The 52,149-nt window shown below is 54.5% G+C and carries 45 protein-coding genes, 1 tRNA gene and 4 pseudogenes; 22 read left to right on the top strand and 28 right to left on the bottom strand.

Going from position 1 to position 52,149, the window contains the following annotated elements; translation table 11 throughout:
- From VEV40_RS11385 to VEV40_RS11425, 9 genes and pseudogenes are all read left to right on the top strand, one after another.
- Positions 1 to 210, top strand: a pseudogene (locus VEV40_RS11385) (hypothetical protein); the annotation flags it as partial.
- 226 nt (positions 211 to 436) lie between these two features.
- A complete protein-coding gene (locus VEV40_RS11390) occupies positions 437 to 1,615 on the top strand; it encodes an exo-alpha-sialidase (protein WP_324832440.1) in 1,179 nt (392 codons plus the stop codon).
- Positions 1,612 to 1,920, top strand: coding sequence for a MoaD/ThiS family protein (locus tag VEV40_RS11395; RefSeq protein WP_324832442.1), 309 nt, complete (start codon positions 1,612 to 1,614; stop codon positions 1,918 to 1,920). Before VEV40_RS11390 ends, VEV40_RS11395 begins: the two co-directional genes overlap by 4 nt.
- Positions 1,921 to 2,632: 712 nt before the next feature.
- Positions 2,633 to 2,884: a hypothetical protein gene (locus VEV40_RS11400; protein ID WP_324832443.1), complete on the top strand. Its 252-nt coding sequence runs from the start codon at positions 2,633 to 2,635 to the stop codon at positions 2,882 to 2,884.
- Complete coding sequence (locus VEV40_RS11405; protein ID WP_324832444.1) at positions 2,881 to 3,258, top strand: type II toxin-antitoxin system VapC family toxin; 378 nt, start codon at positions 2,881 to 2,883, stop codon at positions 3,256 to 3,258. The genes VEV40_RS11400 and VEV40_RS11405 overlap by 4 nt, the downstream gene beginning before the upstream one ends.
- A 160-nt stretch (positions 3,259 to 3,418) precedes the next feature.
- Positions 3,419 to 4,234, top strand: coding sequence for a dolichyl-phosphate beta-glucosyltransferase (locus VEV40_RS11410; protein ID WP_324832445.1), 816 nt, complete (start codon positions 3,419 to 3,421; stop codon positions 4,232 to 4,234).
- A 759-nt stretch (positions 4,235 to 4,993) separates the two neighbouring features.
- A complete protein-coding gene (locus VEV40_RS11415; protein WP_324832447.1) occupies positions 4,994 to 5,923 on the top strand; it encodes a proline dehydrogenase family protein in 930 nt (309 codons plus the stop codon).
- Between the two features lie 151 nt (positions 5,924 to 6,074).
- Positions 6,075 to 8,720 carry an ABC transporter permease gene (locus VEV40_RS11420; RefSeq protein ID WP_324832449.1) on the top strand — a complete coding sequence of 882 codons (2,646 nt, stop codon included), beginning with the start codon at positions 6,075 to 6,077 and terminating at the stop codon, positions 8,718 to 8,720.
- A gap of 245 nt (positions 8,721 to 8,965) precedes the next feature.
- The gene (locus VEV40_RS11425; protein WP_324832503.1) at positions 8,966 to 9,685 is read left to right on the top strand and encodes a toll/interleukin-1 receptor domain-containing protein; all 720 of its coding nucleotides are present in this window, start codon (positions 8,966 to 8,968) and stop codon (positions 9,683 to 9,685) included.
- A 40-nt stretch (positions 9,686 to 9,725) separates the two neighbouring features.
- Here the strand turns inward: VEV40_RS11425 and VEV40_RS11430 are convergent, their stop codons facing one another.
- Positions 9,726 to 10,604 carry a c-type heme family protein gene (locus VEV40_RS11430; protein ID WP_324832450.1) on the bottom strand — a complete coding sequence of 293 codons (879 nt, stop codon included), beginning with the start codon at positions 10,602 to 10,604 and terminating at the stop codon, positions 9,726 to 9,728.
- A 234-nt stretch (positions 10,605 to 10,838) separates the two neighbouring features.
- Between VEV40_RS11430 and VEV40_RS11435 the strand changes: the two genes are divergently transcribed.
- Positions 10,839 to 12,101 carry a hypothetical protein gene (locus tag VEV40_RS11435; protein ID WP_324832451.1) on the top strand — a complete coding sequence of 421 codons (1,263 nt, stop codon included), beginning with the start codon at positions 10,839 to 10,841 and terminating at the stop codon, positions 12,099 to 12,101.
- A 349-nt stretch (positions 12,102 to 12,450) separates the two neighbouring features.
- Here VEV40_RS11435 and VEV40_RS11440 read toward each other — a convergent pair whose 3' ends face one another.
- Positions 12,451 to 15,918, bottom strand: coding sequence for a two-component regulator propeller domain-containing protein (locus VEV40_RS11440; RefSeq protein WP_324832453.1), 3,468 nt, complete (start codon positions 15,916 to 15,918; stop codon positions 12,451 to 12,453).
- 576 nt (positions 15,919 to 16,494) lie between these two features.
- Positions 16,495 to 17,517 carry a P63C domain-containing protein gene (locus VEV40_RS11445; RefSeq protein WP_324832454.1) on the bottom strand — a complete coding sequence of 341 codons (1,023 nt, stop codon included), beginning with the start codon at positions 17,515 to 17,517 and terminating at the stop codon, positions 16,495 to 16,497.
- 81 nt (positions 17,518 to 17,598) lie between these two features.
- Between VEV40_RS11445 and VEV40_RS11450 the strand changes: the two are divergent.
- Positions 17,599 to 18,433 (top strand): annotated as a pseudogene (locus tag VEV40_RS11450) (DDE-type integrase/transposase/recombinase).
- 4 nt (positions 18,434 to 18,437) lie between these two features.
- On the opposite strand, the gene VEV40_RS11455 reads toward VEV40_RS11450, so the two are convergent.
- Positions 18,438 to 19,772, bottom strand: a complete 1,335-nt coding sequence (locus VEV40_RS11455; protein WP_324832455.1) for an FAD-binding oxidoreductase — start codon at positions 19,770 to 19,772, stop codon at positions 18,438 to 18,440.
- Positions 19,773 to 19,881: 109 nt separating this feature from the next.
- Here VEV40_RS11455 and VEV40_RS20725 point away from each other — a divergent pair.
- Positions 19,882 to 20,034: pseudogene (locus VEV40_RS20725) on the top strand (hypothetical protein); the annotation flags it as partial.
- Between the two features lie 55 nt (positions 20,035 to 20,089).
- Positions 20,090 to 20,212, top strand: a complete 123-nt coding sequence (locus VEV40_RS11460; RefSeq protein ID WP_324832456.1) for a hypothetical protein — start codon at positions 20,090 to 20,092, stop codon at positions 20,210 to 20,212.
- Positions 20,213 to 20,554: 342 nt separating this feature from the next.
- Here the strand turns inward: VEV40_RS11460 and VEV40_RS11465 are convergent, their stop codons facing one another.
- The 3 genes from VEV40_RS11465 to VEV40_RS11475 form a co-directional block, all read right to left on the bottom strand.
- Positions 20,555 to 21,298 carry a DUF3106 domain-containing protein gene (locus tag VEV40_RS11465; protein ID WP_324832458.1) on the bottom strand — a complete coding sequence of 248 codons (744 nt, stop codon included), beginning with the start codon at positions 21,296 to 21,298 and terminating at the stop codon, positions 20,555 to 20,557.
- A 101-nt stretch (positions 21,299 to 21,399) separates the two neighbouring features.
- Complete coding sequence (locus VEV40_RS11470) at positions 21,400 to 21,897, bottom strand: hypothetical protein (protein ID WP_324832460.1); 498 nt, start codon at positions 21,895 to 21,897, stop codon at positions 21,400 to 21,402.
- 18 nt (positions 21,898 to 21,915) lie between these two features.
- Positions 21,916 to 22,728, bottom strand: coding sequence for an RNA polymerase sigma factor (locus VEV40_RS11475; protein ID WP_324832462.1), 813 nt, complete (start codon positions 22,726 to 22,728; stop codon positions 21,916 to 21,918).
- Positions 22,729 to 22,836: 108 nt separating this feature from the next.
- Here VEV40_RS11475 and VEV40_RS11480 point away from each other — a divergent pair.
- Positions 22,837 to 22,911 (top strand) — tRNA-Val (locus tag VEV40_RS11480).
- 5 nt (positions 22,912 to 22,916) lie between these two features.
- Here the strand turns inward: VEV40_RS11480 and VEV40_RS11485 are convergent.
- From VEV40_RS11485 to VEV40_RS11495, 3 genes are all read right to left on the bottom strand, one after another.
- Positions 22,917 to 24,131, bottom strand: coding sequence for a site-specific integrase (locus VEV40_RS11485; protein WP_324832464.1), 1,215 nt, complete (start codon positions 24,129 to 24,131; stop codon positions 22,917 to 22,919).
- Positions 24,132 to 24,245: 114 nt separating this feature from the next.
- Positions 24,246 to 24,485 carry a helix-turn-helix domain-containing protein gene (locus tag VEV40_RS11490; RefSeq protein WP_324832466.1) on the bottom strand — a complete coding sequence of 80 codons (240 nt, stop codon included), beginning with the start codon at positions 24,483 to 24,485 and terminating at the stop codon, positions 24,246 to 24,248.
- A gap of 770 nt (positions 24,486 to 25,255) precedes the next feature.
- A complete protein-coding gene (locus tag VEV40_RS11495; protein ID WP_324832468.1) occupies positions 25,256 to 26,827 on the bottom strand; it encodes an outer membrane beta-barrel protein in 1,572 nt (523 codons plus the stop codon).
- Positions 26,828 to 27,236: 409 nt separating this feature from the next.
- On the opposite strand from VEV40_RS11495, the gene VEV40_RS11500 reads away from it, so the two are divergent.
- A complete protein-coding gene (locus VEV40_RS11500) occupies positions 27,237 to 27,863 on the top strand; it encodes a YceI family protein (RefSeq protein ID WP_324832470.1) in 627 nt (208 codons plus the stop codon).
- A 275-nt stretch (positions 27,864 to 28,138) separates the two neighbouring features.
- On the opposite strand, the gene VEV40_RS11505 is transcribed toward VEV40_RS11500, so the two are convergent.
- The 3 genes from VEV40_RS11505 to VEV40_RS11515 all read right to left on the bottom strand — a co-directional run bounded on the left by VEV40_RS11505 (position 28,139) and on the right by VEV40_RS11515 (position 30,292).
- Positions 28,139 to 28,900, bottom strand: a complete 762-nt coding sequence (locus VEV40_RS11505) for a hypothetical protein (RefSeq protein ID WP_324832471.1) — start codon at positions 28,898 to 28,900, stop codon at positions 28,139 to 28,141.
- Positions 28,901 to 29,233: 333 nt separating this feature from the next.
- Positions 29,234 to 29,485, bottom strand: a complete 252-nt coding sequence (locus VEV40_RS11510; protein ID WP_324832473.1) for a hypothetical protein — start codon at positions 29,483 to 29,485, stop codon at positions 29,234 to 29,236.
- A 60-nt stretch (positions 29,486 to 29,545) separates the two neighbouring features.
- On the bottom strand, positions 29,546 to 30,292 hold the full coding sequence (locus tag VEV40_RS11515) for a hypothetical protein (protein ID WP_324832475.1): 747 nt from the start codon (positions 30,290 to 30,292) through the stop codon (positions 29,546 to 29,548).
- Positions 30,293 to 30,417: 125 nt separating this feature from the next.
- Between VEV40_RS11515 and VEV40_RS11520 the strand changes: the two genes are divergently transcribed.
- Positions 30,418 to 30,669 carry a hypothetical protein gene (locus VEV40_RS11520; protein ID WP_324832476.1) on the top strand — a complete coding sequence of 84 codons (252 nt, stop codon included), beginning with the start codon at positions 30,418 to 30,420 and terminating at the stop codon, positions 30,667 to 30,669.
- Here VEV40_RS11520 and VEV40_RS11525 read toward each other — a convergent pair.
- The 8 genes and pseudogenes from VEV40_RS11525 to VEV40_RS11560 form a co-directional block, all read right to left on the bottom strand.
- On the bottom strand, positions 30,659 to 30,907 hold the full coding sequence (locus VEV40_RS11525; RefSeq protein WP_324832477.1) for a hypothetical protein: 249 nt from the start codon (positions 30,905 to 30,907) through the stop codon (positions 30,659 to 30,661). The genes VEV40_RS11520 and VEV40_RS11525 overlap by 11 nt on opposite strands.
- Positions 30,908 to 31,101: 194 nt before the next feature.
- Positions 31,102 to 32,037: a phospholipase D-like domain-containing protein gene (locus tag VEV40_RS11530; RefSeq protein WP_324832478.1), complete on the bottom strand. Its 936-nt coding sequence runs from the start codon at positions 32,035 to 32,037 to the stop codon at positions 31,102 to 31,104.
- A gap of 63 nt (positions 32,038 to 32,100) precedes the next feature.
- On the bottom strand, positions 32,101 to 33,891 hold the full coding sequence (locus VEV40_RS11535; RefSeq protein WP_324832480.1) for an ABC transporter ATP-binding protein: 1,791 nt from the start codon (positions 33,889 to 33,891) through the stop codon (positions 32,101 to 32,103).
- 448 nt (positions 33,892 to 34,339) lie between these two features.
- Entirely contained in the window at positions 34,340 to 35,293 is a 954-nt protein-coding gene (locus tag VEV40_RS11540) for a DUF2950 domain-containing protein (protein WP_324832482.1), read from the bottom strand.
- Between the two features lie 63 nt (positions 35,294 to 35,356).
- Positions 35,357 to 36,607, bottom strand: coding sequence for a DUF3300 domain-containing protein (locus tag VEV40_RS11545; RefSeq protein WP_324832483.1), 1,251 nt, complete (start codon positions 36,605 to 36,607; stop codon positions 35,357 to 35,359).
- Between the two features lie 212 nt (positions 36,608 to 36,819).
- Positions 36,820 to 37,215 carry a response regulator transcription factor gene (locus VEV40_RS11550; protein WP_324832485.1) on the bottom strand — a complete coding sequence of 132 codons (396 nt, stop codon included), beginning with the start codon at positions 37,213 to 37,215 and terminating at the stop codon, positions 36,820 to 36,822.
- Between the two features lie 76 nt (positions 37,216 to 37,291).
- Positions 37,292 to 38,274: pseudogene (locus VEV40_RS11555) on the bottom strand (chloride channel protein).
- 517 nt (positions 38,275 to 38,791) lie between these two features.
- Entirely contained in the window at positions 38,792 to 39,094 is a 303-nt protein-coding gene (locus VEV40_RS11560; RefSeq protein ID WP_324832486.1) for a hypothetical protein, read from the bottom strand.
- A gap of 426 nt (positions 39,095 to 39,520) precedes the next feature.
- Between VEV40_RS11560 and VEV40_RS11565 the strand changes: the two genes are divergently transcribed.
- The 4 genes from VEV40_RS11565 to VEV40_RS11580 all read left to right on the top strand — a co-directional run bounded on the left by VEV40_RS11565 (position 39,521) and on the right by VEV40_RS11580 (position 42,585).
- Complete coding sequence (locus VEV40_RS11565; protein WP_324832487.1) at positions 39,521 to 40,219, top strand: class D sortase; 699 nt, start codon at positions 39,521 to 39,523, stop codon at positions 40,217 to 40,219.
- Entirely contained in the window at positions 40,220 to 40,996 is a 777-nt protein-coding gene (locus tag VEV40_RS11570) for a hypothetical protein (RefSeq protein WP_324832489.1), read from the top strand.
- Positions 40,932 to 41,465: a hypothetical protein gene (locus VEV40_RS11575; RefSeq protein ID WP_324832490.1), complete on the top strand. Its 534-nt coding sequence runs from the start codon at positions 40,932 to 40,934 to the stop codon at positions 41,463 to 41,465. Before VEV40_RS11570 ends, VEV40_RS11575 begins: the two co-directional genes overlap by 65 nt.
- Positions 41,466 to 41,535: 70 nt before the next feature.
- Entirely contained in the window at positions 41,536 to 42,585 is a 1,050-nt protein-coding gene (locus VEV40_RS11580) for a glucose 1-dehydrogenase (RefSeq protein WP_324832491.1), read from the top strand.
- 64 nt (positions 42,586 to 42,649) lie between these two features.
- Here VEV40_RS11580 and VEV40_RS11585 read toward each other — a convergent pair whose 3' ends face one another.
- The 7 genes from VEV40_RS11585 to VEV40_RS11615 all read right to left on the bottom strand — a co-directional run bounded on the left by VEV40_RS11585 (position 42,650) and on the right by VEV40_RS11615 (position 49,531).
- Entirely contained in the window at positions 42,650 to 43,000 is a 351-nt protein-coding gene (locus tag VEV40_RS11585; protein WP_324832492.1) for a hypothetical protein, read from the bottom strand.
- A 277-nt stretch (positions 43,001 to 43,277) separates the two neighbouring features.
- Positions 43,278 to 43,919, bottom strand: a complete 642-nt coding sequence (locus tag VEV40_RS11590; RefSeq protein ID WP_324832494.1) for a response regulator transcription factor — start codon at positions 43,917 to 43,919, stop codon at positions 43,278 to 43,280.
- Positions 43,916 to 46,150, bottom strand: coding sequence for a PAS domain S-box protein (locus VEV40_RS11595; protein WP_324832495.1), 2,235 nt, complete (start codon positions 46,148 to 46,150; stop codon positions 43,916 to 43,918). The genes VEV40_RS11590 and VEV40_RS11595 overlap by 4 nt, the downstream gene beginning before the upstream one ends.
- A 687-nt stretch (positions 46,151 to 46,837) precedes the next feature.
- Positions 46,838 to 47,074 (bottom strand): hypothetical protein, encoded by a 237-nt coding sequence (locus VEV40_RS11600; RefSeq protein WP_324832496.1) that lies wholly within the window; start codon positions 47,072 to 47,074, stop codon positions 46,838 to 46,840.
- Between the two features lie 356 nt (positions 47,075 to 47,430).
- Positions 47,431 to 48,033, bottom strand: coding sequence for a hypothetical protein (locus VEV40_RS11605; protein WP_324832497.1), 603 nt, complete (start codon positions 48,031 to 48,033; stop codon positions 47,431 to 47,433).
- A 180-nt stretch (positions 48,034 to 48,213) separates the two neighbouring features.
- Entirely contained in the window at positions 48,214 to 48,720 is a 507-nt protein-coding gene (locus tag VEV40_RS11610) for a hypothetical protein (RefSeq protein ID WP_324832498.1), read from the bottom strand.
- Positions 48,721 to 48,988: 268 nt separating this feature from the next.
- Positions 48,989 to 49,531, bottom strand: coding sequence for a DUF4136 domain-containing protein (locus tag VEV40_RS11615; RefSeq protein WP_324832499.1), 543 nt, complete (start codon positions 49,529 to 49,531; stop codon positions 48,989 to 48,991).
- 839 nt (positions 49,532 to 50,370) lie between these two features.
- Here VEV40_RS11615 and VEV40_RS11620 point away from each other — a divergent pair.
- The gene (locus tag VEV40_RS11620; RefSeq protein ID WP_324832501.1) at positions 50,371 to 50,874 is read left to right on the top strand and encodes a hypothetical protein; all 504 of its coding nucleotides are present in this window, start codon (positions 50,371 to 50,373) and stop codon (positions 50,872 to 50,874) included.
- Between the two features lie 504 nt (positions 50,875 to 51,378).
- Positions 51,379 to 51,663, top strand: a complete 285-nt coding sequence (locus VEV40_RS11625; RefSeq protein WP_324832502.1) for a hypothetical protein — start codon at positions 51,379 to 51,381, stop codon at positions 51,661 to 51,663.
- Positions 51,664 to 52,149 lie beyond the last annotated feature (486 nt).

Consider the following 52,149-nt stretch of genomic DNA (forward strand, 5'->3'; position numbering starts at 1 on the left):
TTCTGCCTCTCTATTGTCACCAAACGCACTGAGATCGCCGGCGACGTAGGCACCTTCGGCTGGAATGGCGGGCTTGGCACCGCATGGAACGCAACCCCGCGCGACGGCCTGACAACCATCCTGCTGACCCAGCGCGCCTGGACATCCGCCGATCCGCCGAATGTATGCCGCGATTTCTGGACATCCGCGGCCCTCGCCATAGAAGATTAGATGTCTCGAAAGACGGCCTTTACATCTGCTGAAAGGGAATTGTTTTCAGATATAGGCAAGAGCGTCAGAAATAGGAGAATGTTTTGAAGGTGCACGGCTTCAAGAGCCTGCTTTGAGCAAGTCGAAGGGTGTTGTAACCGTATGAGAGCAGCGCGGCTTTAGCCGCCGAGGAAAGATTTTCCAGGACTTTCTAGAACCGGAGCATAAATTTTTTAAGGAGAGATTCATGAGCAAAGCACGTGTGTTAGTGGGCACAAAAAAAGGCGCTTTTATTCTTACTGCAGACGGCAAGCGCGAGAACTGGGAGGTCAGTGGCCCCCATTTCGCAGGCTGGGAGGTCTATCACATGAAGGGGTCGCCGGTGAACCCCGAACGTCTCTATGCCTCGCAGACCAGCAGCTGGTCCGGACAGGTGCTGCAGTGTTCCGATGACGGTGGCAAGACATGGTACGCTCCTGGCGGCGGCATCCAGAAATCGCCACAAGGCTGGCCCATGGGCGAAAGCAATCGCTTTGTCTATGACACCTCGCCGGAAACGGGCGCGCCGCTGACCACGCACCAGTTTTACGATGGCACGCAGCATCCGTGGGAATTCAAACGCGTGTGGCACCTGGAGCCATCACTGACTGACGCGGAAACCGTCTATGCTGGCATAGAAGATGCGGCCATTTTTCGTTCGACAGACGGCGCGCACTCCTGGCAGGAACTCTCCGGACTGCGCGGCCACGGCACCGGCCCGAAATGGCAGCCGGGCGCGGGCGGCATGTGTCTGCACACCATCATCCTCGATCCCAGCGATCCGGACCGCATCTACATCGCTATCTCCGCAGCGGGCGCATTCCGCACCGATGACGGCGGCAAGACATGGAAGCCGATCAATAAGGGACTGGTGTCGCCCTACCTGCCGAAGCAGGAAGCCGAGGTCGGTCACTGCGTCCACCACATTGCGATGAACCCGTCGAAGCCCGGAACGCTATTCATGCAGAAGCACTGGCATGTGATGCGCAGCGATGACGCCGGAGACAACTGGCAAAGGATCAGCGGCAACCTGCCGACAGACTTCGGCTTCGTCATCGACATACATTCGCATGAACCGGAGACCATCTATGTTGTGCCCATCAAGAGCGACGCCGAGCACTATCCGCTCGACGGCAAGCTGCAGGTCTTTCGCAGCCGCACCGGAGGCAACGAATGGGAGGCGCTGACCAACGGCCTGCCGCAGGCGAACTGTTACGTCAACATCCTGCGGGACGCCATGGCCGTCGATAAGCTCGACGACTGCGGCATTTACTTCGGAACCACAGGTGGACAGGTCTACGCCTCCACCGATTCAGGAGACACCTGGAAGCCTATCGTGCGCGATCTTCCGGCTGTACTCTCCATCGAGGTGCAGACCCTGTCATGACGTCACAGGTCCGTGTATCACTGCCGCAGCACCTGCGGACGCTGGCGCACATCGAGAGGAGCGAGGTCGTGATCGAGGTTGAAGGCCCGGTCACACAGCGCTCCATCCTCGACGCGCTCGAGGCCCATTACCCCACGCTCAAGGGAACCATCCGCGAACACGACACCCTACAGCGCCGGCCCTTTCTCCGGTTTTTCGCCTGCGAAGAGGATTTGTCGCACGAACCGCCGGATGCGCCGCTGCCGGATTCTGTGGCAGCGGGGAAAGAACCGTTTCTGATTATTGGGGCGATTGCGGGTGGCTAGCAGGTTGAGTGGTAATCAATTGATTCAGCAACGGCTCGATGATCTTATTGGCGAGGGTGAGCGCCAGTGAAGAGTTCATCGCCGCTGGCAAGGGAAGGGTCCAGGACCAATCCGGCTCACACAGTGGATAACCAGTTGTTTGAATCTTCTCGATAAGTAATCGATATGTAATCGATTTGTTAAAGAATTCGAACGCTGTGTAATGTCAAGCCCGTCAAGGGATGTGCATATTGGCGGGGCGCTGGGCGTGCTGAAGTCCGCTAGGGTTGAATACTCCTTGGGTTTGGCAGTTGAGTATCACCTCTCAGTATCGGCGGCAGTCTTTTCGGTCTACTTGACGAAGCTGAGTATTTGATAAACAAAAGGTATCTTCGGGCAGCAGCGGTGTTGATGGGGGCAGCACTCGAAGAGAGTCTTAAAACCCGCGCAAAAGCTATAGGTTTGGATGTTGGCCCAAAGGATACTCTTGGAGTCCATCGCTCGCATGCGAAATGATGCAGCGCATGGCACCCAATTTCTATATCAAGCAGAACAAGTCTCTCAAGCACTTCCGGAACACCCTGGAACAATTGTTAAGGCATGGTTAACTGGCGAGGTGGCCCATATCTCATCGTTCCCTCTCGCCGGGTGCCCCATTCAAGCCTTCTTTTGGCTTGAGTGGGACGATTCCCGATTATTGACCATGCTCCCATAAATATGGGAGCATGAAAGTATGAAGACCACGCTGGAGATTCCTGACACGATTTTTCGCCGCGCAAAATCGGCGGCGGCTGTCCGTGGCATTCCGCTTCGGGAATATGTCACGGAAGCCGTGAAGGACAAGCTTACCGTCGATGCTGCGTCTACAGAGAAACCCTGGATGGCGGCTTTCGGGAAACTCCGCCACCTGCGGAAAGAAACTGCCAAAATCAGCAAAGTGATTGAGGAAGAGTTCGAGCAGATCGAGGCTGAGGACCGGCTGTGATCCTGGACACGAATGGACTCTCCGCTCTGGCAGAAGGTGAACCGGCGCTGGAGTCCCTCCTTCGCAAGGCGACACAAGCCGCCATTCCAGTGATTGTGTTAGGCGAGTACCGGCACGGAATCTCGCAATCGCGTTACCGAAAACTCTATGAAGAGTGGCTGCATGAATACCTGCCAAAATTTCGCGTTCTTGATATTGATGAACAGACCACTTTCTGCTACAGCGCCATTCGCACGGAACTGAAGAAGGCTGGAACGCTCATTCCATCGAACGATATTTGGATTGCCGCCTTGTGCCGCCAGCACTCAGTTCCTCTTCTCAGCCGCGACCGTCACTTCGATGCTGTGAGAGGAATCAGAAGGCTTGAATGGTAATTCAATGGGTGAAAGTTCTTCGATGTGTGTTCACAAATCATGGCCGAGTTCTGTCCCCCCAAACTGGCAGAAGCGAACGATCTAGCCGCGATGATGACGCATCTATTCACTATTGCGCGCAGGCTGCGGCAAGCGGCGCATCTCCCTGAACAGCGTATGATTGAACGAGCGCCGCTATAAGGACAGCGACCCGAGCGTGAACCCCGAGTACAGCATTGTTATTCCTGCCTACAATGAAAGCGCCCGCATAGGGCCGACTCTCGAACAGGTACTTGCGTGCGTCCACGCGCGCAGCTGGAATGCCGAAGTGCTGGTTGTCAATGATGGATCCAGCGACTCGACGGCTGCCATCGTTGAAGGGTTTGCCGCCAAAGACCCTGTCGTCCGCCTTATCCAGAATCCCGGCAATCGCGGTAAGGGATACAGCGTCCGCAATGGCATGTTGCAGACCGCGGGCGAGATCGTTATGTTCACTGACGCGGACCTATCATCGCCGATGGAAGAGGCTGATCTGCTCTTCGCAGCCATACGCGAAGGTGCCGACATCGCCATCGGGTCGCGGTGGCTTGAAGTTAAGCGCCAGACGCTGCGCCAGCCCTTCTATCGTCGATTCTTCGGGCGCTGCTTCAATCTTGTTACCCGGATGATCATGGCCCTGCCCTTCGCCGACACGCAGTGCGGATTTAAGGCGTTCACGCGCCAAGCCGCCCAGACTGTCTTTCAGTTGCAGCGCATCGAGCGCTGGGGCTTCGATCCGGAAATTCTCTTCATCGCTATCAAGCGCGGCTTTTCCATTCGAGAAGTTCCCGTCACATGGGGGCACGACGAGCGCTCCCGCATCAGCTACCTCAAAGATGGCCTGAAAATGCTTGAAGAACTGGTTTATGTCCGCTGGAACGCATTGATCGGCGCGTACAGCAAGCCTGTAAAAGATTTGGAACCTGCAACCCCCGCTACACGCACCCCTCTGTCGTAATCAATAATCAAATTAAATTGGGGAAGCCAGCCCGGCACAGGAGCGCCTGTCGTAACTGAAAAATTTACGATTCAAGGGAGTTTGCCACTTCCGGAGTGACGGTGCAGTAAACCGTAATACAGCGAAACGCCTCCATTTGGAGGCGTTTCATCTTACCCATCATTACAATCCTTAGGAAGCGATTACTACAATGGAAGGTTTGTCCGTCTTTTCGGGACGAACCGGAAGCACTGGCTTTCGCACCGGCTCTCTGGGAACCAGATGGATGCCCGCTCCGCCCTTTTCATGTTCCACGCGGAATTTCAAAGAGCAGGCGCCGCACAACCAGTAGTGCTCCAGGTGGTGCCCCTGAACTTTGCCACTCCCGTTCATAGTCCGCTCCCGCACCTCGAACACAAAGACACGCCCCTCCCGTAAGTAATGCAGGGGTTTGGCACATTGAGGATTCGCGCAATTATTCACCATAATGATGTCTCCTCCGCGCCTGGAACGATCCACCCGCCCAAGTGCTGCCATAAGCTGTGTTTTCCGCGATTACTGGGAGGGAAATCCCTCTTCAGCCCTTTACCCTATGACCCTATTCACTCTGATGCGACTCACAATGCGTTCGTTAGCCAAGCCTGTAAACCTTACATAGAATTTTCATCATTTCCGGAAAAACCTACCGACCTTTTGGCAAATTGCGGGAATGAATTTCTACTTCTGGTGTTTCCGTCACGCTGTGCGAAAATGAAAAGTTCGGCCATTTTCAAGATCGATATGCCTATTCTACGCTCCGCTTTTATCGCCCTTTCCCGCAACGTCACTCTAAGAAAATTCTCCGAACGGTCATCGCTGGGTCACCGCATGTCCTCGCGCTTCGTCGCCGGAATGACCCTCGACGAGGTGATCCATGCAGCCGAAGAACTCCACAAATCGGACATAGCCTCCACCCTCGACAGCCTGGGCGAAAACGTCACCACTCCGGAAGAGGCCCGTCGTTCCGCTGACATATATCACCGGCTTCTCGATGCTATCCAGACACGCCCAGATATGAACGCCAATGTCAGCATCAAGCTTACCCAGATGGGTATGGACCTCGACCCGGGCCTTGCTCAGGAAATTGTAGCAGGGTTGGTGCAACACGGCGTTGGCGCAAACACTTTCGTCCGCGTCGATATGGAAGGCAGCGAGTACACCCAGGCAACCATAGATATGGTCCGCGGCCTCCACGCTATCCCCGGCAATCGTGGCCACGTCGGCATTGTCATCCAGGCTTATCTGTACCGCAGTGAGGAAGATATCCGCACACTTACCAATGACGGCATCCGCATCCGTTTATGCAAAGGCGCTTACAAGGAAGCGGCAAACCTCGCCTTTCCCGAGAAGAAAGACGTAGATGCGAACTTTGTCAAGCTGGCGCAGCAGCTTCTCACCAGCGGCATCTATCACGGTATCGCCACTCATGATGAGCACATGATCGCTGCCACGAAGAAATTCGTACGTGATCGCAACATTGACCCAAAAAGCTTCGAGTTCCAGATGCTCTACGGCATCCGCCGCGACCTGCAGAAGTCGCTCGTTCGCGAAGGCTTCAATATGCGCATCTACGTCCCCTTCGGTACGGAATGGTATCCCTACTTCATGCGCCGCCTCGCTGAACGCCCTGCGAATGCGCTGTTCATCGCCAGAAATCTGCTGAAGCAGTAGACTGAGGTGCCCGTTCCAAGCGGAAGCTCACACAATGAATTCGCCGTTGACACCCTATCCATAGATAATCTATATATACGAACAAGCTCGTAGATTTCGGGAAACTTGCTTCCGGAACAGTCCGGTATTCGACAAACAGGCAGGACCAGCCATGCGATCCATCACGCTCTTCCTTCGCAAGCTCCGCATTCTGTTCAGCCAAGATAAATTCAACCGCGAACTGGACGAGGAAATGGCCTTCCACCGCGAACAGGCAGAGTGTGATCTGCAAACAGAAGGCATCGCTCTCAAAGAGGCCCGGCACGCCGCTACAAAGCACTTCGGCAACGAGCTGGTGGTCAAGCAAAAATCTCACGAAGTTGTCGGCTTTCGCGTCGAGAGCGTCTGGCAGGACTTCCGCTTCGCTCTCCGGCAGTTGCGCAAAAATCCCGGCTTTGCCATCGTCGCCATTCTCGTTTTGACTTTGGGTATCGCAGCGAGTGTTGCCATCTTCTCCTTTGTGGACGCAGCCCTCATCAAGCCCCTTCCCTACCAGGATCCGGCTCGGCTGGTCGGAGTATACGAAACCGCCAAGTTCTGCCCGCGCTGCAACCTTTCCTATCAGGACTATCTCGACTGGAAAAAGGACAACACCGTCTTCAGTTCATTCGATGCGTGGGGCTGGGAGAACTATCTCTGGAGGAGCCCTGCCGGAGTGCTGCCGGTTCCAGCCGTACGCGTAGGCGGCAATTTCTTTCACACGCTCGGCGTCAGTCCCGCGCTTGGACGCGTCTTCAATCAAGCCGACGACACTCCCAGCGCACCACGCACAGTCGTGCTGACATACGGCGTATGGCAGAAGCGCTTCGGCGGCAGGCAGGACATCATCGGCCAGACGGTAACCCTTGATGACACCGCCTACATCGTAATCGGCGTGCTTCCGCGCGACTTCCACTTCGCGCCCCGCGGCGCGGCAGAGTTCTGGACCACACTGCACGACCCGAACAACTGCGAAAAGCGCCGCAGTTGCCACAGTCTGTTTGGCATTGCTCGCCTGAAAGATGGCGTCTCCGTTCAGACTGCGCTTGCCGACATGAAGTCCATCGCCGCGCAGCTTGAAAAGCAATACCCCGACTCCAACCTTGGCCAGGGCGCGCTGGTCATGACGTTGAGCGAAGCCATTGTCGGCGACATCCGGCCCATACTGTTTGTCCTGTTGGGCGGCGCAGGTCTGCTGCTGCTTATCGCCTGCGTCAACGTCTCCAGCCTGCTCCTTGTCCGCGCCGAGAACCGCAAGCGCGAAATGGCTGTTCGCGGCGCGCTTGGAGCGTCGCCTGCGCGGCTGGTGCGTCAGTTCATCACTGAAGGGCTCGTGCTTGTAATTGCCTCCATGGTCACTGGCCTGGCAGCCGCCTACGGAGTCATCGGTCTGCTTCTTAAGCTGATCCCCGAAGACATGCTAGCAGGAGCGCCCTATCTGCAAGGCCTCGGACTTAATCCGCGCGTGCTCGCCTTCGCAGGCATTCTTGCGCTCTTCGCAGCCGTTGTCTTCTCCATCACTCCCGCGCTCAGGCTTTCTGCATCGAACCTGCGCGAAGACCTTGCCGAAGGCGGGCGCAGCGCCGCTGGTACAACCTGGAAGCGCCTCGGCTCGAATCTTGTAGCTTTGGAGTTGGCCATTGCCGTGGTTCTTCTCGCCGGCGCGGGACTGCTAGGCAAGAGCTTCTATCGTCTGCTCCACGTCGATCTCAACTTCAATCCCAATCATCTTGCCATGCTTCATATTGCCGCGCCCGACGCAAGCTATGCGAAACCCGAACAGTCCATTGCGCTCTCAAAACATGTGCTCGACCGCATCGCCGCCATGCCCGGAGTCATCTCCGCCAGCCATGCCAGCATGACCCCGGTGGAGTGCAACTGTAACACAACCTGGTTCCGCATCCTCGGCAAACCCTATCACGGAGAGCATAACGATGCGCCCGAGCGTTCTGTCAGCACCGACTACTTCAAGACCATTCAGGCAAAACTGATTCGCGGGCGCTTCTTCACAGAAGCCGACGACGCGAAATCAACTCCCGTCATCATCATCAACCAGACGCTGGCAACGCAATTCTTCCCCGGCGAAGACCCCATCGGCAAAATGATCGGCGACACCGATCTAGCGCCAAAATCCATGCGCCAGATCGTCGGCGTGGTTGACGACATCCGCGAAGGTGGCCTGGACGAGGAGATCCGCTATGCCGTCTATTACCCCTTTACGCAGACCACCGATGACGACTTCACCATCGTCGTCCGCACCGCGCAGGACCCGAAAGCCATCCTCCCTGCCCTCGTCAAAGTTATCCATGAGATTGATCCCAACATCGGCGTCCGCAATGAAACCACCATGGAACAGCAGATCAGCGACTCCCAGACCGCGTACCTGCACCGCTCCTCCGCATGGCTCGTTGGCGGATTCGCCGCTCTCGCGCTGGTGCTCAGCGTAATCGGACTCTACGGTGTCATCGCTTACTCGGTAAGCCAGCGCACACGCGAAATCGGAGTGCGTATGGCCCTCGGCGCGCAGCGCAGCTCTGTCTACCAGCTCATTTTGAAGGAAGCCACCTGGCTCATCGCCCTCGGCATCGCCGCTGGGCTGGCCGGCTCGCTGGCCGTCACCACTCTGATGGGCAAGCTTCTCTTCGGCGTCCACTCCTGGGACGTGCCCACGCTGGCCGCCGTCGCAGTCATGCTGGGACTATCAGCACTGTTTGCGAGCTATATTCCAGCCCGACGCGCAGCATCTGTCAACCCGGTAGAAGCGCTCCGCGCCGAATAGCATTCACCTTTAATTTGCGGGTGCCTGCTGGGAACGACTCCAGACCGCGGGACGAGCCATGCATGGGTGCCCCATCCTTCGCAAAGCGAAGGGTGGGAGAACGAGAACTTACAGAGCGCCGCGAATGGTTCAGGTACGAACCCGCGATTGAACCCCCACAAATCGCCGGAGTACACTCGATTAAAGTTCTCGTAACATTTGAAACTTGCATTTTCTGTTGAGGTTCTGCTCTGCGCTCGATCTTCATCAACTACCGGAGAAACGATTCAGAAGGCGAGGCTGGACGCCTCTTCGACGATCTCACATCCCACTTCAGCCACAACTCCGTATTCATGGATGTGGCTGCCATCGAGCCCGGACGCGATTTCCGCAAGGCCATCGACCAGAGCGTGGCCAGTTGCAGCGTTCTGCTCGCCATGATTGGCCGTGACTGGCTTGACACAAGAGACGCGCAGGGACAGCGCCGCCTCGACAACGTGAACGATTTTGTCCGCATGGAGCTGGCGTCGGCGCTGCGCCGCGACATCCCCGTCGTTCCCGTGCTGGTGCGCGGCGCAAAGATGCCCACCGAAGACCAGCTTCCCGACGACCTCAAAGAGCTGCACTACAGAAATGCTGTCGAGCTGACCCACGCGCGCTGGAAATCCGACGTGCAGTTGCTGGTCCGCGCGCTGCACCCCTACATGGATCCACAGTCCGCCGACGAAGCATGTCCCCCCGTCGATGCACCCGAGACTGCAACGCGCTCTTCTGCGGCTGCAGCTGTCACGTCCACGCAATTCGAACCGCAGACTATCGAGCGCATCAGCAAAGAGCTCGCAACGTACATCGGCCCCATCTCGTCCGTCATCGTGAAACAAGCCGCAAAGCGCTGCTCCTCCATTGAAGACCTGTGCATAAAAGTCGCAGAGGAGATCGAAGCCGAACCCGAACGCGCCCGCTTCCTCAAATCGTGCCGTTTTTGAATTAAAAAAAGTGCTGTCATCCTGAGCGAAGGACCTGCTTCTACAACTCCTCAATCATCTTCAAGGCCTTCACCAGGCTCACCTGCATCCGGTTAAATGACGCAGCCACCGTGCCGATCTCATCTTTGCCCTTGATTGAGATCGGAGGCACATCTTTTTCCCCGCGACTCGCGCGGTCCGCGGTGTCCGAAACGATCTTCAGCGGACGAATCACGAAATAGTACACGCCCGCATCCAGCGCCAGAATCGCCGCCACCATCATTACAATCAGAAACAGCAGCAGCCGATGATACGCGCGGTTCGCAATCGTCACTGGCAGCGACATGGGGACGGAAACAATCTGCGCGCCAATCACCTCGCCCAGCTTCCATCCAAATCCGTTCGCCGATCCGTATACGGCAAGCATCGCCGGGGGAGCCACCTTTGGCTCGCTGTGGCACTCCAGGCACGGCTTCGTCACCACCAACGGATGGGCAATATAAAGCGACCTGCCGTCGGGAGTCTCGCGGTCGCCTGTTTTCTCCTTCAACCCAGGATTATCGCGCAGATCGCGGATAATGTCCGCCTCCCAGTCTGTCGCGCGGTCTTCCAGATTGGTGGGATTGAGCGTGGCCTCCTTATAGGTGTAGTCCGGGTAGTCTTTGCGCAGATTGTTGAACGTAGCCGTTGCTCCGTGCGCCGGAACCGTCTCAGCCAGGAAGCGCACCCGGTGCCGCGGATTCTGCTGCAGCAGCGGCGAAAGATCGTTGGCCGTATAGTTGCGAACGGACTCCGCACTGGCCATCATCAACTGCGCCTGCTCCAGAACCTCGCGCCGCGCATTGTCGACGAGGAAGCTGTGCGCCAACTGCGAAATCAAAAACCCGAACGCCGCAAATATAACCAGCAGAATCAAATTGAACTTCGTCAAAAGCTTCATCGATGCGCCTTCCCCTGTCGCTATAGCAAAAGCAAATTGGCAGATTGGAGTGTCGCACCGTTATAGCACCGCAAGTCTTGAACCAGACAGCGCTTTCTATACACACGCGCAACGAATCAAGGCTTTCAGTACGCTCATCTTTTCTCATTGAGTACAACCTCGATTTGTCGACAATCATCGAAAGTCGTATTCGTCGCGCTTGAACCCGCCACTTCAGGTGTAATCAGTATGCCGATGAATTCTCGCTTTTTTGTCACTATTCTGCTCGTCTGCTTGTTCGGCGCTCCTGTCGCCTTTGCTCAACAACCGAGCGCATCCAGTAGCGGGACGGCATCCGCGGCCCTGCCCCAAATCCCATCGCCATCCGGGCCCTTCGGCATCGGCAGGATTGGGTTTCACTGGATTGATACGTCGCGGCCTGACAAATACGACCCAAAGCGGCAGCGCGACCTGATGATCTATTTCTGGTATCCGACCTCAAAATCCGCCGGGGCCAAAGGACAGTACCTCCCAGGCGCGGCGCAGATGGATGCTCAGCCAGAAGTCCATAAACTCATGAGCGTCGAATTTGGCAATATCTGGGCTCCGGTTGTTTCTGGACAGATTTCGTCGCATGCGATCGACAATGCGCCGATCGCCAGCAGTGGCGCGCCGTTTCCGGTAGTCACGTTCTCTCACGGGCTCGGCGGCATGGGATTCGAATACACAGTGCTGATCGAAGACCTGGTGAGTCACGGATATGTCGTAGCCGGCATTGACCACACGTATACGGCGAAGGCGGTCTGGTTTCCAGACGGCAGAGTCGTTACTCAGCGCAACGATTCGCCGCCTGCCGGACTCTCCCAATCCGAGCGCATGAAGTGGATGATGAAACAAGTTTCGATCGGGATCAGCGAGGGCGCAGCCGACGTTCGCTTCGTCATCGACCGCATGACGCAGCTCAATCGCGACAAGCAGCAATTCGCGCTGGCCGGCGCTATAGACCTGAAGCGGATTGCCGCCATGGGACACTCGGCTGGAGCGGAGTTTGCCGCTCGCGCCTGCCAGCAGGACTCGCGCATTCATGCCTGTGTCGACCTCGACGGGGGCATGGTCCCCTTCGCCGCTCTTCCGATCTACGACGACGATCGAACCATGCGCCAACCGCTCCTGTTCCTTGAGGCTTACCATCCGGACAACAACATGGGCGGCACACCCGATCAGATTGCGGAATACAAGAAAGTCAAGGAACAGCAGCTTCAAGAACTGCGCCCGGGTTCGTACGATGTCGTGTTGCACTCACCTGGGATCGCTCACCCGAGCTTCAGCGATTGGCCACTTCTTTTCCACGGCCAGGATGGATTTCCCGAAACGCCAATCGTGCTGCACAACCTCGATCTCATCACGCAATTCATTCGAGCGTTTCTCGACATGACACTTCTCGGCGAAAAGCAGCCTCTGTTCGATGGCCATACTTCTCCTGTTCCGGAAGCCATCGTCACGGCATATGGCCACTGATTCCGAGGCTGTCGATAACAGACCAATGCGCTCAACTAAGAGCCAATTGTGGGAGCGCTAGCCTCAATTCCGCTATAGCTTCTTGACCACAAAATTCCCATTTTGGGAACAATCAAATTGAACTTCGTCAAAAGCTTCATCACGGCGCCATCCTGTCGCTATAGCAAAAACAAATTGGCAGAATGGAGTGTCGCACCGTTATAGCACCGCAAGTCTTGAACCAGACAGTGGTATATGCGCCAGCCAATTAACTGCCAAATGCCATCACCATTTCTCGATGAGCGCTTCAGCGATTATGTGTCTAATGACGCCGACTTGGTCCGTGTACCACACTTTCCGCAATGTCGAATCATGCTGCATCCACAGGAGGCTTTATTGCCGTGGATGCAGCCGGCAGGGTGAAATAGAACGTCGCGCCGCGTCCGACTTCGCCGTTGGCCCATATCCGGCCGCCGTGTGACTCGACAATGGACTTGCTGATAGCCAGTCCCATGCCGCTGCCTTCCTGCTTAGTAGTAAAGAATGCATCGAAAATCTGTTCTGTTTTGTCGGGGGACAATCCAATACCTGTATCACTGACTGAGATCAGTACTCTGTGGTCCTGATCAAGTTGCGCCTTGATCGTAAGAACTCCGCCTGTCTCCATCGCCTGAATGCCGTTGAGCATAAGGTTCATGAGCACCTGCTGCATTTGCACACGATCTGCCATAACTCCAGGGAGCCCGTCGGCAACATCGATATGGATCGTTACGGAACGGCTAATCGCCTCGTTGTGCAGAATCACCAACATCTCACTGATGACCTGGCTTACATCAACTGTTTCCATCCGTGAGGAGCCCTTCCGGTACAGCGAGCGGACGTGGTCGATGATATCAGCTGCACGTCTGGCGTCCCTTGCCATTTCCAATGCAGCTTCTCGCGCATCCAAAACATCGGGCTGATCCCGATCAAGCAATCGCGCGCACGCTTCAGCGTTAGTAACTGCGGCTCCAATTGGCTGTTTGATTTCGTGTGCGAGCGAGGCGGTCAGTTCGCCCATCGTGCTCACTCGGTTTACGTGAGCCAGATCTGCCTGTAGCCGCTCGGCGCGCTTACGATCCTCTATATCAGTCGCCACAGCGCACCACTTCACAATCTTGCCTCGCGCATCGCGCAGAGGCTGCGCCCGCGTCTCAAACCAGCGATAAATCCCATCGCAGCCGCGCCGAACTCGCGCCTCATAAGCCAACGGTTGACCCGCAGTCTGCGCCGCGCGCCATCCCTCGTTGACGCGGTTGAGATCATCAGGGTGAATGGTCTTCTCCCATCCTGACGCTGACGCTTCTTCCCGGCTCAATCCTGTGTATTCGAGCCAACCCCTGTTCGTAAAAGTGCGGTTACCGTTGAGGTCGGCAACGAATGCCAGAGCCGGCATGGTTTCTACTGCGTCGCGGAACTTCTTCTCTTGCTCCTGCAACTGGTGAACACGTATTTGATAAACGGCCCAGAGCAGCATGATGAAAGTCAGAATGTAAAGCCCTCGGAACCAAATCGTCTGGTACCAGGCGGGCGCGATGTTGAAGTCTAAATGCGCGCCCTCGTCATTCCAGACTCCATCGTTGTTGCTCGCCATCACACGAAACACATAATGCCCTGGCGAAAGGTTCGTGTAGAACGCTTGGCGACGGACCCCGGCGTCCACCCATTGCGCATCCGAACCTTCCAGCTTGTATCGAAATCGGACGCGCTCCGGAAACGCCAGGCTCAGAGCTGTGTAATCGATCGTCAGGTCTCGTGTGCGGGGAGGCAGTTTCAACCCCGCCGACGACGTGTAGCGAACCTCGTTCGCTGTGATCGAGCGAATGACGACGGGCGGCGGAAGAAGATTTTTTGGCATGTGGGCAGGATTGATCCAGTCCACACCGGCAGAGGTTGAAAACCAGATACGCCCATCCGTTCCCTGGACCGCGGTTGGGTACGGTGGTGTCTGTTGAACTGCTCCGGTTAGCCCATCGTGTTCGTCGAAAACCTTGTACTGAACTCGGACGGAAGGATCTTTGAGGAATTTTGAAACCGTAGTTTCAGGAATAAACACCACACCTCGTTGTTCACTCAGAAAGAGGTCGCCTGCAGCGTCCTCCTGAATTCCTGAGACGCCGTGGAATGCGTCATTGTCCGCTGGAATCGCGGCGCGAAAGCGGTCTCCTTCCCAAACAGCCAATCCGCTCTCTCCACCAATCCAGATATGACCTTCATGGCCTGTGATTGCCATGACAGACCCGACGTCTAAACCATCTTTCGCCGAGAAGGTCCGAACCTTCGTGCCGTCTATCACCAGGACGGTGCTGTCGGTAAAGCCGAACCAAATGCGGCCATTCGCATCGGTGAATGTAGCCCGCGCCCGTTTTCCAGCCACCGCCGGCGGCGTCTCAAACCGCTCCCATTGTCCATTCTTCAAAAAGAAAAGACTACGCGGTCCATTTCCTACCCAGAGCGTTCCCAGGCGATCTGCGGCCAGTACCGTGCCGAGCCAGGGATCGTGAATACTGGCTGAAGTCCTCGCAAACGTGGTTAGTTTTCCCTGTTCAAGCCGTAATACGCGGAAAACAGTGAAGCCGCCGGCCCCCCTGGCACTATCCAAAAGCCAAAGCGTGCCATGCGCATCTCGCAAACCAGACAGGATGGTCGTATGCCATAAAACGCCCTTCCACGAATTTCCCTCAATTCGGCCGAGCGCGGCGCTTACAGAGCCCACCCAGATGTCGCCGCCGTTTCCAGCGACCAATGCCTTCAGAGCGAACTTCGCCGGCAGCGGGATCGGAACCAGAGCACCCCTGCGGAACCGGTCGAGCCCGGCTGATGTACCCACCCAAATGCTGCCTTCCCGATCTTTCAGAATGCATGTTGCATAATCACTGGTCAGTCCATCCTTGGTGGTGAAGCTCTCGAGGGCATCGCTAAACTCGCCAATCTTTTGACCGTTGAGGCGGTCCGGATAAGGAACACGCCGCATTCCGTCGCCGATGGTGGTGATCCATAAACTGCCGTCATCATCGAAGAGGATCCCGACCGATCCCACCTGAATCTCGGGCTCAACACTATGGCTGTTTGCAGGGAGCAGGATAGGACGAACCGACCTCGTCGTTTCCGCCATCCATAATGTGTCACCGGGTGAGTCAACGATCTGGTACGTTTGCCCTATCTTGATTCCGGTCGTTTGAAACTTTCTGGATCCGCGTGGCAAAAAGAGCACCGCTCTCTCCGAAGCAACCCAGAGAGTCCCACGACGATCAACGAAAAGGGCCGCTGCCCTGCCGCTTGGATAACCCCAATCGTTTCCGACTTGTTGCCATCGATTATGGTCGAAACGAGCCAGACCTCCCTCGGTTCCGGCCCAGATCGTTCCGTCCCGGTCCTGCACCAGCTTCGCCACTCTTCCCGAAGGCAATCCGTCCGAATTCGTGTAGTTGGTGTTCCTCGAACCTCGTAGCCGGCTCACACCCTTATCGCGAAAGCCGATCCACAGGTCTCCATTTGGGAGCGCCAGCAGCGAGGTGACGAAGGAGGAAGGAAATGCCGGTCCGGATTGCGGCTCATACCGTTCGAAAGTGATGCCATCAAACCTGTAGAGGCCCTGCATCGTTCCGAGCCACAGAAATCCGTCGGGTGTCTGCGCTAGAGCATAAACATTACCCGGGGCGCCGTCCTTTGCCGACCAGCTCGTGTGTACGAACTGACCGATCGTACGATCGACCTGTTCGGCGTGCAGCCAGCCAGGATTCAGCAATATCAGCAAGGCCGATAGGATCTCGAAGCCGTGGAGAATGGATTTCGTCATCTACCTGGTGTTCCGCAAACGCGAACCTCCCCTCCGAAGCTGTTCTCTAAAAATCGCCGATCGGGCGCTTGCATCTCCTATTCCATAAAAGATGAAGCCAATCCGCAAGTTCTGGTGGCGTTTACTCTCCCTTTATCGAAATTTTTCTGGAACAGCAGCTGGGCAATTTCGCCCGGAACCGCCTTGGGACGACGGCTCGCGGGGAGGTTTCGGCCTCTTAACTGCACATTCCCATTGTGGGAACCACTGGAGCAAATAAGTATTCATTGCAACAAATACCTACCTGCAGCTGCGCCCTGATTACGCTGAAATCGTCAACTCGATGAATCACCACTTGAGCATCTGCAACTTCAGACTGCGGATCGAGATTGTGGCTGAATATTGGGTAGTGTCTCAGTTTGAATTTTCACAGCTCGGAGCAAAGCGTTAGACTGAGCGCATGGGGAACAAAGACAAAGGTAAGCGCGAAGTGAAGAAGCCCTCAAAGAAGCAACCAAAAGCGGCACCCGCGCGCAGACGCGAGGATTTCAACCAGGCGGCTGCGCGGATTGTACGAGAAGCCACGGATAGATAACTTTAGCTTTCCGAAAGTTCTTCGTCTGGGAATGGCAGTTCTAGGGTGTTCCCGCGTTTTGGTAAGACCCGATCTACCAGCTTCACATACCTATTCCAGCCGAATCCGCTATTGATTGCTAACCTTTGGAACATCATCAGCGAATACAAATGTTGTGCCAGCATCGGATTTCCAACATCTTCCGATAGCCATTGATGAAATTTATTGGGTCTATGCCCCTTTTCATCCGGAGGGCTTTTCTTTTCCAATTCTTCAAGCAGGCCCGGGGCAATGCGTTCGTAGACAAGATCGCGAGTATAGTGCGCCACAACGCTGTATCTGTTTTTCTGCATACCAGGCCAGCGCCAGCCCTTAAGCTTGTAGATGTTCTCATAAAACTCATCAGGAAACCGCTTTACCCAAGCAGCCAATTCCTTGCGAATCAGTTTTTGCAAATAGACTTGTAGAGCATCCTGTGGACGAATCCCTTGGTATCCCGTCACTTCGTCAATGACCGCAATGATCCCGACTTTTGCAAAAGAGCGGATGACGATTTCTGCTGCCGTCGCATATTTGGCCTGACTCGCGAGAAGCAATTCCTTGTCGTTTGCTTGGAGGATGATCTGGCACGCATCTATCAAGGTCGTAGCCTCATAGCCGTATGCGCTAAGACCTCCGGTAGGTGGCATAAAAACAATCGGCTCTGTCATGCGCAAGGATAAGTCTTTAGAAACAGAGAGTTTATCCTCAATCTTCTCGATAATTCGAGCCGTTCTGTGCGCACCGCTCGACCCGCCTGATGTGGACATGCCTATCGTGGTCTGCATTCCACGTTGACTGATTAGGCGCGTACCATCCTCCAATACGAACACGGGAATTTTTACGCCGCCAATGTCTAAGAATCCTGAATGCGTGGCTTTTGGCAATGGCTTCTCGCTCCATCGTGCTAGCGCAGCTTTCTTAGCGATTTCGGCCCGCTTTTCGGGAGTAAGAGATTCCGCTCTTGCTATTCCGCCCTTAGCCTTGCTTGAAGCCCCCAGTTTCATGCTTGCTCCTTTTATTGAAATAATGCTTGCATTATTAACATGCAAGCATGTATTGTCAAGATGCTTGCATAAGGAAATCGGATGAATTGCTTGGGTATGGCGAAGCGGATTCAGATAGTTTCGGCACTCGTAGAAGGAAATTCTCTCAGAGCGACAGCTCGGATGACTGGCGTAGCTATCAACACAGTCATGAAGTTATTGGTGGATATGGCTGTGTTTGTGCCGCTTTCCATCATCGCAACGTGCGCGGGCTGCGCGTCCGCCGTCTTCAATGCGATGAGATTTGGGCATTCGTTGGAGCCAAAAAGAAGACAGCCACTCCTGAGCAGAAACAGCAGGGGTGGGGTGACGTTTGGACATGGACGGCGATTGATGCGGACACTAAGCTGTGCATCTCATACCTCATTGCAATGCGAGATAAGGGCAGCGCGTATGAGTTCATGCAGGACTGTGCGGAGCGAATTATTGGCCGTCCACAAATCACGACAGATAGCCTGAAATCCTATCCCGACGCGATAGAAACTGCATTTGGCTCAGAAGTGGATTACGCGCAAATCCATAAGATTTACGGCGCTCCTTCAGATGAGGAACAGCGTCGCTATAGCCCGGCAACCTGCATCGGCTGCGATATGAAGACCGTCAACGGCAATCCCGATCCGGCGCACGTCAGCACGTCTTATGTAGAACGCCAGAACTTAACCATGCGGATGAGCATGAGGCGGTTTACCCGACTCACAAACGCTTTTTCTAAGAAGGTAGAGAACCGCGGCCATGCGGTTGCGCTTCACTTCATGCACTACGATTTTGCCGCATTCACAAGACTTTGAGAGTAACGCCAGCAATGGAAGCGGGTTTGACTGACCACGTTTGGAGCCTTGAAGAATTGGTCTCGTTGCTGGACAGAAATTCAAACTGAGACACTACCGAATATTGTTGTTGCGGCGGAAGCGATTTTCCGGATCGTAGGTCGCTTTGACGGCGGAAAGCCTGGCGTAATTGGCGCCATATGCTTCGGGAACGCGAGCGGCGTCATCCTGATCGAGAGCGTTGACATACACCGAGCCTGCTGACCAGGGCTGCATGGCAGAGTGGAACTCACGCGTCCAGTCGATGTGGCGCTTGTCCTCATTGGGATCGCTCCAGATGCTGATCAGGACGAGGTCAAAAGCGGCAGTCCGGGATGAAAAAGGAGTTGCATCGACTGCAACGCGAGACACGGCTCCGTGGCCATTTTCGAGAATTGCGAGCGAGCGCGGCGAGGTGCTGGTTTCGGCGTATCGCACGAATGTGTCTATCGCGTCATCCGGAAGCTCGCTGAGGAAGCGGCTTTTCCAATAGCTGCGGAGACCAAATGGAGCTACTCCGTCGATCATTTGCTGCATGGCAGTGTAGGGCATCGCGGCGACGAGATCGGCGATTGGCGAGCCGAATTTCCGAAGCGGCTCGAGAACACGCTCTCCCTCGGCAAGGTCTCCACACCACGCGGGAATGAGAGCGACGACGGGATTTCCGTCGGGCGTGCAGAGGGCCCCGGCATAAACGATGAGTTCATCCGGCAAACCAGACATGACGAAGTCGCGGTAGAACCTGAGCACGTCGCGGGCGTGGGCCAGGGGATGCAGAACCATGCCTGAGATAACAGTGGTGATTGGGTACATGCGATAGGTGATGGAGGTGACAACGCCGAAGTTTCCGCCGCCGCCCTTGAGGGCCCAGAAGAGGTCGGGATGCTCGTCTGCGTTTGCGCGGACAAACTCGCCGCTAGCCAGGACGATGTCGTAGGAGAGGGTGTTGTCGCAGACCAGGCCGCATTGCCCCATCAGCCATCCAACGCCGCCTCCAAGTGTGAGACCGGCGATACCGGTGGTTGAAATGAGTCCGCCCGTAGTGGCGAGGCCGTATAGCGCGGTCTCGCGATCAAACTCACACCATGTGAGGCCAGTCTGGGCGGTTGCGGTGCGGTTTGTGGGATCGACGAAGATGCCTTTCATTGTGGAGACATCAATGATCAGGCCGTCATCCAGCATGGCAAGACCGGCAGCGTTGTGCCCTCCACCGCGAATCGCGGGGTAGATGTTCTGATCGGCGGAGAATTGAACGGCTGCCCTAACGTCTGCCGGTCCGGTGCAGCGCGCAATGGCGGCAGGTTTGCGATCGATCATCGCGTTCCAGATGATGCGGGACGCGTCGTACTCGGGCGAACCTGGTGTAAGAATCTGTCCTCGGAAATTGGATTTAAGTGATTCAATATTCATGTCGTTCTCCGGGTGCGGCGAATGGTATCACGGGCTCCAGTGATTGACATGAGGTATTTTGCCGGCGAGTGTCGATCACTTTCCGAACTAAACCAAATGGATCGATCCAATGGATACGAAGCAGTCGCGGAAGGACTCGCCGGTTGTCAGCGATTCCGCCAAAGATTTTTGGTCGGCGGTCGTCTACGACAATCAGACGCGCTCACTCTTGCGGACCGATCAGCAATTCCCCAGCGTGAGCAGTCATACCAAAGGACTCAAGGTCGATCCATACGGTTCGGTTGACATCTACTTTGGCCCTAAAGCTCCTGCCGGTTATGAACAACAGGGTGCAGACGATTCCCGGCAAAGGCTGTTTTATCCTCTTCCGCCTCTATGGTCCGCTGGAGCCGTGGTTCGACAAAACCTGGAAGCTCCCCGACATCGAGAACGTGCAATAAACACCAGTATGGCAATCTTGACAGGATTGCTAAACTAGGTAAGAGAGTAAGGGAAAAGCCCGCTAATCCAGGCGGGCTTTTGATTTATGGTTTCAGGGAAATAGAGATGACGCTAACTATCCTGTTTTGGAAGAACTTACCAAACATGGGGGGAGGGCAGCAGCAATAGAAAGGCGATCGTGAAGAGGTTGCTGTTTCGCAGAAGTATAGCTTCAGGAGTCTACTCTGAGCGAAGCCAGATAGAGCCATAAGCACAGTGCGGTTTAGCCGATAAGATAACGGTTTCAGGAGTTTCCTAAGTCTCTTCTTTTGGAGGAACTTGCAGGAAAGATAAGGGGGTGCCTACTGCGGCCCGGCCACATGCTGCTGATACGGCTCTACAGAAAGCAGGTTTCCCAACACCGTTCGCTCCTGCGGCGAGAACTGCTGCTGGAAACGGGCCGAATTCAGAATTGATTGCCGCTGGTCAGGGGGAACTGCGCGCAGGTCCTGAAAGGCGCGCTTCATCTCGGTCTGGCGGTCAGCCGGCATCTGATGGAAGGCCTGTGATGCGCCGCGCACTCCAGCCTTCTGCTCCGGTGACAGGCGCTCAAACATTTCCTGCCGCTGCAGCATCCTCTGGCGCTGCTGCGGTGGGGCGCTGTTTAGGGTGTGCATCCGGTTGATAAGCCGCTGCTGCTGGTCCTGGGGCAGAGTTTTGAAGCCCGGCTCCTGGCGCAGCGCGTTTTCCCGCTGCTGCGGCGTCATGTTCTGGTGCTGATTCAACCACTCCGGCAAATGACCCGCTTGTACCTGCCGGTTGTTGAACTGCTGAGCGTTGTATTGCGGGCGCGCTTCCGGCGTAGGCTGCTGCCGCATCTCGTTCTGTGGTGGGGGAGTTTGTTGATGCGGCTCCTGCCTCGGCGGCTTGTATCGAGGCGCCTGCGTGTGTGGGGCCTGCGCATGCGGATGCCCGCCTCCCTGCTGACGGGCGAAAGCTGAAGCTGAAAAGGACGTAAACCCGATCGCGAGCGCGCAGACTACAGGCAGAAAGACGCGACCCTTGCGCCGTTTGTCCGTGCTTCTCTGCTCTTTCCGTGCTCGCATCGTAATGGTTTCCAAGGCGTGTTCGTTACCGTTTGCGCGGCAGGACCATCTGCTGAAAATCCCGTGGCCGCCGCGCCGTTTTTCATGCTCCGCTCTCCGTCCTACAGATTGGGCGACGAACTGCCACTGTCGTCCTGATCGTTCTGGTCCAGAGAGTTTAACTGCTGAAACACCTGCGCATTGTCGTCGAGTGACTTCAGATCTTCGACCGTAGCCGAGGTTTTTGCCGGCGTCGAATGTGACGACATCAACCCGGCATAAGTTCCTCCGCCAATGATAATCAAAAGCGCCAGCGCGCCCACCGCAATGGGCCGCAGATGGGTATTGCTTCCGAAGAGCAGCCTCGCGCGCACCCGTTCCAGCATCCCGGCAGGCTCGGCCCGCTGCTCCTCTCGCAAGCGTACCGCCAGCTTCGAATCGAAGTACGACGACGGCTCGGGCGCCTGCCACTCGTCCATTAGCTTCATCGTGGCTTCGAGCGTTACCAGCTCCTCGCTGCACGCGGCGCAGTCTTCCAGGTGGTTGCGCACATCAACCGGCACCGACTCTGGGTCAAAGAGCAGGTTGGCCAGGTTCGCTTTTACTTTCCGGCAGATCATAGTTCCCTCATTGCTTCTTTAAACGAATTCCTTCAGCCTCTCGCGCAGCGATTGATACGCGCGAAAGAGGAGTGACTTGGTGGCGGACTCGCTCAGCTTCAACACGTCGCCAATTTGCTTGTAGTCCATTCCCTGGTACTTGTGCATCAGAACCGCCATCCGCTGTCGCTCCGGCAGCGCCATCACATGCTGGCGAATAGCCCGCATCCGCTCGTCACGAACAAGGTCGTGCTCCACCGAGGGCGTCGAATCGGCCACGTCCGGCGTTGTTCCAGTCTCCGGATCGGGTTGGTCGAGATACACATTCTGCGCCGCCCGCTCATGCTTTGTATCGCGGGCGTGGTTCACACCCAGGTTCGTGGCGATGCGGTAAAGCCAAGTCGTGAACCGCGCCTCGGCCCGGTACGTCTGGCGTGAGCGGTACACGCGCAGGAAAACTTCCTGCGCCAGTTCCTCAGCCACTGCCTGGTTATGCACCATGCGGAACATGAAGTGGATGATGGGCTTGCGGTATTTCTCGATCAGATAATTGAAGCCCTGATCGTCCCCTTCGCTTACCCGCAGCATGATCTCCGCGTCAGTGAGCGCGCTCCAGTCGGCGACTCGTTCGCGCGTTACGGCCTGCTTACGAGTACCCTTCAACAGCGGTCCATCCAAAACCCGGTCCAGAGCAATGGTTGCCATACTTTTACGAACACTGGAACCATCCTCAGGTTGCGGAGAAGATGTATTTTCTTCAGTGGATTCGGCAGCCTCATGGGAAGACGCACCGTCGTCCGCCGGATGGCGGAAAAAATCGTCCGAAAGCGGGCCTGGATCGCGAAAAACCATGGGAACTTCAGTCCATCTGATTGTAAACAGATGCCGTCATCGCGCGGCATGGCGTTTGGCAGGCAGCCATACAGGTGATACTCTACCTAGAGTCTACCCACCCGATCCGGGCGCATAACTCAGCGGTAGAGTGCCACCTTCACACGGTGGAAGTCGTAGGTTCGAATCCTGCTGCGCCCACCATGGAATCAATCACTTACATGATTAAGGGATTTTGGATCAGGGTCCATTAAGGGTCCAATTGTTCCGGAGCCCTCTTGCGGTCCCGGCCAGAGCATCTTCACAACCCGGCTTTGTGCCAGACGTTTCGCCGGACTGACAGCTTGTGTGTAGATGTCCATTGTGATCTGACTCGAAGCATGGCGGAGCAATTCCTGAACAGTCTTAACGTCCTCTCCGTTTGCCTTGAGGAAAGTGGAATAAGTGTGCCGGAAAGTATGAAATCCAACTCGTTTGGTTATACCCACACGTTTCGCGGCAGGTTGAATGTAGTTCTGCAAGATAGCGTCCGGCCACCACGGCTGTTTCCCTCCCGTCGAACTGCTGGCAAAGACCCAGTCTTCCCGGCGAGGAAATTCCGAGCACTGGCGCCAGCTATAGAGTTCGTCTGCGACCCAAGGATCAAGAGGAAGCGGGCGCTTGGACGCTTCAGTCTTACAAGGACCAACGACCTGACGAAAGACTGACCGGGTCACGTTGATCTCAAGTCGCTCGAAGTCGATGTCCCCCCATCGGAGGCCAAGCAACTCGCTGCGTCGCAGGCCTGTAATGGCATCGAGCATGACCACAGCTCGTTCCCGCGGAGTAAGCGCGGCGAAGAGAGCCTGGATTTCCTCGATCTCCAAGACATCCGGAATGTGCAACCTTTTAGCGCTTTGCCGAACAAGTGTCACAGGATTTTTTCCCTGAGACAGCCATTCATAGCGAATTGCGTGATTGAAGAGTGCACTCATAATATTTCGAATTTTTGCTTTTGTTCCTGGAGCTAGATTCTGCCCGTTGGACTTTTTCAAACCCCGCAGCCACTGCTCAATTGCAATTGTGCGGACTTCCCGTAAATTGGTCGTGCCCCATCGAGGCAATATCCAATGATCGAGAAAATAGGCGTATGCAATGCGAGTGGAATAAGCCTTGCCTTCCCAATCAGTGCTTGCCTTAAGCTCGCTTTCCTTGAAATGGTGAATGAGATCAGACACGGTGATTGGGTTCTGAATCTGCCGTGGCTTCTCCTGGTTGATGGTTATACGCAACGCACTTGCGGCCTGTTGTGCTTTCGACTCAGTTGGATATTCTTCAACCGTGCCGACAACGGTCTTGCGGCGAATTTGCACTCCGCTCGAATCCGTTTCTCGCCAACGAAGAACCCAATAGTCCGGGCCGCTCTTCCGGCGTTCGCGCTGCAAACTTCCTTGCTGAAATCGTGTCCGCTTGAACAAGGTCTGCTCCTGTCATGCGGCACGGATGGCTTATTCAAAGATAAGCCAGCCATGCGCCAAAAGAATAGAACAAAGCGCACGCTAGCCGGCACGGTATTGAGAACAAAGCCATTCCTGGAGGTCAGAGGCGCGGAATCGCCAAAGCTTGCCAATATGTGCCGCTCGGACTTCGCCGCGGCGGGCCATCTTCTTAAGTGTTTTCGGATGAATACTGAGAAGACGTGCGGCCTCCAAACTATCGAGAAGCGGTTCAAATTCAGAAAAATTGTATGGAACGCGATCGCTCAATCGAGCGGTTTGTGGGAAAAATGCAGGTATCATAAGTCCTCCTGTGGAGAAATAATGACCGCGTTTTCCACAGGTGTCCAAGACCTAGATCAACAGATTTGATAGCTCAAAGGCATCGAGTCGGCAGCGCCTACCTGCTAGGCATTTTGTGGAATCTAAAGGTGCGTGAAAGCGCTTGGCAAAGTGACTTTCTTAACTTCGCAACGACTGGGAGGATCTGATTGTCAAAAAGCGTATTTATGAACCTAGCAAGCTATGTGACATCTCATTTAGACGACAGCAGGATAATGGGAGATGAAGACTGGAGACCCAAAGAATTCAACGACTATTACCCGTGTAGTCCCATCTCAAATGCAGCGACGTGCAGCTTACTTCTCGACGGCAAGCGATTTCAAGCTGGGCATTCTCGAAGATTGAGCGAAAGAGCTGCTCGCTTGCCCGCAGCTTGTCTTGCTCCTCGGACTGTAGCCGATCAATGCACGCGTAGCCCGGTTGATGAATATGCAGTTTCCTTGCAAATCAATACCATAAACGCCCCTTTTACAGCACGGTGTTTATCAAAACTCTTGCCGTTTATGTTTAGTTTGAGGGAAGGATCGATCGATGGTAACTGTCACTTGCGACAAGCCGACGCCTGCGAAAGCCGGAGGCTCGGACCACCTTCTCAGTTATATGTGTGCAACGTCCGTCCGAAAAATGCGGCTGCTCCGAGAAGAGCAGCCACATTCTAGTCAGCATGCCGTAGTTGACAAGATCGGCCTATTGCGACGAGGGCGCTGCCTTAGCCTTCTTAGCCTTACTCGTTACCGGGCCTTCCGTGACCGCCCTTTCGTCGTTGATTCGTCAACCGTTTGTGTTCCTTCCCCACTGAAGCTGGCACCTTCGGGGACGAAATAGAGCTTCGCGCTCTTGCTGCCGTGCGCACCTGTGCGCGCTTCTATCCGTGATGGATCAATCTGTGCCTGACTCTCACCCGACGTGAGATAGTATTTGACGTTCACGGCACGCTGACCGTCGATATTGCTGACCTTCGCGACTTCCTCGTCCTCTGCGTAGCCGACTACGACTAACCTTCCATTCGGCTCACGCTGGAGCCGCAGGGCAACTTCATCCAAAACCGCCTTGCACTCGTTGTCCACGCGCGCTGTCTTTCTGGGGTCGTTAAAGTTGCAGGCACCAACCTCCTGGGCCTCAACCACTGTGACTGGCGGGGCCAGCACATTCACCATGGCTGTGCATGAGGTGCTCAGGTTGCGATCATCTACAACATTTGCCGTTACAGTAACGGGGCTGCCTGGAGTGACACCCGCAGTGCTGAGCGTTGCCGTATTGCCGGTGCCAGAGGCATTCCCCGATGTCGCAGTGTAGGAATAGGTCAATGGACGTCCGTCAGGACTGCTCGCTGTTACTGTGATCGTTGCCGGGGAGCCGGGTTGTACCGTGGTTGGATCCGCCGAGCAACTCGCCATTGGTGGCTGCGGCGTCTTCACCGCAAAACTCGCGCTGCAGGAGGCAGTGTTGTTCTTCTTCTGCTTCGCGTCCGTGGCAGTTCCGGTCACGGCATAGCTGCCCGGAGCCAGATTGGCTGTATTCAAATTCGCTGTTGTTCCCGTACCAGAGGCCGTTCCACCCGTGCTGCTCCAGTTGTAGGTAACGGTGTGCTTGGGGTTGAAGTTCTGAGTGCTGATAGTCGCCGTTACGGGATCTCCGGCCATAATCTCCGTTGGTTGAACGGAGCAGCTTGCTGTAGGCGGTATCGGAGGTGCTCCACCAAACGTAAAGTCTATGCCCGCAAAATACCGGAAGTTGTTCTGGCTTCCTGTGTAGCTTGTGCCGTTGACGCCGAATCGCGTCAGAAGATAGTCAACCTGCACCGGACGGGCACTGATATGCGGCGTGAGCTTGATATCAAGGCCACCGCCGGTCGCGAAAGCAAACGCATTGTTATTGCTGGAGGCATTTGTTGTTCCATTGTTCGCATCATAGAGCGAAGCGTACAGGTTGCTGTGCGCCGCTCCAACCAATACTTCTCCAAACGGCTGAAACACACCCGTATGCTTCTTGATCTGTGGCCCGAACATATACGTGAACACGTTCCCGTTCACATTTCCTGTATAACCGAGCGCGTGAAGCTTGCTGGTCAGGCTGCTGCTTTGTGTATATCCCATAAAGTCCGCTTTAATCCCCAAATACGGACCAAAGTTGACATCGAATTCACCGCCACCACCGAACACGTTAAAGCTGGTGATCTGCGAGAAATCAGGATGGACGTTGACCATGGAAAACCCAACGGGCACCTCTACCTTGGGAACATCCTGACCCAATGCCGCATACCCCGATAGTGCCATGACAGCTAATAGCAAACGCCTCTTCATCACCACTCTCCTTTGCTCAACGGTCAGCATCTTGGGGTAATCAGGACAGTCACGTGTCATAAGATTTCGACATGTCTTTGTAACATCGTCCGCGGCCTATCCGGCTCGACGTTACTCCGTTTGGCATGCGCGTCACATCATCTGCAGACCACTTTGCACCAAGTAGTTAGTGCCGCCTACTGTCACATGTGTCAGTCGTCGACAAAAGTCCTGTCTAACTGTCCAAAGTGACAGTTACAATTGGCTTTCGAACGCGTTTAGATAGCGCTGCGCGACAAAAGTAGTAGTGAGCATGTAACGTTACGACACTATCTTTGCTGAATGACTGAGTCTTGGCTTCATGGTGCAAGAGCAGCTCAACACAGCCCTGTCATCGGGTGCACAACGACGACGATTGATAGGAGGTGAAATGGAAATGAAAACTGTGTTTCAACTACCTGTACTCGCCAATATGCGATTCGCCGTTCTTCTTATCCTCACTTCTGCGCCATTAACGCCACCTGTCCGGGCGCAAGCCCCTGTTTTCACGGTTACGAAGGAAGATAGTTCGGTTAATTTCTCCGTAAAGGCTTCGGTTGCTATTGCCGGTAAGTTCGACAAGTGGGATGCAACTCTAACATTTACTTCCCCGGATGCTACGACAGGTGTTTTAGACATTAAGGCTCAAGCGGCGAGCGTCAATACGGGAAGCGGCTTCAAGGACGACAAGCTAAAAAGCAAGGACTTCTTCAACGCAGATCACGATCCGTTCATCACGTTTCACTCGACAAAAGTTGTTCAGACTAGCCCAAATACATTTGACATACCCGGTACTTTCACGATTCGCGGCGTTTCGAAACCAGAGACTCTGACCCTCACGGCTTCCGGTGAGGGAACAGGATCAGGGGAGATCAAGGGGACTATGGCTTTTGACCGCAAAGATTACGGGATGAACAGCGGCATCCCCTTCATCAAGATCGCCGACCGCGTTGAGGTAGATGTGGACCTTCACGCGAAGCGCGTCAGTGGGCCTCCTCTCGTCTTTAAGAAAGAGTGATCATTCCCACGAGGCGGCTGTGCACGCCCATGCCACAATGTTACACGCAGTCCACCACATACCATAAAACCGTTGCCACGCACGCCGCGGGCGGTAGAAGACGGCGATCAACCGCTCTGCCCCGAAGACTGGTTGTAGTTCGGTAGCCCCAAAAAGGAATAAGCGTAACGAACACAAACTCCAAGAGAGTCGAAATTCCCATACATTTGTTTGGCTTAGGCAGCTTGCGATCGTACAAGTTCAGACATGACGACTTATTTTTTTCGCCCTCTCGCTTATTGTGCATGGAGCGATTGAGACAGGCTCATCAGATTCTGCGGAGCCACGCGAATGATGCCTCGGCGCGGGCTATCAATATCGGCTATGAGAAAAAAGGCGATCGATACAAGCACTGGCACAACCGTGAAGAGCACGGCTCCCCTCTGGTGCGCACTATAACCAATCAATATGCAGCAGCAGCCAGCCAGCGCTGCCATCAGGCTCCACGCGCCTGCTGGAATGCGATTCCACCAGGCAGCCTGCGTGTATCCCTGCCAATTCAAGACATCGTTCATCCCAGAGACTACGAGAGCGACTACAGGGTTCGGCGCTGCCGCGGCGACACTCTGGACGGTGGACCACAGTTCGGCCTGCAGTTGTGCTGTCTCTTTGTCGACAATTTCAAGCTGACGCGGATCACGGCTCGTATAGAACAGCAGTCGCCGATCAAGATACTGGGGTAGCAACTGACGAAGTCTCGCGGCCTCGGCGGCAGGGAGCAAATCTGCCCGGATGTACTCTGTACCAATTGCGTTTGCCTCTTCCTCTTCATAATTCTTGCGTTGATCGTAGCGGCTTACGGCCAAAGAAAAGCTGAATCCGATGATGAGGGCGAGCAGCGTCAGGCTTGCGCTGACTACAAGATCGAGATCCTGTCTTTCCTCCTCTTTCACAGGCTGCAGACGGCTGGCCAGGAAAGAACCTACCTGCACTGACAGCAAAAGGGCTGCGAGAGAAAATGCGAAAAGCACGAATGGATGGGTAAATATTCTGGTCACGTTCCGTCCCCTTCTGTCTTTAAATTAGTAGCCGTGAACCAGAATAGTCGTTACGTCAGTTTTGAGTGCTGTTACTTCGTTCAATCAGAATAAGGGCTGTGGACAATTCCAAATGGCCTTCACTCTCGTTAGAGAACATTCCATCAGGGCAAGGAACTGCGGGCGCGAAACCGCGCTCTTGCAGTAGGCTCAGGCTGCCATTGAGCCGACAGCCGACCAGTTTAGGCTGCAGCAGGGACTGATTGATGCGGGCCGCGCCATTCACGGTGCCAACAAGGAGCGCCGCCGCATTCGTCACCAATCCCCAGGATCCCGATATCGTCGCGCCGATCATTACGTGTGGTGGCCAGGTTTGAGGCCCAGATCCTCCACGACGTTTTCATCGAACTCCTTCAGTTCTGCCAGCAATCCTTGGTCTGAGAGATCCAGAGGATGTGAATTCTCCCAGTCATGTTTAAGTACTTCGTGAGTACGGTCGACGATATGCTTGTCCCGAACCTCAATAGCCAGTTCACGCCGGCTGTCGAAGCTGCCGGGCGCGAGATCGAAGTGCCACTGCTCATCGATCAGTAATCCCCAATCCATGACAGAACGTGAATCGGCACCACAGAATCCACTCAATGCTCGCTATCGCGCCAATGCGCGCTACTGTTGATGCGCAGCGGCGATCTCTCCCAACGCGATCGCTGTCTTGGAACGTTGATTCGTGCTCAATTCCAACCCCTTCCTGTTCGCGAGATCCCGCAGCTCGACAAAGGCGGACTGCCCGGCCTCTGGTTTCACCTTCGTTGAGACTTCGAGAACGCGGCCACTCGGCCACTCCCAAAGCTCCAGGCTCAACTTGCCAAACGGCGGTTGCGCGCGCGTTCCCCAACTCGTTGATTTAATCTCCGCGACACGCTTGACACGCCTCCAGTCAATCTGGAGCTTCGAGTCCTCGAGCAGTTTTTTCTGTCCTTCGCTCAACAGTTGGTAGATTTCCTGGCCCGTCTCCGGCACCTCTCCTGCAACGTACCTGTTCTGTACAGAAAAGGACGGATTCTCGACGCCATCGTTCAAATCCACTTCACACTTCCAACGTTCGCGTCCGCCGGATGGATCGAGGAATCTTTCGCCGGGGAAAGGTCGCAGTTTTGCCGTAATGTCAATCTCGGCGCCCTCCCTCAAACGAAGGATCACGCCCTTCGCGAGCAGAGCAAGATCTGGCGTGTCATAAAAGTAGATACGTCCATGCTTCTCCCCCCGAGCCTGAAGGGCCAGAATCGCAGCCTGTACCTGCGTCGGGGAAAGGAGAAGTTTCACCTCTTCGTCGCATGTTTCCTGCCCATGCAGGCTGAAGACAAGCAAGAACGTCACCATCAGAATTACGGTAGAGCGCATGGCAGAAGACATAGCTTGATCCTACCTGTCCTGCACGTGCCGCGGAACCTCCCGCAAAAACGGGGTAATCGGTAACTACGTCGTCCTGTAGCACTGATTGCGGCGGCCCTGGATCTTTTTTCTCGCGTTGGCGAGCGATGGGGAAAGTGACAAGCGGCATTACTTTCCTGGCCGTGCTGCCTATGGAGAATCTTTCGGGCGATCCGAAGCAGGAATTCTTCGCCGATGGGATGACCGACGAGTTGATAACGATGATTGCGAAGAGCACGCCGCTGCGCGTGCTCTCAAAAAGCTGTGATGAGCTCAAGGGAGCGCGAAAACCGGTGCAGGATATTGCCCGCTCGCTCGATGTGGACGCAGTTGTCGAGAGTTCTGTAATTAGAGATTAACCGTCAGACCAAATGCATGGTTGACAATTTTCCAGCCCAGGCGGCGGGCGGTAAGTTCTGCGGTGTGCTGATGCGGTGCGTTTGCAAGTCCCGGGAGGATGTCCGCGAAGTAGTGGCGCACCCAGACTTTGAGCCGGCGGCAGCCTTTCGATGCCGAGAGGATTGCAGCTACGCGGGGTCCGGCCTGTTCGCTGCCGACGTGGATCCAGTTGTTGCGGCCAACTGCGCTCGGCCGCATCGAGTTCTCGGCGCTTAATGCTCAGCTCGAACTCGGGATAAGCGTGTTAGCCTTTTCCAGAGCGCCAGCGTGTAGCGGCATGCCTGGCACGAAATTGAGGAGATGGTGCACCCAGGAAGCGTTGTGTCACTTGTCCTTTTTGTCATGGGCAGGCTTGAGGCCCAGATCCTCCACGACGTTTTCATCGAACTCCTTCAGTTCTGCCAGCAATCCTTGGTCTGACAGATCCAGAGGATGTGAATTCTCCCAGTCATGTTTAAGCACTCGTGAATACGGTCGACAACATGTTTGTCCCGAACCTCGATGGCCAATTCACGCCGGCTGTCGAAGCTGCCGGGCGCAAGATTGATGGAGCCGATAATCGCTCTTTCTCCGTCGGCAAGCAGCACCTTGGCGTGAAGTTTTATGTGCTTGAGCTTGTGAATCTTAACTCCCAAATCCTGAAGTATGCGAAGACCGCTCACGCCTTCGACCAGTTTCTCCTTCTTGAGGTTGTGAGGTGGACGCGCCATGATGTGGATTTTCACGCCGCGCTCTTTTGCCCGGACAATATGTTCGATGATCACCGGGTCCTGATACCGCTCATTCTGCAGCCACAACGATTCCTTTGCCTCGTCAATGAACTTGCCCAGCCGTTGCCGGCCATTCCCTACGCACCAGATAAGATGGGAGCTCTCGCCCGGCGTAAATTCCCCGCGTGTCCAGTCCGCTTCAAAACATTCGATGATCTCATTCACTTCGTGCTTATGGGTGGTAACGATGGCATAGTCGCGCGTCTCCGTCAGGTTCTTGGTCTGCCAGTTGAGCGACTTAACAAATGCAGTCTGGTCGTCGACCACCATGGACTTTTCATGCGTAACATCGAAGGCAGGATTGCTGTCGATGACCTCGACCCCAGCGGCTAGAAGTTGGCTTCGCGTTTCGTCATTCTCTTTCTCGCCGCTTCGCCGCGCGGGATTCAGCATTATCCGCACTTTCACTCCACGCTGGTGCGCATCGATGACCGCCTGGATGAGCGTCGGATCCGAGAAAGTGAACATCTTGATCCGCAGGGACGTTTTCGAGTTGTTTATTGCTTCTACGATCGGACTGCCGGAATCATCCGGCAACACAATGACTGAGCGGGACATGTGGCCCTCCGCGGTGAAGTTCGTGTTTATAGTTCTTATCCATGCCTGACGAGAATAATTGACCTATGCGTTCACCTTCGTTGTGCCTGTGTCGAACTGCGTGCGATGAAGCTCGGCATAGGTACCGTTGAGAGCGATCAGCTCATCGTGCGTTCCATTCTCGGCCACGATACCGTCCTTGACGACAATGATCTGGTCAGCGTCACGAATTGTGCTTAGTCGATGAGCGATTGTGATGACAGTGCGGCCCTTCATTAGCCGCTCCAGCGCACCGATCACCAGCTTTTCCGACTCGCTGTCGAGCGCCGCCGTAGGTTCGTCGAGGATCAGAATCGGACTATTGCGGACCATCACTCGCGCGATGCCGATTCGCTGGCGCTGACCTCCGGACAGAGTCGACCCGCGCTCGCCGACCATAGTGTCGTAGCCCTTGGGCATCGCCGTGATGAAATCATGGGCGTTTGCGAGCTGGGCCGCTTTTATGATCTCTTCTCTCGTCGCATTGGGGCGGCCAAAGGCGATGTTCTCTGCGATAGTTCCCCGGAACAGTACGGTTTCCTGCAAGACATAGCCGATCTGGTCGCGCAGCGGTTTTAGTTTGTAGTCGCCAATATTCTGTCCATCAATTTTGATACTTCCGGCCTGCAGATCATAGAACCTGGGGATCAGGCTGACAACCGTCGATTTCCCGCTTCCTGTTGGTCCTACGATACCTACAAACTGGCCGGGCTTAATCCTGAAATTCACATCCGTTAGGATTGGAACGGCCGGATCATAGCCGAATGCAGCGTGCTCAAACTCAATATCGCCAGCAAGTGTTTCCGGTTCGAGGCCATCTTTTTTCTCGGGGATTATTGTATCGGTGTCAAGAATTGCACGGACCCGCTCCGCCCCCACAGCGGCTTGCGCGATCGCATTGGTCGCGGTCGCAAGATCTTTGACTGGTTTGAAGAACTTGGTGAGGTATGCGAGGTAGACAGTGAGTTCGCCAATCGTCATTGAGCCAGCAAGGATCAGGGCTGCTCCGCGCCAGAGAACAATGGCAGTGCAGGCGGTGACAGTAATTGTGACCACCGGCGAAAGCAATGCCTTTACACTGCGAGCCTTCAACGCGGCACCTACGGTCGCATGGCTGACTTCCTGCAACAACTCCTCTTCAGTTTTCTCCTGACCGAACGCTTTCACGACTTGCATCGATTCGAGCCCCTGCTGCACTACCGCGACAATCTCGCTCTGCTCCTTGCGAACTTCATGCGTTGCTTTCTTCACAGCTTTCTTGAATCGGCCGACAAATAACAAAAGAAACGGAGTGACTGCCACTGCAATTAGTGTGAAATCCCAATTCAGCCAAAACATAATGCCGAGCATGCAGACGATAGTCAGCAGATCGACAAGAATGGATAGCGTCGACGACGAGGCAAAGCCCTGAATGGTCTGGATATCGGAAGTAAAAGTACTGAGAATTGTGCCTGTCTGATGGCTGGTGTAATAACCGAGTGAAAGCCGCTGCAGATGGTGATACATCCTCATACGCAGGTCGTGGGCCACATACTGTCCAACGCTTTCGGTGTAATAGTTGTCAATGTATGATGCGGCTGCTCCCAGAATTCCGATGCCTACGAAGACGAACGCCGCTATGCCCGCAAAGTACAATTTGGAAGAGTGTTCAATGTCGGATCCCAGAAAGAAACGGATCCATGGTTCAAGCTTTCGGTTTCCGATGACGTTGTCGAGAATGATCTTAAGAGGCCAGGGGCTGGCTAAACTCATGGCAGTTTCAATGAACATGGCCAACAAGATGATCGCCAGCCTGCTGCGATAAGGACGGATTAAATCGCCGACAAATTTCAACATGGGCGAACACTTTCACGGGGCGAACGGCAACGCGGTCGGCCCGGTAGGTGACTTTGCGAGCTCACAACAACAGGTCGTGAACCAATATGCCAGGACGGATTTCAACCTCTCGATTGCAAACTCTAGTCCGTCTAGGCTTCGTTCAGAACTGGCAGTTTGGACAGGTCGGCGCGCCACATGTTGCACTATGTTAAAGCAGCCGTATGAACTTCGCTACCAACGCGGTGGAACGCCTCAAGAATCTCGCAACCAAGCCGACAAGCCCCGCCTTTGAGGCACCGTCGCATGGCGCTTTGCCACGCACCAGTCGCTAAAGGTCACCTGCAGTGATGGCACCTATGTTCGGTTCGGCGGCAACTACAATAGCGTGCAGGTAGGCTGGCAATATTTGTGGCTTGGTTGGCCCGGGAAAGGTAGCGGGTTGCAATGAGGAGCCTGCACCAACTCCTTACTCCACAACTGTCCAACTCTTGTCGGGATTAAATTCCGTCATCGTGGCAGCAACTTGATCCGTTGTCGGTCCAAGGTCTTTCTGGAAAGCCGGACCGTTCTGATTGATGATGAAGGTCATGATTCCCGAATCGCGATACTGAGCAGGATAGGCGACGACAGCGAATCCGCCGATCAACTTCCCGTTGATGATGTAGTTCTTCGCTCCGCCTTTCGCATCCGGTCCTTGCTTGTCTAGCATCGCAAAGTAATAACCGTAAAAAGGTTGATGCTGGCTTTGCTGAACCTTATATCCTTCTGCGGAGGCGTAGGCCACCAGGGGCCCCAGTGGGCTCTTGGGTTGACCCTCAGTGGTGGGCCAGTACAATCCATTCTGCTTGCCCTCGTCGCTAATGAACTTTTTGGCGTACTGTTTCGCGCCATCATGAGGTTGTGAGAAGTATTGCTGCTGGGCATCAGCAATCGCGGCACAGATATCAATCGCCGCAGTCTCGTCTTTACCGATGCGACGTGCCAGAATCTCCTTCTTTCCTGCTTCTACATCGAAATACCACTGGCCGGCGCTGTTCTGTTTGAGTGGAAGGGGAAACGATTTATTGTCCGTGCCAGTGATCAGCAGTTCACTGCCATCGCTCAAATCTCGGAAACGGTGCATGGCACCGTAATCGGAAACAAATCCCGCGATAGCTGCTTTATCCTGCGTGGCATCGCCTGAATAAATGATGTCTTCAGATCCCGCTCCCAGGATCGCCAGCAGGGCATCGCGACTATTCGACTGCGCTGCTTCGACCAGAGCTTTCGCCGCATCGTCGGGTGACGTGAACGTCTTTTGGGCAGACTGGGACCGGGGTCCGGTCGGCGTTTCCTTGTTGCAGGAAGATAACAAGATCATCAAAGGCAGGAGCGCCGTCATAACCTTTAGCACGGAAACTCTAATTTTATCCAGCAACATTGCAAACCTCCATGTCTTCAGCCTCGCGCTTCAACGCCGCATTGCAGCATCGACTCACAGCAGCTACCTCCGGAAGCCGCCTCCTCCGAATCGTCCACCACCCCAGCCTCCGCCTCCACCGAGGCTGCGCCAACCACGCGAACTGGACGTCCGATCTCCCCAGCCTCCGCTTCCGAAGCTTGAACCGGAGTGATCGCCATAGCCGCTGAAAGCAGTTGATTGATTGCCGCTGTCGCGCGATCCCCAACCGCGAGCAGCATCAAAATTGGACCATCCCGACTTGTCCAATGAATTCGCGGCGCCAGTGTCGCCTCGATTGAGGTTCACTGTGTTGCCGCTTATGTTGGTTCTACCGTTGTAATTGTTGTTCCCGAAGTGCTGATTGCCGGTGTTGTAATTCGAGCGATACCCGCCGTTGTGGTAGCCGTAATTGTTATAGGGGTGGTAGCCGCCATTGTAGTAGCCGCCGTGCCAGGCATTGTTCCCGTAATAAGCGCCACCGCGGTAGACCGTAGTGTGACTGTACCAATTGCAATTCCAGCTGCTGTATCCCCAGCCGCAGCACCCTCCACCCATCATGGATCCGATCGCCATGCCCACGCCGAAAGAAAGTAAGCCCGTTGCCACCAGGTCGGCGGTACTGTAGCCGGGAGGACTATAGGTTGTTCCATAAACTACGGTCGGGTTGTAGGTCGGAACATACACGATCTGAGGATTCGCCGGTTGAATGACGATCACCTGCTGTCCGTTTTGCGATTCGGTTGTTACGGTTTGCTGAGGCGTGGTCTTTAGATTGCCGGCAGTTTTCGCCTGCGCGCGCAACGCCTGAACGGCCGACATCACTTCGGACTGCTGATTGTGGTACGCGTCACCCAATTGCGACGTCCAGGAGAGATTCTGTGACAGGTTGTTCAGCACTGTTGGGAACTGCGTGAGAGCCTTTACGCTTGGGTCCCATGACTGCTTATCGACCGCCTGCATTAACGAGTTGCCCGTCAGGCTCTTATTCTGTTGCAACCAATAGCTTGCGACCGCGATTTGATCAGGGAATGTCGCCGCCGCAAGAATCTGGGCCACGAGGGAGTCAGGGTAGAGAGCGATGGGTGAGACCAGCGAGTTTATCTCTTGCGTGGTTAGAGGTGCGCCTTGTCCTGTGTACGAAGAAGAATTCTGACCTGCAGAGAGGGCACTTGACGGAATCTCTGGCTGCGCGCTCTGCGACCAAGCATTGTCCTTCGGAGTAGTCGCCAAGACCAGAAGGCAAGCGAGCATATGGGCAAGAATCTTTTTCAACCCGGTCCAAATCAGCTTCACCTCGACTCCGATGTACGCAGCAGCAAAAAATTCAGCACCACCATCGGTTCTTCGCGTCCTCGGTAGCAACAAGGAAGTACTCATAGCTCAACTCCTGGATTTCGCAGCAAAGCAAGCGCAGCTTTGCGAGGCGACATTAAGTTATCGAAGATACAAAGGCGCTTCTACTGGCACATGTGACAGTGCCAGATATTTGTGGGATAAGTTGATCGCTATGAGGATATCGCCTGCGAAATATATTTACGCCCTTCCAGAGCATTGCGGATCGCTGGAACTAGATCGGTAGTAACGTCTGATTTAACGACATAAGCGGAAGCTCCGGCGGAGAATGCGGCAGCAACAAAATCCGGGTCCTCATGAACAGTTAAAAATATCACTTTCGTTCGGCTCTGGGCTGATTTCAGCTCGCGGGCTGTTTGCAGTCCATTGACAATGGGCATAGATATGTCCAGAACGAGTACATCCGGATCGAGACGTCGCACTTCCCCTAAAGCGTCTCGCCCATTGTTCGCTGTGCCTACGATGTCAAATTCCTCGTCCAGCACCGTGCGTACCTGAACCAGAATCGCCTCATGGTCTTCAGCTAGCAACACTCGAATCCTACCCATGACACCACACATAATGGCATTCTTGTCTTGAGGACCCTGTCCTCTCTACTGTCAGTGTGGACAGTAGAGAGGGTTGTCAGGCATCAGTGCGCGTGAAGCCATCCCGAATCGGAGCCACCTTCTCCTTTGCCAGCGCTTGCCGATCCAGCAGCCGGTGCTTCAGAGTCTCGTAAATCGGCTTACTATTCAGCGCCATCGTCATAACGATCGCTACCAGCGAGGCGCTCAGTAGGGCCAGGGTTAAGTCGCCGCGCCCGGTCATTTCCACCGTGAGTACGATTCCAGTGAGTGGCGCTCGAACGCATGCCGAGAACAGCGCTCCCATTCCCACCACCGCACACGCCGTCGCACTGACACCCAGGTTGGGACTGGCACGGTTGATCACGTCGCCAAAGAAAGCGCCGAACGAAGCGCCCAGCACCAGCATGGGGCCGAAGAGGCCTCCAGGAGTGCCCGCGGCATAAGACCAGGAGCCGAGAAAGAAGCGCAGCACGAAGAGGATTGCCAGCCCCTCGAGCGCGTAGCGTCCGGACAGAACGGCCTGCGTCAGGTTGTCGCCACCGCCGACCAGCATCGGCTCAAACCAGGCCGCCAGTCCGATCGTTGCTCCAATGCACGCAGCCCGCTGTACTGAGGTGAGCCGCGAAGATTTATCCGTGAAGCGAAGCAGGACAACAATAAAGCGATTGTAGAGAGCGCCAATCACACCCAACAGCACGCCCAGCATGAGAAAAGGGAAAATGTTCCAGGTCGCCGCAAAATCAACTCGCTGCACGGCAAAGTCGAAGTGATTTCCCAGCATTGCACGTACGATCCAGACGGCCACCGAGGCGGCAGCAAGTGTGGCAACCAACAGCGAGGCGTGAAGCTCAGAGTCAGTTCCTCGAAGACGAAGATAGAGCCGCCCATGGGAGCGTTAAATGCGACGGCGAGTCCAGCGCCCGCACCAGCCGCGTCCAGGACACGGGTATCCTCTTCGTTCTCATGTAGAAAGCGCGAGAGTAGCACAGCAAGAGAGGAACCCATCTGCACCGTCGGACCTTCGCGGCCTAACGCCAAACCGGAGCCAATTGCCAGGATGCCGCCGAAGAATTTGACGGGCAGAATCGCCGGATCGGGCGGTTAGCCTCACCGCTGAAAACCGCTTCCACATTCTGTAGACCGCTTCCCTCAGCCTGTGGCGACAGGCGAACAACCATCAGCCGGGCGAGGGCCGCACATATCAGTCCCATCGTGACCGGGCCCAACCAGCCGATGTATGGCCACGCATGCGCCCACCCCACGAACGCGCTGCGCAAGTGCTCCGCGACCAAAAGCAGCACGCGGAAGATGCCCCCGACAATTCCGATCAGCAGCCCGGTGCCTAAGCTTGCGACGGAAAGTCGGACGACCCGGGAATTCAAGAGCATTGTAAAACCTTGGCTGGTGAACGACTAGAAGCCACTAGACCGACGAGGAAAGTCAGTGCAACCGTCCGGCAAGCATCGTGTAATTAAAAACGACGCTTCAATCCCGACAATTGCGCCACTCTGAGTCAAACGGAGCCCGATGCGACTATTACGGGGATTATTTTGCATCACCAGTCGCGATCCCAGCTGATACCCGCATCGAGCCTCAAGTGTTTTGAGATCGTGAAGCCAATACCATCGGTGGTGGATACGAAGTTTCCATAACCGAAGAAATACATGCTGTTCACATGTCCTTCCACGAAGAGACGAGGTGAATCGGTCAGATAGAAGCCAAAGTCCGGGCCTGCGACTGGAATCGGCACCAACAGCGACCCCTTGGCAACAACTGCAGCCTGATGTACACCTTCACCGGTGATCTGAGCTGCAGCGCTGATACTCGCTGACGTGTTGAAGAGATCAATCTGCATCATGTTTCTCCTCGCGAGGGGAGTAGGAGCTGGTTTCAAGAGCTTGAGAATCACCGCTGTTGGGGGGAGCGTGCGGCAGTTGTATGCTCCCCCTTCTGCGTGGTAGGCCAACCGGTGTGCTTTGTTACGGTCCAGCACCTGGAGGAGGTTGTTAGCTCCGAGAGCAGGCCCGCACGCGCTCGATGAGCGTGCGCTGGTTGGCGAAACAGTTATCTCAATCCAGGGCTGATTTCATTCCTCTGCTACTTAAATGCATTTAAAGGCTCGAGAAAACTGTCACTAGTGACAGTGGAGAAACGTCATCCAGAGCCCTTGTCGCCATAAGCGCCTTCGGCTCCTCTCGTACTTTTGCGGCGAACTGTCCCCAGTGACAGTTACGCGCGTGCCTGCTCGACCATACAGTTTTCACATCGGAAGCGCTTCGGCTCGATGCCCACAGCATTTCGAATATTCCACGCTGATCCCGCCGATGCAGGTAAAACAACGATGAAAATGAAGACGCTTGAGCGTCTGCTGATTACGTTCGATGCACTAATGCTTTTCATCTACGCCTTAGCTCGTCTTCACGGATTTGTTCTTTCGCGAATGGAGGTCGAAAGATTTGAGAGCCAGCAATTGTTGGCGCAGGAATTGAATAGTGGAACCCCTGCAGATAAGTCTCTCGATTTCAATCTGTGGTCGGCCAAACGCATTCGGGGTTATCAGGAAAGCCTGGCTTCTCATTTCCAACCTGCGCTAGCGCTACTCAGCATTCCAAAGATCCATTTGGAAGTTCCGGTTCTGGAAGGAACTGACGATCTCATCTTGAACCGGGCAGTGGGCCACATCATAGGAACAACGCCTCCAGGAGAGAGCGGCAACATCGGAATCGGAGGCCATCGCGATGGGTTCTTTCGAGGACTAAAGGATGTCATCATCGGAGACAAGATCGAGATCCTGACACAGAAGGAGACGACCAGCTATGTGATTGATCAGATCATCATCGTGAATCCCAGCGATGTCTTAGTGCTGGCTCCGCGGTCGCGTTCTTCCGTCACCCTGCTTGCTTGTTATCCTTTTTACTTCGTAGGCAGCGCTCCTCAACGCTACATAGTTCAGGCATCGCTCCGGGGGTCGGCGGAGAGCTAAATGAAAGCCCCTGGAGATTTCCGGACATTTCGGGCCGTCATTCCGCTTTTCTGCCTGGGAATATGCCTTTATTTTGCGGACCGGGCCGCTGCCGAAATGAATTTGACGAACGAACAGCCGTACAGTGCGAAATCGCAAGGCCCGCAGGACTCCACTCAACAATCCTCATCAAGTCCCTCCCCAGAAACGAAACCGGAAACAAAAGAAGAGAAGAAAAAAGAGAAAGGGAAAAAGGCCGACCATGCGGGATCATTCGTCGTCGCTCCCCTGCCGATTGTAAGTCCGGCGCTCGGGGCTGGGATTATACCGATTCTCGGCTATATCACCCCCATTCCAGCAAAGGACCGGGCAGTAGAACCGTCAGTGATGGGAGCCGGTGGCTTGATTACCAACAATGGGAGCCTTGGTTTCGGCCTCGGTGCGGATCTCTATCTCAAGCAGGCGCGTTATGAACTGGAGTCTGTGTATGCGCACGGAAACATCGATTACAACCTGTATGGCGAGGGGTTCGTAAATGGAAATGCAGGGCTCAAATTGCCTCTCGAACAGTCCGGACAGATATTGTTCTTCAAGCTCCTCCGCAGAATTCCCTGGGATATCTATGCAGGCGGGCGCTTCGTCACAGGAGGCTCGTTCATTACGCTCAAGCCAACTTTGGGAAAGATCCCGCCGATTCCTCCAGATATTGGCCTGCATACGGATCTTCGCGCGCTTGGCATGGAAGTGTGGCGCGATTCGCGTCCAAATCGCTTCTATCCTGAAGGGCAGCGTCATTGACTTCACAGGCGATTTCTTCGCGCAGGATCTCGGCAGCAAATATTCCTTTCAGTCCTATAAATTCATCTTCAACAAATACGTAAGTCTTAGTGATAACCAGGTGCTGGCCTACAACTTATATTGGTGCGGCACGGGCGGTTCACCACCCTTCTACGGCAATTGCATCTACGGTGCGAATAACGAACTCCGCGGCTATACCGCTGGTCGATATTTGGACCGGTATATGTTTGCCACCCAACTCGAGTATCGGCTGGTTCTGCCATGGAAGTTCGGCCTGGTTGGCTTTGGTGGTGTCGGCGCGGTCGCTCCTGGTTCAGACCTGTTTTTTCGTGCAAACCATTTGCTGCCCGCAGGCGGAACAGGCATTCGCTATATGTTGAGCAAGAAGTATCACGTCAATCTGCGGACAGATTTTGCCTGGGGTAAGGACAATTTCACTTGGGGGGTCGGCGTTGGCGAGGCGTTCTGAGTCCGTCTAATGCCGTGCGACCTGCATCGGCTTATTGAAAGATTCAACTGTAGCGATCGGAGATAACTAAATGAAGGCGATTACTGTTAGACCGATGACTCCTGGAAGCGCCGAGCTGCAGGATATGCCGGAGCCCGACGCAAGCGAGGGCACCGTGCTGGTAGAAGCGATAGCGGTCGGAGTATGTGGCACCGATGTCGAGATCGTGGACGGAAAGTATGGGTGGGCTCCTCCCGGTGAAGCGCACCTCGTGCTCGGCCACGAATCTCTCGGTCGAGTTGTCGATCCAGGCACTTCTACTGCTCTGAAGAAGGGAGATCATGTGGTCGGCATCGTTCGCCGACCTGATCCCGTTCCCTGTCCGAACTGCGCGGTCGGTGAATGGGATATGTGCCGCAACGGGCAGTACACCGAACGTGGCATTAAAGAGAGAAATGGCTTTATGTCGGAGCGCTGGCGGATCGAGCCCGATTACGCGATGAAGGTTGACCGTTCGCTCGGCCTGCTCGGAGTGTTATTGGAACCTACGACGGTGGTGGCAAAGGCGTGGGAGCAAGTCGTCGCAGTTGGCCAGCGTGCTTTCTGGGAACCTCGAACCGTCCTGGTGACGGGTGCGGGGCCGATAGGCCTGTTAGCCGCCCTGCTTGCCAAACAGCACGGACTTGACGTCCACGTTATAGACTTGGCTGATTCCGGACCAAAACCACAACTGGTCCGCGCACTCGGCGCGACCTATCACTCCGGTCCGATTGCAGAGCTGGGCTTTGAGCCGGACGTCATTATCGAATGCACCGGCGTTGGACAGGTAGTCAAAGACTCTATCGGCGCGGTTGCTTCCGGTGGAGTGATCTGTCTTACGGGTGTTGGCAGTGGCGGCATTATCGGCGAGCTGCACATCGCCGACGTGGCAGCTCATGTCGTACTGCGGAACAACGTGGTCGTAGGAAGCGTGAACGCAAATAAACGGCACTGGTACAAGGCTGGTGAGGCTTTGGCCCGGGCGGATCGCACATGGCTTGCTCAGCTCGTGACACGCTCCGAGCATCCGGCAAATTTCGCGCAGGCGCTGGTACGAACACCGGACGATATCAAAGTCGTAATTCAGTTTGCGGACGTTTAGGTCCTGTCTGCATAGCAAAATCATCATCAGGGCAAAAACGCATGCCCCAATCATGAATGGCAAATTAATTATCGACTGCCTTGGCAGTACCTTTTCCGACGTCCTTAACGCCTACGGCTGTCTTCTCACCGGCCTTTTCGGTGTACTTAACTGAAACCTTGCTGCCCTCTTTTATGCCTTCGCCAATATCTTTGCCGCCGGCCACAGTCGTTTTGTCCGTCCACTTGATCGAGTGTTCCGTCCCGTCGCCTGCCTTGACAACCATCGTTTTGGAGTCCTTGTCAATGTGCTGGACCGTGCCCTTCACAATGTGAAAAACGTCGTCCTGGGCTGATATTTTTTGACATACGCTGACCGTTAGTAAAGCGGCAACCGCAACCAAAAACGCTACTCGATACCTTAATGGAAACGACATCTGGATTCTCCTTTCGTATAGCCCCTGGCAACTTCCTTTGACTGCTCATTATTCCACAAGAAAGAAATCGCGATAAATAATCGCTAACCGATGCTTTGAGTAAAGACCCCCGCAGCCGAACATGATGTCAGCGGCTCCGCCGGCAATTGGGACCTTCTTTAATCGTTACTTCACTACACGCGGAGGATAAGGAGTACTGTCACTTGCGACAGTCTTGATCGATTTCTTGAGGGCTCAGAATTGAAGGACGGTAGGAGGCATAAGGCGTGGCCGCGAATTAGGGAGGGGAAATAACCGAGTGCTTGATGGCGTACTGCACTAGCTCGGAATTTGTTTTGATTCCCAATTCCTCCATGATCTTGTACTTATGAAAACGCACAGTTCTAAGCGATATCTGGAGATTGAAAGCAACTTCCTTCATGGGCCTGCCCTCTGCGAGCATTTGCAGTACCTCCCGCTGCCGGTCGGTCAGCATCTTGGGGCGATTGAGCGACATTGGATCGCGGATGAATCTTTCCTCCATGGCGCGGCCGATCTGCGGAGTAACATAAGAAGTTCCGCGAATTACGTAATGGACAGCCTGCAGAAGTTCCTCTCCCGCTGAGCTCTTCAGCAGGTAACCGGCGGCCCCGATCCGGAAGGCTTCGCTCGCAATTTCCGCATCGGGATTCATCGTGAGGAAGATGAGTTTTAGCCGAGGCATCAGCTTCTTCAGCTCTCGCCCTGCGTCGAGCCCATTCAATAACGGCATTCCCACATCGACCAGCACAAGATCGGGGTTCTTCTCCACGGCTGCTTTGATCAACGCGCGGCCATCCTGAACGCAACCAATCACCTCAAATTCAGGTTCAAGCAGTTTCTGGAGACCGGCACTAAACATCGTGTGGTCATCTGCCAGCAAAATGGTGGTTCGTTTCATGCCATCCTCGTCACGCTCGAGGTTTCATTCAGGGCCCCATCTTCTAAAGACTCTCCATTCTGAACAACAAGCGGCACAATAGCAAGTACAACTGTTCCCTTTCCCGGTTGCGATTCGACTGAGAGCCTGCCATGCACCAGATGTACCCGTTCCTGCATGCTCACAAGTCCCAACCCTCGGCTCTTCGCCTCTTCCGCCTCAAAGCCCGCGCCCGCATCGCGAACCTCAAGCCGCACCTCGTCAACGATGCTGCTTATCTTTACAGAGAACTGGCTCACACCGCTATACTTCACCGCGTTATGCAGAGCTTCCTGGGCAACACGGAATAGGCACAATGAAACTTCTTTGGGCAGATTTCCAGGCACATTCCTGTCCATAAACTCAATGTTCACGTCATGCTGTTTTGAGAACTCGCTGCAAAAGCCTCTGATCGCAGCTACCACTCCCAGGTAGTCGAGTTTCGAGGAGTGCAGTTGATGTGACAGCGATTGCACATCACCTGCAATCTCGGAGCAGTGTTTCCGGATCTCCTCCAGGTTCTTTGATGATCCGTTGGCATTGCGATTCGCCTGCTCAATTTCCATCGAGAGCAATGCCAGCCTCTGGCAAATATCGTCGTGCAATTCCCTCGCAATCCGTCCACGCTCTTGCTCCTGCGCCTCGATCAGTCGACCACTCACTTTTTCCAGCGTTTGCTGGGCCAGCTTCTGGTCCGTCACATCAATTGCCGAGCCAATGAATCCGGCGAAGGATCCATCTCCATTCATCCTCGGAGACGCAACATCGAACATTCGTCGATAGACTCCATCGCTCCGGCGCAGACGGTACTCCTTCGAAAATGGCCTGCGTTCCTTCAGGGCTTTGAAAAGAGCATCCAGAACGTTCTGCATATCGTCCGGGTGGATGTATGCGATCCAGCTATCGCCATACCCCGCCGTTGGTTCTGGCCCCGTAAACGCAATGCGCCGTTCATTCAAATACGTAACCTTGCCATGCGAGTCGCACATCCACACGAGCGAAGGAGTACTATCGGCCATCACGCGGAAGCGTTCTTCGCTCTCGCGCATAACTGCTTCCGCCTTCCGTTTGCGTGCCCGTTGCCACAGCAGTCCGATAATCAGAAGTGTCTGAGCAACAATCAGCGCGATAGAGGCAAGCAGGTATTTTCGATATTGCTCCCAAATCGTTGGGGGACGATCGAGGATCAAGCTTCCGGGCGGCAAAGCCGACTCTCGAATGTGCCAGTGCTGAAGTGCCCGCCAGTCCACCTCTACCTGAACACTGGAGTCGCGCACAATGGGAATGTTCTCGGGCCGCTCACCCGATACCACCCTTGCTGCCATTTCTCCAGTCAGCTTCACATCTTTGGGAATATCACGGTACGCTCCACCAATTCCCCCATGAGTCAAACCAAGCCCTGGGTAGACGGAATAGATGGGCAGCCGCTGCGCGGCCGCACTAAGGACCTCAACGTAACCGAACGTTGCTTCATTTGAATCGTGTGGTGCAAGCTGAAACAGAACCACCGTGTGCGGAGGCAGTGCAGCAATTCTCTCAAGCATCTGAGGGGCCGGGAGTCCGAGTATGTCAATTTCTCTCACCTTATCCCGATAACGGAGGAGTTCGGAATGTGCCAGCTCGAGCCAGTACCGCTCCCATTCCGATGTCCCCGTAATCACCGCAACCGTACTTGTATCCGGATGAAGATGCAGCGCGAGATCGATCGTCTCGTGCATAGCCAGCGGAACGACCACGCCTGTCACTCCCGGCAAAATCTTCTGCCCTTCCCATTCGTTGGGATAGACATCAAAAAAAACGATTGGTACACCGGGAAACATCTTGTTCCGGTATCGCACTGCGAATTGAAGAACCGGATATGTAGATGCAATCACAACATCAAGCTTTATCCCGGAGTACCCACGGCGGAAAGTCTCCGCAAGGCTCTCTTGATAGTCTTCTTCTTCGAATCGCCGATTTGACATGGATGTGGTATAGAAGTTGATTTGCCCAGGAATATGAGCCTGCATCGTGGACTTAAGGACGGCGAAGGACGGCGGTTCGCCATAGGGATACAACACAAGTACGTTTTTCGCATTCGGCTGTGACGTAGCATCGGGACCGATAAGTACACACAACAGGATACAAAGAATTAGGTATAGATAGCGGCCAAGCGCCCGCGCGCTAAACCGACGTAAAGAATTGCGCTGCCCTGTGCCTCGAAAGATCCCCATAGCCCTCTTGCACGCATCAAGTGGGGTTGCCGTAATCTCTGCGCCAGACGGCTCGTTTCAGCCAGCGGTTGTACCTTATTCATTGGGGCCCGGGCTAGTCTGGATTGGCAACAATCTCTACAGAACTGCCACTGCTGGAAAACTCGCGAAGAAATACAACAGAATTGCCGCGATTGTAGCGCTTCGGTGCCGCAGTTTGATAGCGATTTCTTGGTTAACTCTTTGGCGCAATTCTATTAGTTAACAAAACAAATTGGATGACGTAAAACCCACGCTAACTTCGCTTTAAATGGACGAAATCTGGCATAATTTGCCCTGTTCGTGTCGAAGTGCCTACTTGCCAGAGAACGGGGCTCTCTTTCTTGCATGAATTCTTGTCAAGCCCCAAGAACGCCAGTCTGAGCGCTAACTAACTTAGTTTCAATGGGATAGACCGCTGGATAGCGAGCAGGAAATTTTCGGCAATTTGCTAAAATAGAAGTAGAAAAGAATCTGACAGGAAAAGGCATGGCGTTAAGCCCTGCCTTTTCTATTTTATAAATAACTCATTGAAAGCAAAATAACTCCGTACATGTTGATACTGTAAATGATTGAAGACACAACGACTCCGTACAAAACTGGGAAAGACCCGACACCTCTAAGCCGAAAACAGCTCAAAGCAATCAGAGTGAGCGTACTCGCTTTTTCTTACGGAACCACGATAAGTTCAGCCATGCTGTTCCCGCACATTCCGTAGATTGCTCCTGAAAGGCACGCTCCAACGGAGTACTTGTAGCACCCTGGAGTCTTGGCAACTACACTCACGGACTTGTCTGAACCGCCAATAATGTCGCCGGTCGAGAACGGTGTTTTCGGGCCCATGTCGACGATGAACCCCTGATGTTTCGTGTCGCTCTTCCAGGTCACCGATGTGCCTGCCTTCACGCAGAAAGTAGAATTTCCCTTCGCATCCTCAATGCTGGGAGTCGCAGAAGCGGAATTGGCAGTGCGCTTTACATCAACAGAGCATGGCTCTGAGCTAGATCCGCATGTGTTGCTGGCAGTGCAAATCGAGGCGGGATTCGCCTCCGAGCAGGCGTACCTGCTTTTCTCGTCCTGTGCTTGGGTTACTTGAGCTAACAGGATAAGGGACATGGCGAGCAAAGCGCCTCGCATGGCAAGGTGTTGGAAGAACTTCATAACTTACCTCGTTTGGATAGTCAAAACTATCCCGGCTATTACAAATTGTTGAACCCTCGTTCCAGAATCCGGCTTGAAGAATAACCGTGGCAGACAGGATATCAGTTGACTCCCTGCGTGCCTTTCCAATCGATAACATCCTGTAACTTCCACGGATTCTGATTGAGGTCCAACTGCAGCTTGCCTTCTTTGTCAAGGATCAGTTGCGCTAATGGGTAGAGAAACCCAGTACTCTTACTTTTGTCCTGATCGTTAAGTTCCAGTACGCCGGCGGTGAGGTCGTAGGACATCGTTTGGCTGTCTGTCCAGGCCTCTCCAAACCTGATCTGTCGATTGGTGGCAAAAACGATCCGTCGGCCTGTTGGTGTCGGCGTCATGGCTATGTAGGCGCAATCATAGCCCAATGTGCCTGTAATCTCGACGTGGCCTACGGCTCTCATTTTCTGGAGCGCAGTAACCAATCCCTGATTTTGGCCCTTCTCGAAAGCCTGCACGAGATTTGTTCTGTCTGCGGGTGTTGAGAACTCGTAGATATTCAGCGTTACCCCAATATTCTGGCCCAGTTGGGTGCCAGTGCCGAACGCCTGCGCGTCGATCGTTTCATACTTGTCTCTCGAAAACGCAGGGCTGCTTCCAGCCAGCACTATACCCAGCATCACTATGTTCATTGCGACGTACTTCGACAATCTTCTCTGTATGTGCATATTCTTCACTCCTGGATGTCCAATTTAGTGGCCCGCGATTCATTAAGAGCCCAAACGTACATCGTTATCGGCACCCCAGCAACTGTCACAAGTGTCAGTTAGAGATAAAATGTCGACGATGTCACACACACACCACAAAGCAAGTTAGAGAAGCGACTATCGTTGAGATTGGCTGACTGACTAAGTCGTCTTCTGGTAATTGCTGTTCTGGATAGCAATAGTTAACTGTTTGCTGACACCGTCTATGGTCTCCGTCCACACATGATTCGGTCCGTCAGGAATAGCGCTAAATTGAACCGTCACGTTGACCGCATCCTTGGGGTCATTTAAGTAGCTCGCGATGGATAAGCTCACAAGACCCTTCTGTGCCTTGTCCACAACCAGAGTCAGGGCGTCACCCTGCTTGAGGTAGTTGGAAATTACGAGTTTGTATTGCTCTGGCGTGCCGGCTTCTGAGCTCAAAGCAATGTTGCCCTTCTGGCGAGCTTGATCGATTGCATCCTTATCCGGAGGGACATATTGCTGGATCAATGCCTTGATCTGGTTAGCGTAGTCTTCGTATTCCTCCTTCTTTTTTGCGACTACATGCTCCTTGAGTCGTCCTCCTCTTCCGCCACTTTGCGCGGCTGGTTGGGCCGGAGGATCAAGGGAGGTCTTTTGCGGCTTACCGTCGGGACCAAGACGCACCTGGAAGTGTTCCTGTTTTTCTGCTCGCCTTTTAGGCTGATAGTGGCCGTTTGATTCCAGGTGTATTGCGCAAGGGCCTGCTTGGTCTTCGCCATTGTTCCTTTGACATCGGCAACTCGCTGCTGCAACTCGGGCCTTGAGCGTTTACCGAGCTAGTAAGTACCGAGCCAACGACAAGCGAGCACAGGATCAAGGAAACACTGATCCCCTGAGATGTTTTGTTGCTCATGTCATGTTCCTTCCCTGATTTATCTCGGAAGCTGTTCCGCTAGTGTTTTGGCGGGTAGTTCTTCAATAACTTCGCCATGGCATTGTTCAGATTCTTCTGGTTCTTTTCCTGGTTCGAGCTGGGATTGAGTGTCTTGGTCGCACGTCCGGTCCAAACAAGCTGTTTGGTGGACGGATCATACATATCCACGACTAGCGTCCCAACGTCGATGGTCGAGCTGGTGGCAGACGCCATCCCGCCTCCGAAGCGCCATCCACCGCCCATGCCGTAAGCGTTCCACTGCTTTTGCTGATCGATTGACGTCTGGTAGGCGACATAAAGATCGGCCTTGTCACTATCAGTCAACGTAAGGCCCTTGGCCGACAATTGAGAATTAATGGCATCCTTGATCTGCGCATCCACAATCTGGTTCGGATAAGTTGCGTTTGGAACTGCCACCCACTTATAGGTGTAAAACTTCGAAAAGTCTGTCCCCGGCATGAAGTTGTACCTGACGTCCTGCGCAGCGACTCTCCCTACGGTGAGTATCAGCAGAGCTACGGCGAGTGCCGAAAAAACTGTTGTGACTTGTCTTGGCCACATATTTACCTCCTATGCGAAGTAACAAATAGGAGCTTTGGGGCAAAAATGGAACTGGCATACGGGACAGGTTGCAACTGTCGCTTCTGCCAATCTCATTGACTTCATTCCTGATTTGTCATTCGGATCAGCAGAGCCTCGCATCGAGTTGATGTGCAGGGCTCTCCACAACGAAGAGCATCGATAGATGCAGTACAACCGCCCATTAGATGCGGGTTGCCACAAGGGACACTTGTGGTTCCTTCATAGCCCACGCTGGTGTTGGGAATGATGTGCTATATGACATCGAAGTAGCAGTGCTTATCCATGCCACCGCTGGCGAGGTAGTGGCTAAGGCCCTCAACTACGTCTTCGCCAAAGATCGTGAGTTCCAAGATTACCTGAAGTCCTCCGATGCCCGGCGCGTGACTCCTACCCTGCGCGTGCGCAGGGCAGGAGTGCCTGCAGAGCCCAGGAGTAAGCCTGTAGCGAAGCCAATAGCAGGGGTGGAGTCGATAGAGTCAGCCCGGGGAGTGAAGCCATGATTCGGACCCAAGACACGTGGAGGAACGGAAATGCTGCTCCGCAGCAGCTGTATCTCGACACTCCACCCCTGAAAGGGTGGCGTTCGCTACCAACTGGTAGCGAATGCTACCGCGAACGAAATCAGTACCTTGAAGAATCCGCGATACCGAATGGTATCAGCCGGTATCGCGACTCGTAGAGACTTAGGAGGCCCTCACGATGGGCAAAATACTGAGCGTCGACAACCCGGAATCTATCAGCCGTCCCGCAGTGCGCAGCCGACAGATTGGTGTTCGCCTCATGGCTTTCGCCCGCCCGTTGATGAGTGGCATCACGTCTTGCTCGAAGATACGAAATGGCAAGCCGAGCAGGAGAAACGCCACCGCGAAGAGGCTTTGGCTCAAGCCACGGGTATGCGAACGCTGGCAGCCATCGTGGCCGCAGTTCCGGTACGACTCATGAAGCGTGATCTTTTCTTCATAGCTGAGCACCTCTCAGCACTGCTTGACGAAAGTCGTCTCGAGATCATTGCGCGGCATCGCAGTATCAAGAGGGCGAAAGACAGCGAATCGATTGTCAAGCTGGTAGGTGCCTTCATTCGCAAGGCTGATGAGGGCGATCTTGGACGGCTGCTGGTGGAAATGGTCATATTGCAATCTGCTCGGAGTCAGACGGATGCTGGCGCAGTGCTGAAAGAAGCTGCCGAGCACTACAAAGTGGACCCCGACGTTATCGCTTCAAAGGTAAAGCAGGAGTTCGCCGCGAAAGAGAAATCGAGAACAGCGAATAGACTTTCTGCCAAACCTAAGACGAAACCCGCGAAGAAATCAGCGGCAGCTTAAGCTATATTCCAATTTTGCGGAGCCTGTCTCAACAGGCTCCGCTTTCCTTTGTCGCTAATGGAAATCATGGGACTGCACTTCTAAGGAGTAGCCGGATAGCTCCCTCAGACGGGTCGCTCTTACATGGATGACGTTGTCCCGATTCTGAAGAATACCTTCGACGAGAAGGAATTCAAGCAGAATGACTGCATCTAATGCTGTGCAATATCGCCATATTTATCTGAATCTAAAAGATTTATTTGAATGCTTATATTGTGAATTATTTTCTCCTTTTCTTCGCTATTATGGATGGCGTGTTCCACGGACCGCCGCAACGAATTCACGATTTCGTTATCACCTGTAAGCGCTGCCGAGAGAACATAGTTGCCCCAGAGCACATCATGCCGGACTCATGGATTATCCATACCTGTCCATTGTGTGGCGAGCGACGGCGCTATCTTGCAGCCGAAATATTCAAGGGCAGACTATCTGGTGATTTTGAAGCGTGGGCGCGGAGGACGAAACATGCCTTCTGAACCTGAGATCGGCGGCTACAACGTTTCCACGGATTGGCCCAAACTTGGACCTTCGCTCTTGATCGCTACCTGTCTTGTCCTGGCGATTCGGACAGCGAAGTGGCCGGCGACATTTGAAAACACAAGTTCCAACCCAGAGCTCGACAAAGAGATCGAATACGCCACATTCCTGGCCAGTCGAGTCATGGCTTCATTAGTGTCTCAACGCGAGAGGCTGTTTCCGCAGAAACGCGAAGCCTGGTATCAACCAAAGGAGGAAGACGTACCGAAATGACCGGGTATAGCCTTTAGCACTTTTCGCCGGTAACCTCTTGATGATTACAAGTTGCTGCAGCAAGGAAACCCAAAGAGGGGTTTCGGAAGGAAAGGAAGAACAGCTACAGTTCCATCATTGAGTAGCACTTGGGGGAGGGCTACAGAATTGTGGCGCCAGTGAACTGAAGCATTCACTGGCGTTTCGCATTTTATGAGCAGCGCAATCACAATCATTTCGTAAAGATTCCGCGCTTCTCGTCGTACTTTTGTTCGGTCCTCTGTGCTTTTTTCGCCGCATCCTCTGCGGCGCGACTGGCGTTCTTTCCTGTTGTGGTTTTGCTGGTCTTGGTTTTAGGCACGGCTGAAAGTTTGCTTTCTCTTGCATAATGGTTCCTCCCTCCCCTCCCCTTGATGCAAAATTTCCGGGGGCCCGAGTTAGCTGTCCATGCCTGTCGTAGACTGTCTCAATGTGCGGTCGATACCAGCGCAGAGCAGACAAGCAACG

This window comes from Alloacidobacterium sp. (assembly GCF_035631355.1).
Lineage (GTDB): Bacteria > Acidobacteriota > Terriglobia > Terriglobales > Acidobacteriaceae > Alloacidobacterium.

Excerpts from the sequence above, each read along its gene's own strand:
- VEV40_RS11530 (WP_324832478.1), bottom strand. The coding sequence starts at position 32,037 with ATGTCCCGCTCAGTCATTGTGTTGCCGGATGATTCCGGCAGTCCGATC.
- VEV40_RS11515 (WP_324832475.1), bottom strand. The coding sequence starts at position 30,292 with ATGTCTTCTGCCATGCGCTCTACCGTAATTCTGATGGTGACGTTCTTG.
- VEV40_RS11595 (WP_324832495.1), bottom strand. The coding sequence starts at position 46,150 with ATGGGGATCTTTCGAGGCACAGGGCAGCGCAATTCTTTACGTCGGTTT.
- VEV40_RS11615 (WP_324832499.1), bottom strand. The coding sequence starts at position 49,531 with ATGTGGCCAAGACAAGTCACAACAGTTTTTTCGGCACTCGCCGTAGCT.
- VEV40_RS11460 (WP_324832456.1), top strand. The coding sequence starts at position 20,090 with ATGAACAACAGGGTGCAGACGATTCCCGGCAAAGGCTGTTTTATCCTC.
- VEV40_RS11495 (WP_324832468.1), bottom strand. The coding sequence starts at position 26,827 with ATGAAGAGGCGTTTGCTATTAGCTGTCATGGCACTATCGGGGTATGCG.
- VEV40_RS11550 (WP_324832485.1), bottom strand. The coding sequence starts at position 37,215 with ATGGGTAGGATTCGAGTGTTGCTAGCTGAAGACCATGAGGCGATTCTG.
- VEV40_RS11510 (WP_324832473.1), bottom strand. The coding sequence starts at position 29,485 with ATGGATTGGGGATTACTGATCGATGAGCAGTGGCACTTCGATCTCGCG.
- VEV40_RS11605 (WP_324832497.1), bottom strand. The coding sequence starts at position 48,033 with ATGCACATACAGAGAAGATTGTCGAAGTACGTCGCAATGAACATAGTG.
- VEV40_RS11465 (WP_324832458.1), bottom strand. The coding sequence starts at position 21,298 with ATGCGAGCACGGAAAGAGCAGAGAAGCACGGACAAACGGCGCAAGGGT.
- VEV40_RS11580 (WP_324832491.1), top strand. The coding sequence starts at position 41,536 with ATGAAGGCGATTACTGTTAGACCGATGACTCCTGGAAGCGCCGAGCTG.
- VEV40_RS11455 (WP_324832455.1), bottom strand. The coding sequence starts at position 19,772 with ATGAATATTGAATCACTTAAATCCAATTTCCGAGGACAGATTCTTACA.
- VEV40_RS11525 (WP_324832477.1), bottom strand. The coding sequence starts at position 30,907 with ATGCGGCCGAGCGCAGTTGGCCGCAACAACTGGATCCACGTCGGCAGC.
- VEV40_RS11500 (WP_324832470.1), top strand. The coding sequence starts at position 27,237 with ATGGAAATGAAAACTGTGTTTCAACTACCTGTACTCGCCAATATGCGA.
- VEV40_RS11520 (WP_324832476.1), top strand. The coding sequence starts at position 30,418 with ATGGGGAAAGTGACAAGCGGCATTACTTTCCTGGCCGTGCTGCCTATG.
- VEV40_RS11475 (WP_324832462.1), bottom strand. The coding sequence starts at position 22,728 with ATGGTTTTTCGCGATCCAGGCCCGCTTTCGGACGATTTTTTCCGCCAT.
- VEV40_RS11445 (WP_324832454.1), bottom strand. The coding sequence starts at position 17,517 with ATGAAACTGGGGGCTTCAAGCAAGGCTAAGGGCGGAATAGCAAGAGCG.
- VEV40_RS11585 (WP_324832492.1), bottom strand. The coding sequence starts at position 43,000 with ATGTCGTTTCCATTAAGGTATCGAGTAGCGTTTTTGGTTGCGGTTGCC.
- VEV40_RS11440 (WP_324832453.1), bottom strand. The coding sequence starts at position 15,918 with ATGACGAAATCCATTCTCCACGGCTTCGAGATCCTATCGGCCTTGCTG.
- VEV40_RS11390 (WP_324832440.1), top strand. The coding sequence starts at position 437 with ATGAGCAAAGCACGTGTGTTAGTGGGCACAAAAAAAGGCGCTTTTATT.
- VEV40_RS11395 (WP_324832442.1), top strand. The coding sequence starts at position 1,612 with ATGACGTCACAGGTCCGTGTATCACTGCCGCAGCACCTGCGGACGCTG.
- VEV40_RS11430 (WP_324832450.1), bottom strand. The coding sequence starts at position 10,604 with ATGAAGCTTTTGACGAAGTTCAATTTGATTCTGCTGGTTATATTTGCG.
- VEV40_RS11565 (WP_324832487.1), top strand. The coding sequence starts at position 39,521 with ATGCCCACAGCATTTCGAATATTCCACGCTGATCCCGCCGATGCAGGT.
- VEV40_RS11400 (WP_324832443.1), top strand. The coding sequence starts at position 2,633 with ATGAAGACCACGCTGGAGATTCCTGACACGATTTTTCGCCGCGCAAAA.
- VEV40_RS11570 (WP_324832489.1), top strand. The coding sequence starts at position 40,220 with ATGAAAGCCCCTGGAGATTTCCGGACATTTCGGGCCGTCATTCCGCTT.
- VEV40_RS11415 (WP_324832447.1), top strand. The coding sequence starts at position 4,994 with ATGCCTATTCTACGCTCCGCTTTTATCGCCCTTTCCCGCAACGTCACT.
- VEV40_RS11590 (WP_324832494.1), bottom strand. The coding sequence starts at position 43,919 with ATGAAACGAACCACCATTTTGCTGGCAGATGACCACACGATGTTTAGT.
- VEV40_RS11490 (WP_324832466.1), bottom strand. The coding sequence starts at position 24,485 with ATGATACCTGCATTTTTCCCACAAACCGCTCGATTGAGCGATCGCGTT.
- VEV40_RS11420 (WP_324832449.1), top strand. The coding sequence starts at position 6,075 with ATGCGATCCATCACGCTCTTCCTTCGCAAGCTCCGCATTCTGTTCAGC.
- VEV40_RS11535 (WP_324832480.1), bottom strand. The coding sequence starts at position 33,891 with ATGTTGAAATTTGTCGGCGATTTAATCCGTCCTTATCGCAGCAGGCTG.
- VEV40_RS11625 (WP_324832502.1), top strand. The coding sequence starts at position 51,379 with ATGCCTTCTGAACCTGAGATCGGCGGCTACAACGTTTCCACGGATTGG.
- VEV40_RS11470 (WP_324832460.1), bottom strand. The coding sequence starts at position 21,897 with ATGATCTGCCGGAAAGTAAAAGCGAACCTGGCCAACCTGCTCTTTGAC.
- VEV40_RS11560 (WP_324832486.1), bottom strand. The coding sequence starts at position 39,094 with ATGATGCAGATTGATCTCTTCAACACGTCAGCGAGTATCAGCGCTGCA.
- VEV40_RS11540 (WP_324832482.1), bottom strand. The coding sequence starts at position 35,293 with ATGTTGCTGGATAAAATTAGAGTTTCCGTGCTAAAGGTTATGACGGCG.
- VEV40_RS11435 (WP_324832451.1), top strand. The coding sequence starts at position 10,839 with ATGAATTCTCGCTTTTTTGTCACTATTCTGCTCGTCTGCTTGTTCGGC.